The 56,804-nt window shown below is 68.4% G+C and carries 49 protein-coding genes and 4 pseudogenes (2 of these 53 cut by a window edge); 27 read left to right on the top strand and 26 right to left on the bottom strand.

Going from position 1 to position 56,804, the window contains the following annotated elements; all coding sequences use genetic code 11:
• From QE438_RS17050 to QE438_RS17025, 6 genes are all read right to left on the bottom strand, one after another.
• Positions 1-434, bottom strand: the 5' end (the start) of a protein-coding gene (locus QE438_RS17050; protein WP_306993917.1) for an MFS transporter. It extends 685 nt beyond the left edge of the window; 434 of the gene's 1,119 nt are visible here — the first part of the coding sequence; it begins with the start codon at positions 432-434; its stop codon lies beyond the left edge, outside the window.
• A gap of 100 nt (positions 435-534) precedes the next feature.
• Complete coding sequence (locus QE438_RS17045; RefSeq protein ID WP_306993919.1) at positions 535-1,671, bottom strand: FAD-dependent oxidoreductase; 1,137 nt, start codon at positions 1,669-1,671, stop codon at positions 535-537.
• Positions 1,668-2,027 carry a Rieske 2Fe-2S domain-containing protein gene (locus QE438_RS17040; protein WP_306993921.1) on the bottom strand — a complete coding sequence of 120 codons (360 nt, stop codon included), beginning with the start codon at positions 2,025-2,027 and terminating at the stop codon, positions 1,668-1,670. The genes QE438_RS17045 and QE438_RS17040 overlap by 4 nt, the downstream gene beginning before the upstream one ends.
• Positions 2,028-2,045: 18 nt before the next feature.
• A complete protein-coding gene (locus QE438_RS17035) occupies positions 2,046-2,990 on the bottom strand; it encodes a VOC family protein (protein ID WP_306993923.1) in 945 nt (314 codons plus the stop codon).
• The gene (locus QE438_RS17030) at positions 2,971-3,219 is read right to left on the bottom strand and encodes a hypothetical protein (RefSeq protein WP_306993925.1); all 249 of its coding nucleotides are present in this window, start codon (positions 3,217-3,219) and stop codon (positions 2,971-2,973) included. The genes QE438_RS17035 and QE438_RS17030 overlap by 20 nt, the downstream gene beginning before the upstream one ends.
• Positions 3,216-4,388: a prolyl oligopeptidase family serine peptidase gene (locus QE438_RS17025; protein ID WP_306993928.1), complete on the bottom strand. Its 1,173-nt coding sequence runs from the start codon at positions 4,386-4,388 to the stop codon at positions 3,216-3,218. The genes QE438_RS17030 and QE438_RS17025 overlap by 4 nt, the downstream gene beginning before the upstream one ends.
• Positions 4,389-4,936: 548 nt before the next feature.
• Between QE438_RS17025 and QE438_RS17020 the strand changes: the two genes are divergently transcribed.
• Together QE438_RS17020 and QE438_RS17015 are read left to right on the top strand one after the other, a co-directional pair.
• Complete coding sequence (locus QE438_RS17020; protein ID WP_306993930.1) at positions 4,937-5,839, top strand: LysR family transcriptional regulator; 903 nt, start codon at positions 4,937-4,939, stop codon at positions 5,837-5,839.
• Positions 5,840-6,068: 229 nt separating this feature from the next.
• Positions 6,069-6,965 carry a transporter gene (locus tag QE438_RS17015; RefSeq protein WP_306993932.1) on the top strand — a complete coding sequence of 299 codons (897 nt, stop codon included), beginning with the start codon at positions 6,069-6,071 and terminating at the stop codon, positions 6,963-6,965.
• A 105-nt stretch (positions 6,966-7,070) separates the two neighbouring features.
• Here QE438_RS17015 and QE438_RS17010 read toward each other — a convergent pair whose 3' ends face one another.
• On the bottom strand, positions 7,071-7,433 hold the full coding sequence (locus tag QE438_RS17010) for a response regulator (RefSeq protein ID WP_306996229.1): 363 nt from the start codon (positions 7,431-7,433) through the stop codon (positions 7,071-7,073).
• Between the two features lie 125 nt (positions 7,434-7,558).
• Positions 7,559-9,230: pseudogene (gene treA, locus QE438_RS17005) on the bottom strand (alpha,alpha-trehalase TreA).
• Between the two features lie 40 nt (positions 9,231-9,270).
• On the opposite strand from treA, the gene QE438_RS17000 reads away from it, so the two are divergent.
• Positions 9,271-9,801 (top strand): M48 family metallopeptidase, encoded by a 531-nt coding sequence (locus tag QE438_RS17000; protein ID WP_306993934.1) that lies wholly within the window; start codon positions 9,271-9,273, stop codon positions 9,799-9,801.
• A gap of 39 nt (positions 9,802-9,840) precedes the next feature.
• A complete protein-coding gene (locus QE438_RS16995; protein ID WP_130514981.1) occupies positions 9,841-10,008 on the top strand; it encodes an oxidoreductase-like domain-containing protein in 168 nt (55 codons plus the stop codon).
• A gap of 84 nt (positions 10,009-10,092) precedes the next feature.
• On the opposite strand, the gene QE438_RS16990 is transcribed toward QE438_RS16995, so the two are convergent.
• From QE438_RS16990 to QE438_RS16980, 3 genes are all read right to left on the bottom strand, one after another.
• On the bottom strand, positions 10,093-11,007 hold the full coding sequence (locus QE438_RS16990; protein ID WP_306993937.1) for a hypothetical protein: 915 nt from the start codon (positions 11,005-11,007) through the stop codon (positions 10,093-10,095).
• A gap of 8 nt (positions 11,008-11,015) precedes the next feature.
• The gene (locus QE438_RS16985) at positions 11,016-13,229 is read right to left on the bottom strand and encodes a M1 family metallopeptidase (RefSeq protein ID WP_306993939.1); all 2,214 of its coding nucleotides are present in this window, start codon (positions 13,227-13,229) and stop codon (positions 11,016-11,018) included.
• A gap of 484 nt (positions 13,230-13,713) precedes the next feature.
• Positions 13,714-14,616: a LysR family transcriptional regulator gene (locus tag QE438_RS16980; RefSeq protein ID WP_306993941.1), complete on the bottom strand. Its 903-nt coding sequence runs from the start codon at positions 14,614-14,616 to the stop codon at positions 13,714-13,716.
• A 55-nt stretch (positions 14,617-14,671) separates the two neighbouring features.
• On the opposite strand from QE438_RS16980, the gene QE438_RS16975 reads away from it, so the two are divergent.
• From QE438_RS16975 to QE438_RS16955, 5 genes are all read left to right on the top strand, one after another.
• Entirely contained in the window at positions 14,672-15,478 is an 807-nt protein-coding gene (locus tag QE438_RS16975; RefSeq protein ID WP_309735638.1) for an NAD(P)H-dependent oxidoreductase, read from the top strand.
• 55 nt (positions 15,479-15,533) lie between these two features.
• On the top strand, positions 15,534-16,376 hold the full coding sequence (locus QE438_RS16970) for an SAM-dependent methyltransferase (RefSeq protein ID WP_306993945.1): 843 nt from the start codon (positions 15,534-15,536) through the stop codon (positions 16,374-16,376).
• A 414-nt stretch (positions 16,377-16,790) separates the two neighbouring features.
• Positions 16,791-17,702, top strand: a complete 912-nt coding sequence (locus tag QE438_RS16965; RefSeq protein ID WP_306993947.1) for an outer membrane beta-barrel protein — start codon at positions 16,791-16,793, stop codon at positions 17,700-17,702.
• A 157-nt stretch (positions 17,703-17,859) separates the two neighbouring features.
• Positions 17,860-18,516, top strand: coding sequence for a hypothetical protein (locus QE438_RS16960; RefSeq protein ID WP_306993949.1), 657 nt, complete (start codon positions 17,860-17,862; stop codon positions 18,514-18,516).
• Between the two features lie 374 nt (positions 18,517-18,890).
• Positions 18,891-19,949, top strand: coding sequence for a GGDEF domain-containing protein (locus QE438_RS16955; protein ID WP_306993951.1), 1,059 nt, complete (start codon positions 18,891-18,893; stop codon positions 19,947-19,949).
• Positions 19,950-20,069: 120 nt separating this feature from the next.
• Here QE438_RS16955 and QE438_RS16950 read toward each other — a convergent pair whose 3' ends face one another.
• Complete coding sequence (locus tag QE438_RS16950) at positions 20,070-20,525, bottom strand: PA2169 family four-helix-bundle protein (RefSeq protein WP_306993953.1); 456 nt, start codon at positions 20,523-20,525, stop codon at positions 20,070-20,072.
• A gap of 178 nt (positions 20,526-20,703) precedes the next feature.
• Between QE438_RS16950 and QE438_RS16945 the strand changes: the two genes are divergently transcribed.
• A complete protein-coding gene (locus tag QE438_RS16945) occupies positions 20,704-21,330 on the top strand; it encodes a YiiX/YebB-like N1pC/P60 family cysteine hydrolase (protein ID WP_286576359.1) in 627 nt (208 codons plus the stop codon).
• Between the two features lie 90 nt (positions 21,331-21,420).
• Positions 21,421-21,642: a hypothetical protein gene (locus QE438_RS16940; RefSeq protein ID WP_306993955.1), complete on the top strand. Its 222-nt coding sequence runs from the start codon at positions 21,421-21,423 to the stop codon at positions 21,640-21,642.
• Between the two features lie 108 nt (positions 21,643-21,750).
• On the opposite strand, the gene QE438_RS16935 is transcribed toward QE438_RS16940, so the two are convergent.
• Positions 21,751-22,572 carry a GAF domain-containing protein gene (locus QE438_RS16935; RefSeq protein ID WP_306993957.1) on the bottom strand — a complete coding sequence of 274 codons (822 nt, stop codon included), beginning with the start codon at positions 22,570-22,572 and terminating at the stop codon, positions 21,751-21,753.
• A 320-nt stretch (positions 22,573-22,892) separates the two neighbouring features.
• Between QE438_RS16935 and QE438_RS16930 the strand changes: the two genes are divergently transcribed.
• Positions 22,893-24,647, top strand: a complete 1,755-nt coding sequence (locus QE438_RS16930) for a sensor domain-containing phosphodiesterase (RefSeq protein ID WP_306993959.1) — start codon at positions 22,893-22,895, stop codon at positions 24,645-24,647.
• A 654-nt stretch (positions 24,648-25,301) separates the two neighbouring features.
• Here the strand turns inward: QE438_RS16930 and QE438_RS16925 are convergent.
• Positions 25,302-26,048: a glucose 1-dehydrogenase gene (locus QE438_RS16925; protein ID WP_130561392.1), complete on the bottom strand. Its 747-nt coding sequence runs from the start codon at positions 26,046-26,048 to the stop codon at positions 25,302-25,304.
• Positions 26,049-26,458: 410 nt separating this feature from the next.
• On the opposite strand from QE438_RS16925, the gene QE438_RS16920 reads away from it, so the two are divergent.
• Positions 26,459-27,163 carry an EAL domain-containing protein gene (locus QE438_RS16920; RefSeq protein WP_306993962.1) on the top strand — a complete coding sequence of 235 codons (705 nt, stop codon included), beginning with the start codon at positions 26,459-26,461 and terminating at the stop codon, positions 27,161-27,163.
• Between the two features lie 294 nt (positions 27,164-27,457).
• Here QE438_RS16920 and QE438_RS16915 read toward each other — a convergent pair whose 3' ends face one another.
• Positions 27,458-28,177 (bottom strand): hypothetical protein, encoded by a 720-nt coding sequence (locus tag QE438_RS16915; RefSeq protein ID WP_306993964.1) that lies wholly within the window; start codon positions 28,175-28,177, stop codon positions 27,458-27,460.
• Positions 28,178-28,534: 357 nt separating this feature from the next.
• Between QE438_RS16915 and QE438_RS16910 the strand changes: the two genes are divergently transcribed.
• Complete coding sequence (locus QE438_RS16910; RefSeq protein ID WP_306993965.1) at positions 28,535-29,266, top strand: hypothetical protein; 732 nt, start codon at positions 28,535-28,537, stop codon at positions 29,264-29,266.
• 1,288 nt (positions 29,267-30,554) lie between these two features.
• Positions 30,555-31,481 carry a hypothetical protein gene (locus QE438_RS16905; protein ID WP_306993967.1) on the top strand — a complete coding sequence of 309 codons (927 nt, stop codon included), beginning with the start codon at positions 30,555-30,557 and terminating at the stop codon, positions 31,479-31,481.
• Here QE438_RS16905 and QE438_RS16900 read toward each other — a convergent pair.
• Positions 31,462-32,535: an ImmA/IrrE family metallo-endopeptidase gene (locus tag QE438_RS16900; protein ID WP_306993969.1), complete on the bottom strand. Its 1,074-nt coding sequence runs from the start codon at positions 32,533-32,535 to the stop codon at positions 31,462-31,464. The genes QE438_RS16905 and QE438_RS16900 overlap by 20 nt on opposite strands.
• Positions 32,528-32,815 carry a hypothetical protein gene (locus tag QE438_RS16895; protein ID WP_306993971.1) on the bottom strand — a complete coding sequence of 96 codons (288 nt, stop codon included), beginning with the start codon at positions 32,813-32,815 and terminating at the stop codon, positions 32,528-32,530. The genes QE438_RS16900 and QE438_RS16895 overlap by 8 nt, the downstream gene beginning before the upstream one ends.
• Positions 32,816-33,523: 708 nt before the next feature.
• Between QE438_RS16895 and QE438_RS16890 the strand changes: the two genes are divergently transcribed.
• Positions 33,524-33,871 (top strand): hypothetical protein, encoded by a 348-nt coding sequence (locus tag QE438_RS16890; protein WP_205956107.1) that lies wholly within the window; start codon positions 33,524-33,526, stop codon positions 33,869-33,871.
• A gap of 1 nt (position 33,872) precedes the next feature.
• Positions 33,873-34,043, top strand: a pseudogene (locus tag QE438_RS16885) (DNA-binding protein); the annotation flags it as partial.
• A gap of 205 nt (positions 34,044-34,248) precedes the next feature.
• Here the strand turns inward: QE438_RS16885 and aceE are convergent.
• A complete protein-coding gene (aceE, locus tag QE438_RS16880; protein WP_130514939.1) occupies positions 34,249-36,942 on the bottom strand; it encodes a pyruvate dehydrogenase (acetyl-transferring), homodimeric type in 2,694 nt (897 codons plus the stop codon).
• Between the two features lie 364 nt (positions 36,943-37,306).
• Between aceE and QE438_RS16875 the strand changes: the two genes are divergently transcribed.
• The 5 genes from QE438_RS16875 (at position 37,307) to QE438_RS16855 (ending at position 44,059) form a co-directional block, all read left to right on the top strand.
• Positions 37,307-37,999, top strand: a complete 693-nt coding sequence (locus tag QE438_RS16875; RefSeq protein ID WP_306993975.1) for a PadR family transcriptional regulator — start codon at positions 37,307-37,309, stop codon at positions 37,997-37,999.
• Entirely contained in the window at positions 37,989-38,339 is a 351-nt protein-coding gene (locus QE438_RS16870) for a transcriptional repressor (protein WP_306993977.1), read from the top strand. The genes QE438_RS16875 and QE438_RS16870 overlap by 11 nt, the downstream gene beginning before the upstream one ends.
• 36 nt (positions 38,340-38,375) lie before the next feature.
• The gene (locus QE438_RS16865; protein WP_306993979.1) at positions 38,376-39,170 is read left to right on the top strand and encodes a siderophore-interacting protein; all 795 of its coding nucleotides are present in this window, start codon (positions 38,376-38,378) and stop codon (positions 39,168-39,170) included.
• A gap of 1,030 nt (positions 39,171-40,200) precedes the next feature.
• Complete coding sequence (locus QE438_RS16860; protein ID WP_306993980.1) at positions 40,201-43,590, top strand: GH92 family glycosyl hydrolase; 3,390 nt, start codon at positions 40,201-40,203, stop codon at positions 43,588-43,590.
• A gap of 103 nt (positions 43,591-43,693) precedes the next feature.
• Positions 43,694-44,059, top strand: coding sequence for a hypothetical protein (locus QE438_RS16855; RefSeq protein WP_306993982.1), 366 nt, complete (start codon positions 43,694-43,696; stop codon positions 44,057-44,059).
• 63 nt (positions 44,060-44,122) lie between these two features.
• Here QE438_RS16855 and QE438_RS16850 read toward each other — a convergent pair whose 3' ends face one another.
• Together QE438_RS16850 and QE438_RS16845 are read right to left on the bottom strand one after the other, a co-directional pair.
• Entirely contained in the window at positions 44,123-44,965 is an 843-nt protein-coding gene (locus QE438_RS16850; protein WP_307184067.1) for an alpha/beta fold hydrolase, read from the bottom strand.
• Complete coding sequence (locus QE438_RS16845) at positions 44,949-46,091, bottom strand: DUF3182 family protein (protein WP_306993984.1); 1,143 nt, start codon at positions 46,089-46,091, stop codon at positions 44,949-44,951. Before QE438_RS16845 ends, QE438_RS16850 begins: the two co-directional genes overlap by 17 nt.
• Before the next feature lie 457 nt (positions 46,092-46,548).
• Between QE438_RS16845 and QE438_RS16840 the strand changes: the two genes are divergently transcribed.
• A complete protein-coding gene (locus QE438_RS16840) occupies positions 46,549-46,812 on the top strand; it encodes a hypothetical protein (protein WP_130514921.1) in 264 nt (87 codons plus the stop codon).
• Between the two features lie 9 nt (positions 46,813-46,821).
• On the opposite strand, the gene QE438_RS16835 is transcribed toward QE438_RS16840, so the two are convergent.
• Positions 46,822-47,571 (bottom strand): GntR family transcriptional regulator, encoded by a 750-nt coding sequence (locus QE438_RS16835; RefSeq protein ID WP_130514919.1) that lies wholly within the window; start codon positions 47,569-47,571, stop codon positions 46,822-46,824.
• Positions 47,572-47,710: 139 nt separating this feature from the next.
• On the opposite strand from QE438_RS16835, the pseudogene zwf reads away from it, so the two are divergent.
• The 4 genes and pseudogenes from zwf (at position 47,711) to QE438_RS16815 (ending at position 52,456) form a co-directional block, all read left to right on the top strand.
• Positions 47,711-49,196 (top strand): annotated as a pseudogene (gene zwf, locus QE438_RS16830) (glucose-6-phosphate dehydrogenase).
• A complete protein-coding gene (gene pgl, locus QE438_RS16825) occupies positions 49,193-49,906 on the top strand; it encodes a 6-phosphogluconolactonase (protein ID WP_131658693.1) in 714 nt (237 codons plus the stop codon). Before zwf ends, pgl begins: the two are co-directional and overlap by 4 nt.
• Positions 49,907-50,134: 228 nt before the next feature.
• Positions 50,135-50,653: a c-type cytochrome gene (locus QE438_RS16820; protein ID WP_130514913.1), complete on the top strand. Its 519-nt coding sequence runs from the start codon at positions 50,135-50,137 to the stop codon at positions 50,651-50,653.
• Between the two features lie 93 nt (positions 50,654-50,746).
• Positions 50,747-52,456, top strand: a complete 1,710-nt coding sequence (locus QE438_RS16815; RefSeq protein ID WP_306993989.1) for an ExeM/NucH family extracellular endonuclease — start codon at positions 50,747-50,749, stop codon at positions 52,454-52,456.
• Positions 52,457-52,496: 40 nt separating this feature from the next.
• Here the strand turns inward: QE438_RS16815 and QE438_RS16810 are convergent, their stop codons facing one another.
• The 5 genes and pseudogenes from QE438_RS16810 to QE438_RS16790 form a co-directional block, all read right to left on the bottom strand.
• Complete coding sequence (locus QE438_RS16810) at positions 52,497-52,886, bottom strand: MerC domain-containing protein (RefSeq protein WP_306993991.1); 390 nt, start codon at positions 52,884-52,886, stop codon at positions 52,497-52,499.
• Between the two features lie 180 nt (positions 52,887-53,066).
• Complete coding sequence (locus QE438_RS16805; RefSeq protein ID WP_306993994.1) at positions 53,067-53,975, bottom strand: glyoxalase; 909 nt, start codon at positions 53,973-53,975, stop codon at positions 53,067-53,069.
• Positions 53,976-54,203: 228 nt separating this feature from the next.
• Positions 54,204-55,062, bottom strand: a pseudogene (locus QE438_RS16800) (EamA family transporter).
• 176 nt (positions 55,063-55,238) lie between these two features.
• Complete coding sequence (locus QE438_RS16795) at positions 55,239-55,577, bottom strand: hypothetical protein (RefSeq protein WP_306996231.1); 339 nt, start codon at positions 55,575-55,577, stop codon at positions 55,239-55,241.
• 161 nt (positions 55,578-55,738) lie between these two features.
• On the bottom strand, positions 55,739-56,804 hold the 3' portion of the coding sequence (locus tag QE438_RS16790) for a fatty acid desaturase (RefSeq protein ID WP_306993999.1). The gene runs 137 nt beyond the window's last position; only the last 1,066 of its 1,203 coding nucleotides appear in the window; its start codon lies beyond the right edge, outside the window — the gene reads right to left on this strand; its stop codon occupies positions 55,739-55,741.

The following is a 56,804-nucleotide window of genomic DNA, read 5'->3' as shown; positions in this document are numbered from 1 at the left end:
AGGATGCCGAAGAGCCCGATGGCCACGCCGGCCGTTGCGAACAACCGATGCGGATTGTCGGCATGCCCCATGGTGCCGTGCACCATGGACAGCGCGGCGCCGGCGGCGAGGCCGGCCAGCAGGTGCAGGACGGCCAGCGGCGCGAAATCGGTCTGCGTGGACGCGACGAGGAAGGCCAGCGCCGCAACGGCGAAGCCGCTGGCCGCGATGACGCGCGGGTTGACCCGGTTGAAGCGATGGGCGGCGACGGCACTGGCCGCCACCGCGCCGAGCAGGAACAGCGTGGCAAGACCGCCCGCCTGCTGCGGGCTGAAGCCGAAGCGCTCGACCAGCGCGCCCACCCAGACCGGCAGGGCGACGAGATCCAGCATCCCCGCGCAATGCGCAATGACCAGTGCGGCGACCGCCCCCTTCCCGAATTTCTGTGCTGGCATGGTGTCCTCCCGTTTTTCGGCGCGCCCGGATGCGCGCGCGCCGCTCGTCCGCGGCGCGGGCGATTGTTTTTGGTGACGCGACGTTCCGAATGGCGCTGTCCTAGACTTCCCCCGCCAGCGTCTGCATCGAGACCCGCATGATCGAGGCATGCTCTTCCCGACTGCCTTCATGGATCTCGATGTCGGCCAGGCGGCCGGAGTTCTCCACCACCATCCGGCAACGCTCATAGCGACGCGCCTCGAAGGCCGCCAGCGAGCCCGCGAGCTCGGCGCCGGCCGCCAGCTCCTCGGCGAGCACCATCGCGTCCTCGATCCCGATGCAGGCCCCGGCGGCCAGATGCGGTGTCGTGGCATGAACCGCGTCGCCGATCAGCACGACACGACCGGCGGACCAGGGGCGCGGCAGGAGCATCTGTTCCAGCGGCCGGTAGACGATCCGGTGCTCGGCGGAGAGTTCGGACGCGATCTTGCGGATGATCGGCGAGGGGAAGCGCTCCAGCAGGCCGCGCAGCGTCGCCACGAACGTCTCGGGCGCCACGTGATCGTTGGTGTCCCGGTTCTCCGTCAGGAACAGATAGACCATGTCCCGGGTCACGCGATTCATGCCGACCTTGAGCTTGGGCCCCATCCACATGGCGACCGTCTCGAGGCCCTCGGGCCTGGGCAACACGGCACGCCAGACCGACTGGCCGATGAAACGCGGCTTGGGCGCATGCGGAAAGACCTTCGCGCGGACCGCCGAATACAGGCCGTCCGCGCCGACGACCAGATCGTAGCGCCCCTGGGAGCCATCGGAGAACGTCACGCTGACACCGTCGGCGTCCTGCTCGAGGTCGGTGAAGGTCAGGCCCAGGCGGACATGCGTGGTCGAGGCGCGCACGGCTTCGGAGAGGATCTTCGCCAGGGCCGGGCGCATGATCGCGCCGCCGCCCGGCAGGTCCGGCGCCGCCACGCGCGGCGTGGGCAGCGTCACGAGCACGCAGTCGTCCGGCCCGCGCATCTCGACGCCGTCGGTCGCATAGCCCTCCTCCATGAAGCGCTCAATCAGGCCGAGCTGCTTGAGGACCCGGAGCGTCGAACCATGCAGGCTGATCCCCGCGCCGTAGGAGCGCCATTGCGGATCGATCTCCACCAGGTCGACGGAAAAGCCGTTGCGGGAGAGCTGCAGTGCCGCGGTCGAGCCGGCGAAACCGCCGCCGACGATCAGGATCTTCTGGATAGCCGAATTCATGCTCATGTTTCCTCCTGCGCCGCGCGGACGAAGACGTCGCCTTCGTCGTTGATCGTCAGCGCGATGCGCGTCAGTTGTTGTCCCAGGCAGGGGCCAAGGACGCATTCGCCCGTCTCCATATCGAACAGCGCCCCGTGCGAGTGGCAGGCGATGTGCGTCCTCTCCCCGTTGAGGTAGGCGTCGGTCTTCCAGGCCATCGGCGTGCCGGCGGGATAGTGCGGGCAGGCGTCCAGCCAGGCATGGAGCGTGCCGTTGCGCCGCAGGACGATGATCCTGCGCCGGTATCCCTCCAGCGGGCCGAAACCCCGCGCCTGGCCTTCACGGATATCCTCGACACGGCACAGCCGCTGTGCGAACGGCACGACCCCACCTCCGCGACGTCAAGGCTCGGCGCCGGGCGGCGGACCGCCTGGCGCCCACTTCTCGCGCATCTCGAAGAGCACGATCTGGGACGATTCGGCGTTCATGGGAGTCTCGCGCGCCAGCCATTCGCCGTCGTGCTTGTCCATGTCGGCGTCGTACTCGAAATGGCAGCCGAACGGGCTGTTGAAGTACCAGAACCAGTTGGACCCGAACTTGTGGCGGCCGGGGCCCCAGAAGCTCTGATAGCCCTTCTTCACGAAACGCGTTCCGGCCACCATCAGCTCGGTCGGGCCGCCCATGTGGAAGGCCAGGTGCTCGCAGCCTTTCATGTATTCCGGCGTGCGGATGAAGAACAGCGTGTGGTGGTCGTCGTTGCCCCTGGGCTGCAGGAAGGGGCCGGCGCCGCTCAGGACATCGGTGACGACGAAGCCGAGGCGGCTGCAGTAGAAGTTCGCCGCCACTTCGATGTCGGGCACGAAGAGCACGACATGGCTGAGCGTGCGCGGCGCGGCGGGCATCTGCTCCCACACGCCGAGCTCGTTCGGCCCGCGCTGCACCGGCGCGCCCGGCGCGTTGATCCGCTCGGCGGGCATGACCAGCGCACGACGCCGGGTGACCTGGAACTTCAGCTCGAATCCCTGATCGTCCTTGGCCTCGATGGCGCCATCGGCCAGGCGCGTGACCCGGCGATCCTTCGACAGCTCGGCCTCGATGGCGTCGAGGACTTCGCCGTCGCGCACGCCGTAGACCTGCTGGCGCAGCATGCTGGAGGACGGCAGCGGCGGCGGCAGGCTCGGATCGGCGTGGTGCCGGATGATGACGCCGGTGCCGTCCAGTGCCTCGAACAGGCCGCCCTTGTCCGTCACATCGACCGGGTTGAGGCCGAAGGCGAGGAGATACTCGCTGCAGGCGGCGAGGTCATCGACCCCGAAGATCAGATAGTCAGGACCAATGATGTGCATGATCGAAGTCTCGAGTCATCGTGGTATCGGCCGGTGTTGGGCACGCGTCCGTGCGCGGTGGCGAAGGCGGCGTTGCCGCATTGCGCGGACGGGCCTCGCGCACGACCTGGGCGAAGCCCGGCCCGTCGGCCTCGTCGCGGGGCGTGAGGCGGATGCCGTCGAAGAAGGGGCGCTCGGCCAGCGTCCGGCCGCGCCTGCGACGGCCGGCCATGCACACCTTGCGGCTCATGGCGCACCCGCCCGCGCGGTGCGGCCGCCCAGGGTCTCGGCCACCCAGTCCGCGATGTAGGCGCCGGCATTGGCGGAATTGTCGAAGCTGGAGTGCTGGACGCCGCCGGTCCTGGCATCGAAGATCTTGAGCTCGCGCTTCGGGCTGTTCACCAGCTGCGCGTAGGTGACATGGGCCCAGTGCAGCGGGATCTGGCTGTCCTTCTCGCCGTGGGTGACCAGGAAGGGCACGCGGATACGGTCGAGCACGCCGTCGAGATGGACCTGCTCGGCGATCTCCATGAAGTGATCCATATCGCGTGCCCCCCACACCCACATGACGTGGCTCCAGTAATGCGGCACGGGGAACTGACCTTCCTTGGCCAGGCGCCTCTTCTGCACGTCGCGCCAATCGTGGTTCGCGCCCCACACGACGCCGCAGGCGAAGCGCGGCTCGAAGGCGACGGCGCGCGGGCAGTAGTAGCCGCCCAGCGAGACGCCTTCCAGGCCGATGCGCCGGCTGTCGATGGCCTCCTGCGTCTCCAGCCAGTCGACGACGCGGCTTGCCCAGTGCTCGCTGTCGAAGCGCGCCTTCAGGTCGTGGAGGCGCAGCGCCTCGCCCGTTCCGGGCTGGTCCACGATGAGGGAAGCGACGCCGCGCTTGGCCAGCCAGCCAGGCAGACCGACGAGGAATTTCATTTCCTTCGTACTGTCCAGTCCGTTCACCTGCACCAGGACGGGTTGAGGGCCGACGACGCCTTCGGCGGGCACGTAGAGCGCGGAGAGATGCGTGCCCTCGTAGGGGATCTCGACACGGCGGCAGCTCGAGCCGGACAGCCTCAGGCCTTCGGCGAAGCTGGCGAGGAAGCGCTGATAGAGTTCGACACGCCCCTCGGAGCCGTGGGCCAACATCCGTTCGGCGGTCAGCATGTAGTTGGAGGCGCGGATCAGCTTGTCGCCGGCCGAGAGCAGACGCCCGCGCGCCTCGTCCTCGCCGGCAAGGCCCAACAGCGTGTCGGCCATGTCGATCCAGGTCTGACGGAAGGCCTCGGTGCCGGCGGCATCCGGCGCCTGCGCTGCCTGCTGAAGCGGCGCGCACATCGCCTCGATCTCCCCCATCCGCGCGCCCATCTCGATCGACAGATCGACCGACAGGTTCCAGACGTAGTTGGTGGGGAAATACTTGAACACCGATGACTCCCTATGGATCCCGGCCTTGGCCGTGGTCGTCGGGAGATCACCATGCGGCCCGTCCCCCATACTGGCGGCGCGCCTCAAACCTCCCGCACACAGACTCAACGATGACCCAGGCATTTAAAAAATGGCTTCGATGAATGCTCCGTATTCACTCGATCAATGCTGCAGTGCACGATGCGGACGCGGGTTGGCCGCGCCGCACCCGGCAGGCGTGCCACGCGCGTTGCGCGGCAAGGACGTGCCATTGCGGCCGATCCCCGAACGGCGGTGCGCGGGCACGAAGCGCAGGTCCTGGAAGGCTGTCCTTTACCTGAAAGCCCGCATCGAGCGGCCTGTGACGCCTTCGAACATGGCGCGCCCTCCCCTCCCCGGGCGCCGCGCAGGCGAAGCGCACACGGGCGGTTGACCCGAGATCGTCACTGCCAAAGCAAGAGCGACGCCACGCGGCGCTGCCCTCGCGCGCCAGCCGCACCAGGCCTCCCGCCTAAAAGTGCGCCGCACGCTCTAATCTAGGACGTTCACCCGAAAAGATCGAAAGCAGCATGCGCTTCAAGAAGCTCGACTTGAACCTACTGGCAGCGCTGGACACTCTGCTTCGCACGCGCAGCGTCAGCCAGGCTGCATCGGAGATGTTCCTGACCCAGTCGGCGATGAGCAACGCACTGGCGCGACTGCGCAGCCACTTCGACGATCCGCTGCTGGTGCAGGTCGGTCGCAAGATGGAACTTTCGCCATTGGCCGAAACCCTGCAAGAACCCTTGCGCGACATCATGGTCCGGATCGAGATGGCGATGGAGATCACGCCCAATTTCTCCTCCGCCTCCTCCAACCGCCACATCAGCATCATCCTGTCGGACTACACGCTGTATACGGTCGCCCCACCCTTCCTGCGCGAAGTGGCGCGGCAGGCACCGGGCATGACCATCGAGTTGAAGCCTCAGACGGCCCTGCCCTATCTGATGCTCGAACGCGGCGAAGCCGACCTGGTCATCGCGCCCGACCGATTCCGCTCCGCCATCCACCCCGCCGAGGCGCTGCTGACCGACCCGCTGTGCTGCCTCGTCGCCGCCGAGAGCAAGCACCCGTTGAAGCGGTTCGACGCGGCGCGTTTCGAATCGGCCGGGCATGTGGTCATGCAGCCGCCCAGCGGCAGCGAGAGCTATGCGGTGCAGGCGTGTCGCGAGGCGGGTCTGCAGATCCGGGAAGAAGTCTCCACCTACTCCTTCGCCTCGATCGGCGATCTGGTGAAAGGCACCGATCGCATCGCGGTGACGCAGCAACGCCTGGCGCAGAAACTGATCTCGGAGAAGGGCGGCCTGCGCATGGTCGCGCCGCCGCTGCCCCTGCGACCGATGCAGCAGGACATGCTGTGGCACATCGCCCGCACCCACGATCCGGCGCTGGCCTGGCTGAGGAAATTGTTTCGGGCCGTCGCCGACGCGTAGCCGCATATTCAGCGGATCAATGCCCCCTATTCAACGAACCAACTTCTGCCGCTGCCCGCGCTGTGACTAACTCGCCGCCGGGAGGGGCCGTGGCAACCGCAAGCGGGTTGGCGGCCTAAAAAGATGCCGCTTTGCAGCAATCCGCTCGCGCGGAACCTGCAACCTGTCCATCGGGCGCCTGACGCACCGGTCGGCGTTCCTCCCTGCGTTTCCACCTGGGAGAACACCGATGGCGATACGATTCACCGCTCCGGCGGCAGTGGCCTTCATCAGCTGCGCCAGTCTTGCATCCACCTCCGCCGTCGCGGCGGAAAACGGCAACACCCAGTATTCGCCGGGCGCGTCCCAGTTCTTTTCGGGAAACGTTCCGCCGTATCCCGGCTTCTATCTTCTCTCGCAGACCAGCTACACCTCGGCCGACCGGTTGAACGACGGCAAGGGCGACCGCCTTCCGATCGACTTCGATGTCCGCGCCAAGGTCGAAACCCTGCGCCTCATCGGTGTGTCGCCCAACCATCTGCTGGGTGGACAGATCTGGGGACAATTGATCTTGCCCATCGTGGATCTGGACACGCGCGTGGGCCCGGTGTCCGACAGCAGAACCGGACTGGCCGACAGCACCTTGACCGGTGGCCTGGCCTGGCACGACGGCAAGAACAACTACGTCTTCGGCCTGGACATCGGCATGAACACCGGCAGCTATCAGCACGGACGGCTGGCCAACCCGGGCCAGAACCACTGGTCCTTCCAGCCCACCATCGGCTACCAGTACCTGGATCCCCAGGCCTGGGTGGCGGCCGCCTCGCTGCGCTACATCGTCAACACCAAGAACCACGACACCGACTACACCTCGGGCGATGAAGTCGTCCTGGACTACGCGATCGGCTACAACATCGGCAGCTCGCGCCTGAGCGTGGTGGGCTATCTGCTGGACCAGGTCAGCGACGACGAAGGCCCGGGCGTAGGTTCGGATGGCAACCGCGGCCGTGGGTTCGCCATCGGCCCGTCCTATACCTATCGGTTCGCGTCCGGACCGGAGCTCTCCACTTCATGGCAGCACGAGACCCATACCGAGCACCGCAGCCAGGGCAATATCTTCTGGCTGAACCTCGCCCTCAAGCTCTGAGCGAGCGCGGTGCGGGCCGCGCCTGACGTGCGCCGGTCCGCAAGGCCCGACCGCGTCGCGACCGAGCTCGGCGACGCGGTCGCCCGCGCGCGGGCCTGACACGTCCTAGGGCGAGTCGGCCTGCGGCAGGCTGCCGCGCACCATCGCCAGCAGGTCGACCAGCGAGAACGGCTTGCGCAGCAGCTGCATGCAGGGCCCCAGGAAATCCGGGCGCTCCAGCGCTTCCTCGGCGTAGCCGGTCATGAAGATCACCGGCAGCGCCGGCGCCAGCGCGCGCGCCGCGTCGGCCAGTTCGCGCCCGCTCATGCCCGGCAGGCGCACATCGGTCAGCAGCAGGTCGAAGGCCGGCTGCGTGCGCAGCTGGTCCAGCGCCTGCTCGGCATCGCCGGCCTGCACAATCAGCAGGCCTTCGTCGGCCAGCACGTCGGCGGCCATCTCGCGGATGAGTTCGTTGTCGTCGACGAGCAGCACCCGTCGTTCCTGCAGCTGGGTCATGGGTCCGATGCACATGTGGCGTCGCAGGACCGGCTCCGCTCCCGCGCCGGCCCCGCATGAAGGGGCCCGATCATAAGCGCAGACGCGTGGCGGGGCTGTCAGCGCGCCGACGGGGGGTACAGGTCCAGCAGGCGCAGGGTCACCCCGTTGGTCCAACCGAAGCCGTCCTGGTTGGGATACTCGCCGCCGCCGGCGCGCTGGCCGGTGACCAGCACGTCGTACTTCTCGGTGAGCTTGTGCTCGGCGTCGAACACGCCGGACACCCGCGCCAGGAACGCGCGCCCGATGCGCTCGGCCAGCGCGTCCTGGCCGTAGCGGCGCAGGCCATCGACCGCCACCCACTGCAGCGGCGCCCAGCCGTTGGGCGCGTCCCACTGCTGGCCGCTGCGCACCGGCGTGGTCACCAGCCCGCCCGGGCCGACCAGCTGCGCCTGCACGGTGGCCGCGGTGCGCTGGGCGTGCTCGGGCGAGGCCAGCCCGGCGAACAGCGGGAACAGCATCGCCGCGGTCACCCGGTCGCGCGGGGCGCGCGTGCGCAGGTCGTAATCGGCGTAGTAGCCGGCCGGATTCCACAGATGCCGCTCGATGGCGGCCTGGCGCTGCGCGGCGCGCGTGGCGTAGTCGATGCGGCAGGCGCCGGGCTGCTGGGCACAGGCCGCGGCCAGCGTGGCCTCCAGGTGGTACATCAGGCTGTTGAGATCCACCGGCACGATCTGCGTGGTGTGGATGCTGCCCAGCTGCTGCGGATCGTCGAACCAGCGGCTGGAGAAGTCCCAGCCCGATTCGGCCGCCGCGCGCAGGTCGCGATAGACCTCGCCGGCCGGCCGCGCGTCGCGCACCTGCGCGGCGGTGGCCACATCGTGCGCCCAGGCCTCCTGGCGCGGGATGTCGCGGTCGTCCCAGTAGCGGTTGAGCAGGCTGCCGTCGGCCAGGCGCACCACGCGCGCCGAGGCCTGGCCGGGCTTGAGCGCCTCGCTGCCGCGCATCCAGTAGGCGTATTCGGCCTGCAGCTGCGGCAGGTAGCGGCGCCGGACCTCATCGCCCTGCTGCGCGGCTGCCTCGCTGACCATGAAGGCGAAGAACGGCGGCTGCGAGCGACTGAGGTAGTAGCTGCGCGTGCCGTTGGGAATATGCCCGTAGGTGTCGACCTGGTAGGCGAAGTTGTCCAGCATCTGCCGCGCCAGCGCGCCGCGGCCGCTCTCGAACAGCCCCAGCATGGTGAAGTACGAATCCCAGTAGTACACCTCGCGGAAGCGCCCGCCCGGCACCACCGTCGGCTCCGGCAGCGCCAGCGCGCTGCTGTACGGCGGCACCTGGCGGAAGCTGCGCGTGAGCACCGGCCACAGCGCGTCGATATGGCCGCGCAGATCGGTGTCCTGGGCCAGCTTCGGCACCTGCAGCGGCGGATCCTCGTCGAAGTGCGCGGCGACGAAGGCCTTCAGATCGAAGCCCGGCTGACCGCGCGCGGCCAGGTACTCGGCCTCGACCCGCGCCGGCGCCCCGCGCACGGTCATGTCCACGAAGTGCTTCTGGTCCTCGAACACCCGGCCCATCTGCACCGCCTCGAACAGCTGCGGATACAGCTGGTCCGGCGTGGCCGGCGCGGCCGTCCTGGCCGCGGCGGGGGCCTGCGCCACCTGAGACGATGGCGTGGCACAGGCGGCGAGCCCCAAGGAGATGGCGGCGGTCAGCAGGCAGGCGGTGACACGGTGGCGCGGCGCCATGCGCGGCTCCTGGGGTTCGAGGAAGAAGACGACGAAGATAGCCAATCGGACCGCAGCCCCGCGTGGCGGTCACGCCGCGCTGCCGCATGGCCGCGCGCCGCGGCGGTATCGTGTGCGCCATGACGCCGCTCAAGTACCTCGCCGGCTATCCCGAGCCCCTGCAGCGACAGGTCCGTGCCCTGATCGACGCCGGCAAGCTGGGCGAGGTGCTGGCCCGCCGCTACGACACCGCCCACGCCGTGCGCACCGACCGCCAGCTCTACGACTACACCCAGGCGATGAAGGAGCGCTACCTGCGCCAGAGCACGCCGCTGCACAAGGTCGTCTACGACCCCAAGCTGCAGGTGGTCAAGCACGCACTGGGCACGCACACCCAGGTCTCGCGCGTGCAGGGCGGCCGGCTCAAGGCCAGCCGCGAGATCCGCATCGCCACCGTGTTCCGCGACGCGCCGGCGCCGTTCCTGGAGATGATCGTCGCCCACGAACTGGCGCATCTGAAGGAAGCCGACCACAACAAGGCCTTCTACCAGCTGTGCGCCCACATGAGCGCCGACTACCACCAGCTGGAATTCGACCTGCGCCTGTACCTGACGCAGCTGGAGCTGGGCCAGGCCTGAGGCGCCGCCCGCGCACAGCGGGTGCGGGATAATCGGCGCATGCCTGAAGACGATCCCCGCCCCGTTCCGCCCGAACCGCCGCTGCCCAGCGACTGCTGCGACAGCGGCTGCGACCCCTGCGTGTACGACCTGCATGCCGAGGAGATGACGCGCTACCGCGAACTGCTCGCCGCCTGGCGCGCGCGCCATCCCGAAGCCGACAGCTGATTGGGACCAGGCGCCTCGCTGGCTTTACCGACGCGCGATCAGCTGCGCGACGACCGCAGCGTCGCCGCGCGCGCGGCATGCCGATCAGGCCGCCTCGTCGTAACGCCAGGCCTCGGCCTCGATCGCCCGCCGCGTCGCGTCGTCGTCGACCAGTTGCGCCAGCACCTGCAGGCGCGCCAGGCGCAGCCAGCCGCCCGCCAGGGTGATGAGCTGGGTCACGCCCAGCGCCAGCCACCAGGCGCCCCAACCGGCACCGGAGGCGGCGATGCGCAGCCAGCCCAGCGCGGCGATCAGCAGCGCGCCCAGCACCAGGATCGCCAGGCTCAAGGCCCAGGTCGCCAGCGGCCGGCGCAGATACAGCTTCAGCGCGCGCCACCAGTGCACCACCACCGAGCGGCTGTCGTCGCGCGCGGCGATGCGCGCGCGGGTCAGCTCGGTCAGCAGATACGGCACCAGGCACAGCAGCACCGCGGCCAGCAGCGCGCCGCGCTCGGTCCAGTGGACGGTGGACTCGAGCACGGCGTCGAACCGGCGCTCGCGCGCCACGTGCACCAGCCACACGCCGGCGGCCACGAACGGCGCCAGCGGCAGCAGCGACCACAGCATCAGGCGCAGCTGGCGGCCGTACTCGCGCATACCCTCGGCGGCCAGCGCGAACAGCCGCACGCCGCGGCCCAGCCGTACCGCCGCCACCATCACCCCGGTCAGCCACGGCCACAGCAGCGCCGTGCCCCACAGCGCGGCCAGCACGCCCCAGACGGTCCCGCGGTCCTTGGCCGCGCCGCCGACCACCTCGCCCAGCGCCAGCAGGCTCAGCGCGTGGGCGTAGCGCGGCGCGTCGATGGCGTGGCTGAGCTGCGCATCCAGCAGCGCGTACAGCGGCAGCGCCGCGACCAGGGCGACCAGCGACAGGCTGGCCCACCACAGCAGCAGCGCGCGCCAGTGCAGCGCGCGGACCGCGCCGCGCGCCAGGACCGAGAGGCCATGGAAATCGGTCATCGCGCGCCTCACAGGTTCACCAGCGCGGCCTGCAGCGCCTGCAGCAAGGCCAGGACATCGGCGCTCCAGCGGCGCGCCGCGGCGTGGTCGCCCTCGATGCGCCGGCCGTCGTCGAGCTTGCCCGCGTCCAGGAAGTGGCGCCGCTGCGGATCCAGCTGCGCCGAGACCGCGCGCCGCGGGTCGACGAAGCTCCAGCGCTTCCAAGGCAGCGCATCGTCCCAGTCGAAGCGGCGCGTGCTGCCATCGGCGAAGGTCACCACCAGCGTCTGCGGTACCGCCGCCCCGCGCCGGCGCACGGTCACCGTGGTGCGCCAGGCGAACGGGCCGGCCTCGGACGCCGCATCCGGATGCGCCTTGTGCCACGCGGCAGTGCGCGCATCGGCCAGCGCGTCGGTCTCCTCTTCGCCACGCGTGAGCGCCTTGCCGCCCTCGATCACGCGCCCGGCCAGCGGCGCGACCGGCTCGCTGGTCAAGTCGGCCAGGCTGTCGTCGAGCTTGTTCACCGCGTAGACCTGCTGGGCGAACGCACGCTCGATCAGGGTGCGCCTGCCGGTGGAGACGGCCAGCGACTCGCGCAGGTCGGCGATGGAGGGATGGCGGAACTTCCAGGTGGCGTAGTAGTCCTTGAATGCCCGCTCCAGCGCCGGCCGCCCCAGTTCCGCCTCCAGGTCGCGCATCAGCGTGGCGGTGCGCGAGTACACCGAGACATAGCCGCTGGTGTCCAGCCGGTTCCAGGAACTGGCGCCTGTGGGATCGCTCGGGTCGTCCACCTGCGCGCCCAGGCGCTCGAACTCGAACGGATCTGTCGCCGGCAGATGCACACCCAGCCGGTTCAACCACGGCGGCAGCAGGTCGTAGCGGCGGTGGCCGTCGCGCAGCATGCGCTGGTCCCAGAACTCGTTGAGGCCCTCGTCCAGCATGGGCTCCTCGAACTCGTTGGAGGCCAGGATCCCGTAGAAATACCCGTGGCCGAACTCATGGATGCTGACGAAGTCCAGCGAGGCGGCGGTGGACGAGCCGGGCGGCACCTTGGCATAGCCCTCGGCGGTGAAGAAGGTCGGGTACTCCATGCCCCCGGCCTCGTCGGCGTTGTACGGCGGGATCACCACCGTCACCGAGCGATACGGATACGGCCCCAGCGTGCGCGAGAAATACGTCAGCGCGTCCTGCGTGGCCTTGAGCGCCGGCCCGGCGCTGGCCACGTATTCGGGCGCATACAGCACCTGCACCGCGACCTTCGGGCTGCCCGGCCCGGTCCAGGTGCCGCGCAGCGGCGTGGCGAAACGCTTGTCGGCGGTCCAGGCGAAGTCGTGCACATCGTCCTGCACGTAGCGGTAGCGCGTGCGCTGGTGGAAGGTCTCCGGCGCGCCCTGCAGCACGCCGGTGGCGCCGACGCGATAGTCCGAGGGCACGTCCAGGGTGACGTCGTAGCTGCCGAAATCGGCGTAGAACTCGCTGTCCAGATGGAACTCGTGCGCGTTCCAGCGCGGCGCGGTGGCGCCCCGTTCGCCGGGCAGTTCCAGCACCGCGATCTTGGGGAACCACTGCCCCACCAGATGGAAGCTGCCGAACCAGCCGGTGCGTGCGATCACCCGCGGCAGCTGCGCGGCGAAGTCGATGTCCAGCGTCGTGCTCTGCCCCGGCGCCACCGCCTGGGGCAGGTCCAGGCGCACCACGGTCATGTCGGTAGCCGGACCGCCATCGGGCTGGACGAAGGTCTGCCGCACGGCCGCCCCGCCCTGGCGCACGCTGGTCATGTCGATCCAGCCCCAGCCGTCCTTGCGCACCGGCACATCGCTGCGAAAGCTCAGGCCCAGGTCGTTCTTCTCGTGGAAGAAGGTGCTGCCGGTGTTGCGGAAGGCGTTGAGATACAGATGCAGATAGACCGCGCGGACCGGCACCGCGCTGCGGTTGCGCCAGGTCAGCCGCTCCTGGCCGTCGAGGGTGTGGGTGATCGCGTCCAGCCGCACCTTGATGCGGTAGTCGACCACGCGGTCGGACAGGGTCGGTTCGCGGCCGGTGCGCGGCCCGCCCCAGGCGTCGGGCGCACTGGGGGTGCTGACCGCGCCGGCGTCGGCCCCGGCCAGGGCGATGCCATCGGCGGCGACCGCGACCGGCTGCGGCGCGACGGCCGTGGGCGTCGGCATGGCCTGGGCCAGCGCCCAGGCCGCACATCCTGCCAGCGCCAGTCCGACCCCGCTGGCCCATCCGCGCTTGTGCATCCCATGTCCCCAGCCGGCCTCGAGACGGGCCGGTTTAATGACACGATGGTAAGGCTTGGCCCGATCCTGGCAACCCGGCGGGGGCGCGCGAGCGCTCACGGGCCGGCCACGGGGGCGCCCGGGGACTGTCATCAGTCCCTGGGTAGGCCGCGCCTGCAGTTCCTCGACGCGGACGGCAAGGTCACCGACGAGTGGACGCAGACCAAGGCGCGGTGAAGGGCTAGGGGAGTGCGACTGGCAGCTCTTCGCCCCCTCCCTTTGGCCGAAGGCCAAGGGGAGGGCTGGGGAGGGGTGCTCTTCGCGGGGGAGCAAGAGCGCAAGCAAAGCCAAAGCCAAAGGCAAAACCAAAGGCAAAGCAAAGGCAAAAGCACCCCCTCCCGGCCTCCCCCTTCGCTTCGCGAAAGGGGAGGGGCGGTGTCTGCCGACGACTGGGAGAAGTGCGAGGCTTCGCTGGGCGTCTTCGCTCAACGGCACACGACACGCGCTAGGGCTTTACGACCGCCGCCACGACCTGCGCGCGCAGCCACTGGTGGGCCGGGTCGCGGTGCACGCGTTCGTGCCACAGCATCGCCATCCGGTAGCCGGGCACGGCCAGCGGCGCGGGCACCACGCGCAGGGCCGGATGTCCGCGCACCAGCCGCTCGGGCAGCATCGCCACCAGGTCGGTGCGCACCAGCGCGGACAGCACGAACAGGAAATGCGGCACCGACAAGGCCACGTGGCGCTTCAGGCCCAGCGCCGCCAGCGCCGCGTCGGTCGGCCCGTGGAAGCCGCCGCCATCGGGCGAGACGATCACCTGATCCAGCCTGCAGAACTGCGCCAGCGTCGGCCGCCGCCTCAGCCCCGGATGGCCGGCGCGGCCGACCAGCACATAGCGCTCGTCGAACAGGATGCGCTGACGCAACCCCTCCGGCGCGCCTTCGACGGTGTGGAACGCCAGATCGATCTGCCCCGCCTCCGCCTGCTGCACGATCTGCTGCGGCACCAGCCCACGCACCGCCAGTCGCGTGCCGGGCGCGGCGGTGCGCAGGCCGGCCAGCGTCGGCAGCACGATGGTCGAAGCGGCATAGTCGCTCGCGGCCAGCTGCCAGGTGCGCGTCGCGGTGGCCGGGTCGAACGGCGCCGGCGGCGCCACCGCCTGGCCCAACGCCTCCAGCGCGGCCCGCAGCGGCTCGCGCAGGGCGTCGGCGCGCGCGGTCGGGCGCATGCCGCGCGGACCGGGCAGCAGCAGCGGATCGCCAAGCAGTTCGCGCAGCCGCGCCAGCTGCACGCTAACCGAAGGCTGCGACAGGTGCAGGCGTTGCGCGGCGCGGGTGACGTTGTGCTCGGCCAGCAGCGCATCGAGCGTGACCAGCAGGTTGAGGTCCAGGCGCCGCAGATCGTGCATGACTATAGCTGGCATTGGCAGGATTCATTTCCACTATAGCGGGGCCAGGCCTACGGTGAGCTTCTCGCTTGCCGTACCCACCGCCATGAACGTGCTGATCGCCCACGCCCATCCCGAACCGACCTCGCTGACCCGGCACCTGGCCGACACCGCAGCGGCCACGCTCCTGGCCCAGGGCCACACCGTGCAGCATTCGGATCTGTACGGCATGGGCTGGAAGGCGGTGTTCGACGCGGACGACTTTCCGGATCGCCTGGACGCGGCGCGCCTGTCCTTCGTCCAGGAATCGGGCCACGCCTTCGCCAACGGACGCCAGTCGCCGGATGTCGAGGCCGAGCAGCGCAAGCTGATGGCGGCCGATGCGCTGATCCTCGTCTTCCCGCTGTGGTGGTTCGGCATGCCGGCCATCATGAAAGGCTGGATCGAACGGGTCTGGGCCTTCGGCCTCGCCTACGGCTATCGCGGCGCCGGCAACGCGTATCGCTATGGCGAAGGGGGACTGGCGGGCAAGCGCGCGCTGCTGGGCGTCTGCGCCGGCGGGCCGGAAGCGGACTACGGGCCGCGCGGCATCAACGGGCCGCTCGAGGAACTGCTGTTCCCGATCACGCACGGGACCCTGTTCTTCCCGGGCATGCAGGTGCTTCCCAGCTTCGCGGTCTACGACACCGGCCGGCTCGATGCGATACGCGTGGCCGAAGCGACGGCGGCCTGGCAGACCAGAGTCGAGCGCCTGTTCGACGACGCCCCGCTCCCCTTTCGCCCGCAGAACGGCGGCGACTACCCGGACCGCCACGTGCTGGCCGATCACCTCGCGCCCGGACGCAGCGGATTGACCGTGCACCTGGACGCCGACCCGGCCTGAGCCCTCGCCGCCTGTCGGGTACGATGCCGGCCCGCTCCCGCTGTCGCGCCATGACGTGCCCCACTCCACCGCACCGCTGCTCACCCAGACCACCGCCACGGCCTTGATCGCCGCGCGCGATGCCGGCCTGTCCGAATGGCAGGGCTCGCTCGACCTGGGCCGCTCCACCGGCACCGCGCGCCTCGGCGCGTCCGACTGGGAATGGCGCGGCGTGCGCTATCCGTATCCGGGCAAGACGCGCGATCGCACGCTGTATTACTTCGACGGCGAGGACTTCGTGCCGGTGTCGCGCTTCGCCGGCGCGCTGATCAAGCTGGTGCCCACGCCGTGGGACGTGCCGACCTTCGAGATCGATGGCATCAAGATGCTGCCGACGTCCAAGGCCTCGCCGCTGGACGATGCGCGCCGCAAGGTGGCCCTGGTCGCCCCACGCGGCAAGACGGTGCTGGATACCTGTGGCGGGCTGGGCTACTTCGCCGCGTGCTGCCTGGCCGACGGCGTGGCGCGCATCGTCTCGTTCGAGAAGAACGACAGCGTGCTGTGGCTGCGCACGCTCAACCCGTGGTCGCCCGACCCGGACTCGGCCGAGTCCGGCGGCCGCCTGCAATTGCAGCAGGGCGATGTCTCGCGCGAGATCGCCGCGCTGCCCGATGCGGCCTTCGACGCGGCGCTGCACGACCCGCCCCGCTTCGGCATCGCCGGCGAGCTGTACGCGCAGACCTTCTACGACCAACTGGCGCGCGTGCTCAAGCGCGGCGGCCGGCTGTTCCACTACACCGGCAGCCCCAACAAGCTGACCAGCGGCCGCGACGTGCCGCGGGAAGTGGCCCGGCGCCTGGAGAAGGCCGGCTTCCAGGCGCAGCTGGCGCTGGACGGTGTGTTGGCGGTGCGGCGCTAGGCCGCACCCCTGCGGTCGCGCCGGCCGTGTGGCAGGGCTGGCCTGGATCCAGCGCGCCTTCGGTTTGCCGTCTCGCTGCACAAGTGCCCTTGCCGGCAAAGGCGCCCGCAGGTGGCTGACCGCGCCGCAGTGCCTGGCGGCAGGACCGCCGAGGCACCCGCCTGTTCATGCTCGTCTTGACAGCCTCCGGGTGTGACGCCACTGTGCGAAGCTGCAGCCAGGGGAACTGCAAGAGCCGCGCGGCGCAAGCCGATGCGGCGGGGCTACGGTGTCGCGCGGGCGCCGGGGCTGGCAAGGGGAACCGCGTGCCTCCTGGCCTGCAGGGCGCGTCTGTCGAAGACGTGCCGGCAAGTCGTTCGTGGCACGCCGCCGCGGGGACGCACATCCAGGACGAGACCAAAGAGAAGGAATGCCATGAACAAGTCTCCCGCGCTATTGCTGGCGTGCCTGCTGGCCGGCTTGGCCTCTCAGGCGCAGGCCCAGACCGTGTCGCCGGCCTTCGACGCCTGGCTCAAGTCGCGTCGCGCGCCGGCCCAGCCGGGCGCGGCCACGCCGCCTGCCTCGCCCGAGCAGCGTCCGCTGACCGAAAACCTGGCGAGCCAGGCCCCGGCCTATGCCAGTGCGCGCCCGGCGCCGGCGACTCCCGCGCCGCCGGTGCCGCCGACCGCACCGGTCCCGCCGCCGGCCCCGCGCGCCGATGCGCCCGTGGCCGGCGCCTCCGCGCCTGCGACCTACGCGGCGGTGCCTGCGCCGGCCCCGCCGCCGCCGGTGCAGCGCAAGCCGCGCGAGCAGCCCCGCAATGCCAGCGGCGCCTTCGTCGGCGTGCAGGCGGGCAAGGGCTGGGTGTATGAGGACGTGGACCAGACCATGTACGGCCTCACCGCCGGCTATCGCTGGCGTGCCGGTTCGGTGTCCCTGATCGGCATCGAGGCCGCGGCGGGCAAATTGCAGGAAACGAAGCGGCAGGACGATAAATACGGCGCTTCCGATTTCTACAGCCTGGGCGCCATCGCACGCTTCAACTTCGGGCGTCGGAGCCCCTGGTTCGCGCTTGCACGCCTTGGTTACTGGTACGGCAACACGACGCAGTACGACACGCGCGGCCGCTACTATCGCCCAGACGGTAGCTCGTACATCAAATACGACAGCTCGCACGAACACGTTTATGGTGCCTACGCCGGTTTCGGCATCGGCGTGGATCTCAACCGCCACACGAGCCTGAGCCTGAACTACACCGGTTACGTCTACTCCAACAGCTATAACTACGACGAGTACGACCCCAACTACGCTGACGCGCTCAATCTCGGGCTCGAGGTGCGTTTCTAAACCTCCTTACCCACCTGGCGGCAAGGACACCTCCCCGGCCGCGCGCATTGCGATCCAGCGCCGCACGTGCAGACCGCACGCGCGGCGGGCGCGCTTGCCTTGACAGCCTTCCGGCGCACGGCCACTGTGCGAGCCTGCAGTCCGGGGGGAGCCCGCCATGAAGACATCCACAGCAGCGCTGCTGGCCTGCCTGCTCGTCAGCCTTGCCGCGCCGGCCGGTGCCCAGACCGTTTCGCCCGCCTTCGACGCCTGGCTGAAGGCCCGCCGCGACGCGCACGCGCGCCTGCTGCCGACCGCGCCGGTGGCGGCGACGGCGACGGCCGGGCTCGGCGTGCCGCACGCCCTGGCCGTGGCGACGGCCCCCGCCGAGCCGACCGCCGCGACCACGCTCGAGACCGCGCCGACCGTGGCCCAACCCGCGCCCCCGGTGTCCACCTGCACGGTGCTCGCGGAAGACGCGTCGCCCGTTCAGCCCACGCCGGCACCGCCGCCGCGCGTGGTCCACGCCGGCCGCAGCGCCGCCGCGTCAGTGCCGTCCTACGATCAGGCGCCGCTCGTCCCAGCCGCGCCGAACGTCGCGCCGGCGCCCCCGGTCGTCATCGCGGCCGCCGCGCCCAAGATCGTCGCCCCGCCGCCGGCGCCGCCGGTCCGGCACACACGGCTCGACACCGCGCCCCGCACCGCGAGCGCGGCGCGCCTGCCGACGCGCGACTACGACATGGCGGTCGCCGGACCGCGCGTCACCATCGCCACCGGCGGCGTGGACATGGGCCAGTACCTGGCGCTGAGCGGCCACTACCTCCGCTACCAGTGACCGGCCGCTCCGCGATGCCCGGCATCGCAGGGCAGGCGGCCAGCGCCCTCCTTCAAACGCTGCGGCGAAAGCGTCCGGCGACTGCCGCAGCCGCTCGCTCCGCCTTACCGGGCGCCTGACGGCGCCACGAAGCTGGCGGCCTCTCGCGACCATCTCTTGCACGGCTGAGCGCGTACCAGCCCACTTACGCGCACGCCGAACTCCCTGCGCCACACCCCGCCGATTCAGGCCCACCCACGCGGCCGATCGCGGCGACGGCACGCTTGCGAACCTCGGGACCCAATACCCGGCGGTCCGCCCGCTCGCCCCGCACCCGCCCCGCCGGCCCCGGGCTAACATTTCGCCACTGCAGACATGGCTGCCGCACGATGCCCTTGACGCTGTCCCGTGAACATTTCATCCGGCGCGCGGGCCTCGTCACGCTGGCCCTGACCTCGTTCACCGCCGGCGCCACCACGCTGGTGAACTGGCTGCGGCCGATCAAGGCGCCCATGGACGTCGTCGTGCCGCCGCTGGTCTCCCTGGCCTTCGCCGGCCTGTTCGTCGCGCTCAAGCGCAGGCCGCAGCACCTGGCCACGACCATGCGCCTGGCCGTGCTGGTCTCGCTGCTGGCGCTGGCCGCGCCGGCGTGGTTCTACACCTGGCAGGCCGCCACGCACCCGGACCTGCGGCTGATCGAGACCTATCCGCCGATCAGTGCGCTGCTGCTGGCACTGCTGGCGACGACGGTGATCTTCCTGCCGCCGCGCCAGGCGATTCCCACGCTGGTGCTGTGCTGGCTGCTGGTGGCCGGGCCCGTGCTCGGCTACCTGTTCACCCATCCGCAGGAACTGCACAGCGCACGCGGCGCCGACCTGGTCATGACCTACGGGCCGTGCTTCGTGATGATCATGGTGCTGCTGCCGGTGCACCGAGGGCTGGCCGGCAGGATCCGCCGCCTGGTGGACGAACGCACGCGCATGGAGGCGATGGTCAATCGCGATGCGCTGACCCAGCTCTACAACCGGCGCTTCTGCGAGCTCGTGCTGCAGGACCTGCTGGCGCGGCGTGCGCCGGTGGCGCTGCTGATGTTCGACCTGGACAACTTCAAGACCATCAACGACAGCCTGGGCCACGCGGCCGGCGACGCGGTGCTGCAGGCGGTGGCGGACTGCTGCCAGGCGCGCGCCCCGCGCGATGCCTGCGCTGCACGCTGGGGCGGCGATGAGTTCGTGATCGTGCTGCCGTCGCTGGACTCCGCGGCGCTGCAGGACTTCGCCGATCAACTGTGCGCGGCGCTTGCCGCACTAACGCTGGAGACGACGCCGCGCGTCACCGCTTCGCTGGGCATGGCGCTGGCCGCCGAGCACGACACGCCCGCGACGCTGATGCAGCGCGTGGACCAGGCGCAGTACCGCGCCAAGCATCAGGGCGGCAACCGCGCCGCCTGGTAGCGCGCCTTACGGGCGACAGGCAAAAAAAAGGCCGGGGTGAGAACCGGCCGAAGGAACATGGAACGCGTGCAGCCTGCCGCGCGCCGGTCTCATGAAGCGAGACCGGCACGCGGCGCTGGATCAGCTGGCCTGCTTCATCGCGTGCTTGCGATCGCGCATGACCGCGTGGGTCTCCTGCACCTTGGGCAGCAGCTGGACGATTTCCTGCTTGGCGGCGACCGACAGGTCGGCGTCGTTGGCGGCGTCCTTGAACGCCTTCAGCAGGCGGTCTTCGGACTCTTCCAGCTCGGCCACATAGCCGTACTGGGTGTCGCCGAAGGCGGCGCGGACCTTGCCGTACAGCTCCTGCATGCTGCCGACCAGGGTGCCGTGCTCGGCCGGCTTCTCGCCGGAGGCGGCCACCACGCTGGTCAGGCGGTTGACGATGTCGGCCTTGGTGCCGGCGATGCGGCTGAACAGGCCCGCCAGCTCGGCGTCCTTCACCTTCTCGGCGGCATCGCGGTAGAAGCTCTCGCCGTCACGGGCGATTTCGATCAGGTCGTTGACGGCGTGGGCGGTGTGCTTCTCGACGGACATGGGTGTCTCCTGACATTCAAAGGGAGGGCCAGTCTGCCGACGCGCCCGAAGCGGGCCGTGAGCGCTTGTCGCGCGCGTCGTGACGCGGCGCAAACGACTGCCCCGCGCGATGAACGCCACGCAACCGCGCAGGCGCGGGCAGCGATAATGGGCGCCCCTTCCTCAGCGGTTCGCCCAGATGCGTGTCTTCCTGTTGCTGTTGGCACTGACCCTGACCTTCGCGCTACCGGCGCAGGCCGGTGTGCGGGTCAAGGACGGCGACCTGCTGTTCGTGACCGCCGCCAGGACCGGGCTGAGCGGCGCCATCGACGACGCCACCGCCAAGCAGGGCCAGCCGAGCTACGACCACGTGGGCCTGGTCGCACACGACGGCCGCACCCAGGTGGTGCTGCATGCCGACGAGGAAGGCTCGCGCGCGCAGCCGCTGAAGGAATTCCTCGACCAGGCGCGGGCCAAGCAGCGGCAGGTCGTCGTCTACCGACTCAAGCGCGAGCAGCGCGCCGCGATTCCCGACGCCATCGCCAAGGCGCGCACGCTGCTGGGCAAGCCCTACAACTTCACCTATGTGCAGAACGAGGACAGCTACTACTGCTCGGACTTCATCGAACGCGCCTTCCGCGCGCACCATGTCTTCGCGCTGCAGCCGATGAACTTCAAGAACCCGCAGACCGGGCAGATTTCGCCGTACTGGGTCGACTTCTATCGCGGCAAGGGCATGGCCGTGCCGCAGGACGCGCCGGGGACCAATCCCAACGACATGTCCGCCTCGCCGGCGCTGGAGCGCATCGGCGTGCTGCTGCCCTGAACAGCTTTCGGCGGTGACAGCGCACCGTCACCTGTCGATGACCCGGCCGGTGCCAAGGTCGGCGCATCCATCCATCCTCGGGAGAAGCACATGGGACTGTTCCGCCTCGTCGCCCTCGGCACCGCCGGCGCCATCGCCTACAAGCTGTGGAAGGACCGCCAGGCGCGCGATGCCTCAGCCGCCCCCGCCTACGATCGTGGCGATGTCACCCCGCCGCACGGCGATCCGCTGATCGGCGCGGCCACCGCCAGCTGGGAACCCGAACCGGCCACGCCGGCCGCACAATCCAGCCGCGGCTTCGGCGAAAGCTGAACACCTCAAGGCCGGGGCTCGAACGGCCCCGGCATCGCGACACACCAGCGCCGAAGCGTCAGGCCCTGCTACAACGGGCCGGCGCCTCGGCGTTTTGTTGCGCCGCCTTCAACCCGCCTGAACCGGCCTGTCCGCCGCAGGCTCCACCTGACTGGCGATCCTGCGCGCGTAGGCGCGGATCAGCTGGATCATGTCCGGGGTGACGGTGCGCGCCTCGGCGTCCAGCGCGCACACGGTGCCGAAGACGGTGTCGTCCTCCAGCAGGATCGGCACCGAGATATAGCTCTTGAAGCCATACAGCGCCGGCAGCGGGCTGCAGGCATACACCGGATGATCGGCCGCCGCGCCGAAGACGATGACCTCGCGCGACTTGAGCGCGTCGCCGCAGATGGTGACTTCCAGCTCCAGCTTCTGCCCTGGCGCCATGCCGAAATCCAGCTGGTCGTAGAAGGCCAGCGCGTTCCAGTGGGTCTGATCGACCTGGGACAGCGCGGTGAAGCGCATGCCGGTGAGGTCGTGGATGGCGCGCAGCATCTGCGGCACCCCCTCGACCTGCTCGGCCACCTGCGCGTCGATCCATTCCCGCGCCGGGCCCGCCTGGGCCGGCGTGTCCCGCTCACGCCGGATCCGCGCGGCCAGCACCTGGATGGTCAGATGATCGACGAAGCCACGCACGGCCGAGACCACGCTGCGCACGATCTGGTTGGGCCCGACCAGGCACAGATGCCGGCCCACGCAACGCACGTCCTTGAGCCCGTGCCGAAGCTTGAAATCGGCCGCGTGCTTGGACAGCTGGGTCAGCCAGTCGGCGCCAGGCGCCGCGTCGAGCAGCGCCACCAGCACGTCATCGTGCGCCGCCGCCCCGGCGGGGCCAGGCACCTCGAAGCCTACGATCAGCGGCAGATGCGGCAACGGCGGGGTATGCGGCATCGGCGGCTTCTGCGGTTGGACAGGCACTAGCTTAACGGGGCGGCACGCCAATTGCGCCAGGTTTTCGGACCGCTGATGCCCTCGGCTGGACCCCGTCCTGCGCCTGTGGACACAGCGCAGGACGCCAGCGTCGCCCGCGATCCCGGCTCCGGGGCCTTACGTTGCGGTCAGGAGGGCTGCACGAGCCGCCGAACGGTTGCATCTAGGCCGTACCCAGGCGCGTAGTTTGGGAAGTGAAGGCCTGCGTCCGTACCGATCGCCGCCTTCGCGTATGGCATGTTTCTTGCTCACTCCTCGTGGTCCCGCACGGTAAAAATTCCATGGTTCAGTCGCTGAAGACCGAAGAAGAACGCCTGGCGCTGATCCGCAGCCTGGATCTGCTCAAGATCGTCGATCTGCCCGAGCTCAAGCGGCTGACCCACCTGGTCTGCGAGATCTTCGACATGCCGATGGCGATGATTTCCATCGTCGGCGAGGAGCGCCAGTACTTCATTTCGCGCGAAGGCTTCTCTGAGAGCGACGCCGACCGCACATCCTCGGTCTGCGACTTCACCATTCGCAGCCGGGACGTGCTGGAGGTCGAGGACCTGACCCAGGATCCGCGCTTTGCCGACAACTGCCTGGTGGTGGACGCGCCGCACCTGCGCTTCTACGCCGGCGCCCCGCTCATCACCTCCTCCGGCTACGCCATCGGCGCGCTGTGCGTGCTCGATCGCAAGCCGCGCAAGCTGACCGAACAGCAGTGCCACCAGCTGGAGACGCTGGCGGCGCTGACCATCGACCAGATCAGCCTGCTGTGCTCGGTGGGCCGGCGCGAGCCGGTCACCGGGCTGCCCAACCGTCAGCAGTTCGCCCTGGACCTGGCGGCGCTGTCCGATATCAGGCCGCACGACCGCCACACGATGATGATCCTGGACGTGTTCGACGTGCATGCCGCGCATCTGCTGGGCCAAGCGCGCGGCATGGCGCCGGTGGAGTCGCTGATCCGCCAGATCGGCGAGCGCCTGTCCAAGCTGCTGTCCGACATCGCCCCGCTCTACCACGTGGGCGTGTCGCGCTTCGCCTTCGTGCTCAGCGAGCTGTCCAGCGACGAGCGCGAGGCGATCCTGGAGCGCATCCGTCTGGTGGCCACGCGCTCGGTGCTGGTCGACGGCCTGGAGATCCTGCCCATGTGCCACGGCGGCATCACCGCCTTCGACGCCTCCAACGCCCAGGACGCGCTGCGCCGGGCGATCGTGGCCATGCACCAGGCCCTGGACCAGCGCCAGCCCTGGGTGCGCTACGAACCCACGCGCGACCTCCAGCTGCGCCGCGACTACCGCCTGGCCGCCGACCTGCCGGCGGCGATCGCCAACGACCAGCTGTATCTGGTGTTCCAGCCGCGCGTGGAACTGGCCACCCGCAGGATGGTCGGCGTCGAGGCCCTGCTGCGCTGGAAGCACGACGAACTGGGCGAAGTCTCGCCCGGTGAGTTCGTCCCGGTGATCGAACGTACCGCGCTGATGCCGCAAGTGACCGACTGGGTCATAAGACAATCCCTGTCACAGATGCGGACCTGGATCGCCCGCGGCATGGACCTGACGCTGTCGCTGAACGTCTCGCCGGCCGACTTCCGCCGCGGCGACCTGCCCGACCGCCTGCTGACCCAGCTCAAGCGCACCGGGCTGGACCCGAGCCATCTGGAAATCGAGATCACCGAAGGCGAATGGCTCGAACGCACGCCCGAAGTCTCGCGCCAGCTCAGCGAGATCAGCCAGATGGGCGTGCGCATTGCGGTGGACGATTTCGGCGCCGGCTACAGCAACTTCGCCTACCTCACCACCCTGCCGATCAATACCATCAAGATCGACCGCAGCCTGGTGCAGGGCTTCCCCGGCGCCATCCAGAAGGGCGCGATGGTGCGCTCGATCATCGGCCTGGCCCACGACCTGGGCTTCCACACCGTGGCCGAAGGCGTGGAGACCGAGGAAGAAGCCGTGGCCCTCAAGACCCTACGCTGCCGCGAGGCGCAGGGCTTCATCTTCTCCCGCCCCCTGCTCCCCCGCGACATCGACCGCCTGCGCCAGGTCGCCTGACCGGCCAGCTCGCCTGATCGGCACGACCGAAAGTCCAGCGCCACGCCGCGGCCAGCTCGGCCGTTGAAGTGAGTGCCGGCGCTGCGCTCTGCCCCCTCCCTTTCGCCGAAGGCGAAGGGGAGCCCGAAGTCGCGCACTAGCGACTGAAAGGGAGGGGCTAGCCGTTGCCGCTGCCCTCGCTGCTGCTGTTGCTGTTGCTCCGCGCCAAAAGCGAACAAGCAACAACAAGAGCAACCCCCTCCCAGCCTCCCCCTTGCGCTACGCGCAAAGGGGAGGGGCGCTCCGCAAATCAAGCGCAGGCCGGTTCGCTGGAGGACCTGACGGAGCAGCATTCCGCCCCCTCCCTTTCGCCGAAGGCGAAGGGGAGGGCTGGGGAGGGGTTGGCTGTTGCTGTTGCTGTTGCCTTTGCTTTGCGCCGACATCGAGCAACACCAAAGCAGCAAGCCGCTAAAGCCCGTGAGAGCCGCCACGGCGGCGATGAGGCTTTACCGGTAAAGCCCCTCGCCGCCGTGGCGGCTCCCACCTGTAGAGCGGAGCTTGCTCCGCTGGGGCCTTCCCCCACGAACCGAACGAAGAGCAGCGGAGCAAGCTCCGCTCTACAAAAAGGCCGCGGCTTGAACTGAGAGACAGTTGCTCCCACCAAGCTAGACAGCCTCAGCGCAGCCCGCCGCCCGCCTTGATCCGCTCGCCGGTCAGCCAGCGCGCCGCGTCCGAGGCCAGGAACACCGCAACATCGGCGATGTCATCAGGCGCGCCAACACGGCCCAGCGGCGTCTGCGCCACGATCTGCGTCTGCATCGGCGAGCCGATGAAGCCTGCGGTCTGCGCGCCCTCGGTATCGACCATGCCCGGGTTGATGCTGTTGACGCGGATCCCGCGCGGCCCCAGCTCACGCGAGAGCACGCCGGTGATCGCATCCACCGCGCCCTTGGTCGCGGTATAGACCACCAGACCCGGCGGCTCCATCGCACTGACCGTCGAACCGATGTTGATGACGCTGGCGCCCTGCCCCAGATGCGGCAGCGCCGCCTGGGTCACCTGCAGCAGACCCAGCACGTTGATGTCGAAATGGCGATGGAAGTGCGCCGGCGTGACGTCCTCCAGCGGCGCCGCCTCATACACGCCCGAATTGTTGACCACGACATCGAGCCGGCCGAAGCGCTCGACGGCCGCGGCCACCAGCGCCTTGGCCTGCTGCGCATCGGCCACATCGCCCTGCACCGCCACCGCCTGGCCGCCGGCCTGCGTGATGCGCGCCACCACCGCATCGGCGCCACTGCGGCTGGACGCGTAATTGACCACCACCGACGCGCCGGCGGCGCCCAGCGCCGAGGCGATCGCCGCGCCGATGCCCTTGGAGGCCCCGGTGACCAGGGCGACTTTTCCTGCGAGCTTGCTCATCTTGATGCTTCCTGAAGAAGGGGGAAAACGCGCGCCCTGCCAAACGCAGACGGCGTGCGGCCAAAAGAATGGGGCGCGGGGACGGGCCGGATAAGCCGGCAATCCGGGGAAAAAGCATCCCGTCTGCGGGATAAGCGCGGCGCGTTTGCAGGATGCGATGCGCGCCACCGCGCTGGCGCGGCGCCGCATCGCGCGCCCTCCCCAGAACGGGCACTAGGCCCTTGCGCAACGGCGGCGCAACGAAAGTCGCAACGCAGCGTTTTCCGCACGCGGCCAGCGTATCCTGCTCGTCACTTGTCGCTGCCGAAGGCACACATCGCATGGAACCGGCGCGCCCCTCCAACCCGAAAGGCAGCTCAGCGCCGTGCGCCAATTGCGGCACCGGCCAGCCACTGGATTTTCAGATCCGGATGGCCTTCCAGCCCATCGTCGATGCGCGCACGCGTTCCATCTACGGCTACGAGGCGCTGGTGCGCACCGCCGAAGGCGGCGGCGCCCTCGAGGTGCTGGCCCGCGTCACGCCCGAGCAGCTGTATCGCTTCGACCAGGCCTGCCGGGTCAAGGCCATCGAGACCGCCGCGCGCCTGGGCCTGCAGGGCTATCTGTCGATCAACTTCCTGCCCAACGCCGTGTACGAGCCGGCCACCTGCATCCAGCTGACGCTGCAGGCCGCGCGGCGCCACGGCTTCCCGACCGAGCGGCTGATCTTCGAGACCGCCGAGTCCGAACAGGTGCGCGACGAGGCGCACCTGACTCGCATCTTCCGCGACTATCGCGAGCGCGGCTTCCTCACCGCGATGGACGACTTCGGCGCCGGCTACGCCGGCCTGAAGCTGCTGGCCAACTTCCAGCCCGACCTGATCAAGCTGGACATGGCCCTGATCCGCGACATCGACCGCGACCCCGCGCGCCAGGCCATCGCGCGCGGCGTCGTGAGCATCGCCCGCGAGCTAGGCTGCCAGCCGCTGGCCGAAGGCGTGGAGACCGTGGAGGAATTCCGCTACCTGCACGGCCTGGGCATCGCCCTGTTCCAGGGCTACCTGTTCGGCCGCCCCCTGCTCGAACAGCTGGGCGAGGTGGACCCGGCGCTATGGGCCAAGTGCCTGGACGGCTGAAGCCGTCGGTTTGAATAGATATTTGAATAGATAATCGACCGCCAAGGCCGCCGAAAAGCCTTGCGCCTCAAACCGTTACGCCCGATTCGCCTGGCCGCCAAGCGACCGTCGTGAATAGATTCGCGCACGCCCGTCAGAGAGACGCCAGCGTGGACACGTAGGCCTGGCGCCTTTCCCGAGCACCCAGTCGCCGAGCGCGGGCGCTGAAACGCCCGAGGGCGTCCGTCAGGCCAAGCGCCGCAGGACCGCTGCGGCGCGGCGCCCCGGCGCGCCCACCCTGGCCAGCCGCCGCATTCAGTGCAGCAAGACGCCTGTGAACCAGGGGTCAGCGGCCGACGCAGGGCTTGGCGGCTCCGGCAAAGGCCGCACGGCGTCAGCACCGCAAGCGACACCCGACACGCGGTACATGGCCCGGGGCTCGCCGACGGAGGACGGCGGCACATGCGGCGCGTCGGGCAGCGGCTGGTCCTGGATCTCGCCCAGCAGCGCCAGCGCCTCGCCGGCCCGGTCGAAGATCGAATGCCCCAGCCGGGACAGCGTGCCCTCGACGAAGTCGGCCATGTCCTCGGCGGAGACCGCATCGGCGTAGGCCCGGATGGTGTCGAGCAGCAGGTTGAGCGCATCGACCTGATCGAGCGTGACGCCGAACAGCATGCGCGGCGAGGCGTTGAAGTCGTAAGGCTTGGCTTGGGGCGTGCCGGCGCTTGCAGGCGGCGAGGCCTGCACAGCCTCATGTGCTACTTCAACCGGGGACGCGTGTGCCGGCGCGTACCGTGCAGGCCCCTTCGCCGCATCGAGCACTTGGGCGAGTTGCTCGATGACCAAACCCAAGGAGTATCTCCATTCGCTCAGGAGCACCTCAGGCGGGCATGCAGCGGACGCGTCCGCAGTCCGCTGCTGCACCAGCCGCGCCAGGAACTCCAAGTGCTCCCTCAGCTGCCGCAGCCGCTGCTGGCTCCCCTCGGGCAGCAGATAACCCATCTCACCATGCTCGCCGAACACGCGCTCGTTCATCGTCGCCTCCTTGTCACCATGAAGTGCCCGCCCGCGGGTAGCGGACGGGAAGTCGGGAGGTTCGAAACCGCTAACAGACGGCGGGCGTATTCCCCTTGCGGGTGTTGTATTAGCCGCCCTCCCGACGCAGGCATCGCGTCGGCTGCACCTGCAAAGGGTGCAGGCACAAAAAACCCACCGGTTTGACGGAGGTGGGTACCGCTGTTAGAGGAGTTTCGACGCTCCTTAATCGCGAGATTGCTCCTGCGCGATTTACCTGTCAACAGGTGTTGCTTGTACGAATGCAGTTGTGTCGTCGCGGCACCTTCGACAGAGTAGACGGTGCGCGCATCTCACCCAGGAAGAGGCACACGACGCATGGAAGGCTCACCGGACCTCACGCAACAAGCGCCAGTCAGCGCGAAGCAGAATGAGCCCGCCCTGGTAAAGGACTTGAGCTTCCCATCGCTCGCCGAAGCGATGGCGCGCTACACACAGGGCACCGATCCGAATCGCGCAGGCCGGCTTGAACGCTGGAGCTTCGCCATCGGCCTCTTCGGCGCCGGCATCGGCATGCTGCTCGGTTCGCTCCTGGAAGGACGGATCGGCTTGGCCTTCGCCGCGACCGGCCTCGCCCTGGAGATCGGCGGAATTCTTGTGGCGGTTGTGCTGCAGATCAAACGCGAATGGCCGAACTTCCGCCATCCCTACGCCCAGCACGCGGCCGAGATGGAACACGAGTTCCACTACTACCAAGACATCGTCCAGGCGCTGCGCGCCTTCCCCCGCGAACAGCGCCTGCAGCGCGAAGCCTTCATCCGCAACCGCAGGTCGAACATGCACGAACGCCTGGGCCTGTTCACCGGCGGGATGGAGCGGCTGGGCGTCCTACCACTGCTCCTCGCCCTCTACCTGCAACTCAAAGGCTGGCACTGGGGCGATTGGACCGTCCTGGCCGACATCACCCTGATCCAGGGCTGCCTCGCCTTCCTCCTGCTGCTCGCCTACGTGATGTCCTGGGACCTCATCAGGCTGCGCGCCCGCGTGCAGAGCTATGAGCAGCTATTTGCAGAGGCGAATCGGCAAGATGCCGTTGCCCAATTACCCTAGCCCTGCGTCCTCCTGTCATCGGCGCCACGAGTATACATTTAACGACGACGCCTCACGTTGGCCCGAGTCAGCGCGTGGCAACGTTGCAATGACAGGCACCTCTGACGGCACGCATTACGGTCGGTAAGCGCAAAACTCTTGAAGACTAGGTCGACAGCGGTCCAAACCGCAAAACTGCACTCTGACCCCCCGTTTCTTTCATTAGCTCACCACGTATCTTTACTGCCGAAAAATGATGTAGTAATTTCCAATTTGCGTGTTGAGCTTAAGGGATGGAGTTCGTGCGTACTCGTTTTGATACTCTAGATGACCTCCAGCACCATGTGCTTGCAGCGCTTCTAAAAAAGAAAGCGACAGCCCTTACTGCATCACGCGGCGCGACCAGAGAGCTACAAGGCGCTCTTCTAGAGCTTACGAACCCAAGAGCGAGGCTGAGTAGAAGCAGGACGCGGGGAACAATATTTAGCTGCCTAGGTGAAGCGCTCTGGTACTTCGCAGCGTCAGACAAACTTGATTTCATCTCCTATTACATAGCAGATTACAGAGAAGAGTCGTCGGATGGAGTAGTTATAAAAGGAGCGTATGGGCCAAGGATTTTCGGTGGCGAACCAAGTCAGTTTGCAACAATCTTAAGCTTGCTCGCCACTCGCGACAGCTCACGCCGCGCAGTAATACAGATATTCGAGCACAAAGATCTAGAGAATCAAAAAGAGGTGCCTTGCACAACAAGCCTTCAATTTTTTGTTAGGGCCTCTAAAGTTGACCTTATCGCCGTCATGAGATCAAATGACGCCTATAAAGGGCTTCCACACGACATTTTTTCTTTCACAATGATTCAAGAGGTCTTAGCTCGCTCTTTAGGCCTCGAAATCGGAACCTATCGTCACTTCGTCGGGAGTCTTCATCTGTACGAGAATGACGTTACGGAAGCGCAAGCTTATATCTCGGAAGGCTTGCAGCAGCGCATCTCCATGCCGCCCATGCCTAGTGGAGACCCGATGCCGGCTATTCGCTCCGTCCTAGACGCTGAGCGAATGATTAGATCTGGCATTAAATTTAAGACTCCGCTAGCCAAAACTCCTTACTGGCGAGACATCATCACGCTACTGCAAGCGTATAAGTACTCGCGAACAAAAAATCACAGCGGCCTCGCAAGAATGCGGCTAGCTTTAAAGAACAGTGCCTATAACCATTACATCGACACTAGGATTCGCAAGCTGGCTAAGGCACCTCCACTCCCGACACAGTCGACTCTCCCATTTGCAAGCTCAAATACGGACTAGACGAAATGCGAAAAAAGGACATACTCGAGTTTCAACGCATCTGTAACACCCTTGAGAGCTTTTCTAAGAATAACAACGTGCCGGGTCTTGAAGATCCCGCCGCGATCGAGTCGCTCGCGATGCAGATGATCGAAAGCCAGCGACGTATCGGTTTTGTTGAAGCAGTTGGAAGCCGCCCCATTTCACCGCTTCGCGCAGATCCCAATTCAGACCTATTTGATCCGGTCCGAGCCGCCGTATTGTTGAGACAAGGTGGCCAGGTGGACGAAGCTTCCTGGCTGGTTTTTCTCTCTGTGCATTTTGGTCACCACCTCAAGGATCACTGGCGCCTAGTTAAAGATGTCTATGGGGGGCTCGGCAGCGCGCTATGGACTTGGCAACGTATAGAAAGCGGAGTCCCTCTATTCAGAAGCTGGTTAGAGCAACACGAAGCAATACTGCGTGGCGAAGATGGCAAGAAGCGCCGGTTTGGGAATCATAGAAAATACACATCGCTAGACGCCTGGAAGCCTAACGCCACAGGAGATGCCATCGCGACATATGTAACGTGGGTAAATAGCGCCGGGGGCCACAAAAGCCTTTTTAATTCGGCCTTAGTTTCAGCAGAATGGGATGGAAAATTGGCATTTGCCAAGCTCTACGAAGCCATGAAAGTCGTAGCGTCGTTTGGCCGAATTGGTCGTTTCGACTATTTAACCATGATAGGAAAGACCGGCATCGCCTCGATTACACCGGACTCGCCTTATTTGATTGGCGCGACAGGCCCACTATCCGGAGCAAAGCTTTTGTTTGGCGGCGGAAAATCTACCAAGGCTTATGAGAATTTAACCATCGCTCTTGGAAGCCAACTCAACTTAAATATGCAAGTTATGGAGGACTCCATATGTAACTGGCAGAAGAGCCCTTTATCATTCAAGCCCTTTCGAGGTTAGTCCCGTGCCATTGGAAACGATTCTTGAGGTAGTTAAATTGATTATATCTGATGCGCTTTGCCTTCTGCAGCTGGCCCACTACAAGGCCAGGTGACACGCCGATATCACGGGCAAATCTGACGATACTAAATTTTGAGACATCAAGGTTCATTAGTTTTGACCAACTTGACTTAGGCACGATTAGATCTCGAGCAAACTCATTAGCTTCGTCTTCACCATCTGCTTTCGCGTCGACGTCAATGCCGATTTGGTCACTGTGAAGCAAAAGATGACCAGCCTCATGAAAAAATGAGAACCAGAAATGGTCGTCCGTCAGATGACGTGAAGTCAGTGCGATAACTGCACGACCGTTGACCATCTGTGCAATTCCGCTAACAGGGCATCCGGCAGGGGCACGGACCAAGCAAAAAGCCACCCCAGACTCGGCGCACAAAAGCGTAAGAGGATTGAGAAACTCCGACGGCTGGCGCAGTCTGGTCAGGCTTCGAATTTCTCTAAGATTCTCTGTGAAGAGCGTCGGGGACCAATTAGAAACCTTTAGGCGGGCACACTCAAGTTCGACCGCTCGATACCAAGCAGAGACTGCCCCGATTTCCAAATCGAACGTTGCGGAACGGCGAAAAGCCAACGCCTCCTCCAACTCCCCGTACCTTTCATCGAAATCTGCCGGAGTCTTGACTCCGAGAAAGCGAGCGACTGCGAGAGCATCGCTCGCGTCGTGCCGACGAGGATTGATCCAACCAAATCTCTCAAGATCTGATATCGGAAACTTCATGGAAGACGTCAGCTTATTAGCAGCCTTTTCGAGCTGAGCTTGATAATCCCGGTCTCTATTTATCCAAAATCTGGCAGTCGCACCTACCGATGCCGCTAGGCGCTCAGCTAAGCACTGATCAATCCTAAGATCTCCATCGAAGAACGCCTGCAGCTCTTGAGTTCCGAGTCCTAGCACCTCGGACATGGCATTGGGCTCATAGGATTTTTCGATCGTCAGAGCAACTACGGTAGCTCCAGGCGCCGATACCCAATCAGGTTCGAAGGACAACTCATTCATGAAGACGGATCCTGTCAATTTTCACTCCTTTGACCGGCTTTCCAGGCTCTCCCGAGCTGAACGTGCACTCGATCAGCCAGCCATCCTGCAATGCAATAGTACCTTTCTCCGGTCCGCTCATACTAATCACGAACGGAAGCTCCTCGATGCCTTCGGCGACTGAGAGATCACTCAGTCTAGAGTGCAAAATTGCAGCAGCATCGTCGCCCAGATGGCGCTTGGCAGCCCGACTCTTCTCACAAAGATCCCTGACCTGGGCATTGGCAAAGGTGATATGCACTCAGCCTTCCCTGAGCAATAGGCTGTGCACGAGGAGATTGCTACCTCGATGCCCCGAGAGCAGATTACATAGAAGCGACAATGCATGATACCCCTCTATATCGCAAGGGGCGATAGCTAGACGCGGACAGCCCAGTAGCTTCTTCGCGATATCAGTCACAGCTGTCAACGGCCATGCCCAAGAGTTCTTGCGATATTTACCCCAGATTTCGCTACAGTAAAAGTGGGGGAGCTGACTGCGTTCTTGCGACGACCCGACATTGCCAACACTTAGATGGCCGTGTTTAGGAGGCCGGCGGCAACTTGCTACAAAAAATCGGCTTTCACTCAACAACCTGCTTAGACTTCCCCGGCGCCTCCTATCCCACTTGCGACGTGGAGAGAACGGTAAATATTAGCCCGCCGATGTCGTGTGCTGTTTGCCTAGCCTCGCGGAGGCTTGAAGGATGCCGAGAATCCGGGTCAGAGTGATTTTTCCTACGCTGCGCCCTGCGACCGCGTGAAGCGACGAGCAAGCCGCGTAGCGGCGCACCACAGCCCGGCCTCTCCGGCTCTTGTGAAGAGTGTTGGCGACTGAGGGCGCTGCTTCTTTGCCCACTTCGTGCGCATGTGCTGCTCGCACTTGGAGCCGCACATGGGTCCACTGCTTTCACACCTCCTCATTTCCCGCCTACGCACACTCGAATCCTCGCAAGCAGGAGGCTCCGCAGTGGCCCGATCAACCCGATACGACGCGATTGACTTCACCCCGCCCAAGGGCGCCGCGCAGGCGGCTAGCCGGGGGCTCAAGCTGCGGGAGGCGCATGGCCGGGGTGGGACGGCGGTGGGGGTCGCGCGGGCGCGCGACCTGGCGGCGCAGACCACGCTGTCCCCGGCGACGGTGCGCCGCATGACCTCCTACTTCGCGCGTCACGGCGTGGACAAGCAGGGCCAGGGCTGGGCCGATCGCACGCACCCGTCCGCCGGCTATATCGCCTGGCTGCTGTGGGGCGGTGATGCGGGCAAGCGCTGGGCCGAGCGGATCGAGCAGCGCATGCGCAAGGCGGAGGCGACCTGACATGGCGACGACCAAGCAAGCGAAGAAAGCGCCCTGGAAGAAGGCCAACCCGGCCAAGAAGTCGGCCAGCAAGACGCTCTCCAGCGGCCAGAAAGCCGAGGCCAGGTCCCGGGCGAAGAAGGCCGGGCGGCCCTACCCCAACCTGGTCGACAACATGGCGGTCGCGAAGAAAACCACCAAGAAGGCGGCGAAGAAGGCGACCAAGAAGACCGCCAAGAAGGCAGTGAGAAAGACGACTAAGAAGGCAGCCAAGAAAACGACCAAAAGAGCCGTCAAACGCGCAGGCGGGCGCGCGAAGAAGACGACATCCAAGTAGGACGCCCACGAAAAGAAAGCGGCCCGAAGGCCGCTTCCTTTTGCTTCACCTCAACGCGGCATCACGCCCCGTCCGGATTCACCTTGTCCACATCGATCTTGTATTGCTTGATCGCGCGGGCCACGTCCTTCCCGGTCATCTTGCCGTCCTTGGCCAGTGCGGCGATGGCGGCGTGGGCGATGTAATAGCGGTCCACCTCGAAGAAGCGGCGCAGGTTGGCGCGGGTGTCGCTGCGGCCGAAGCCGTCGGTGCCCAGCACGGTGTAGTTGGTGGTGGGCAGGAAGGCGCGGATCTGGTCGCTGTAGGCGCGCACGTAGTCGGTGGCGGCGATGACCGGGCCCTGACGGCCTTCCAGGCACTGGGTGACGTAGGGCTTGCGCTGTTCGCCTTCCGGATGCAGGCGGTTCCAGCGCTCGGCGGCGAAGCCGTCGCGGCGCAGCTCGTTGAAGCTGGGGCAGGACCAGATGTCGGCGGTCACGCCGAAATCCTTGTCCAGCAGCTCGGCCGCGGCGATGGCCTCGCGCAGGATGGTGCCGCTGCCCAGCAGCTGCACGCGCAGCTCGCCCTTCTTGGGCTTGCCGGCGTCGGTGAGCAGGTACATACCCTTGATGATGCCTTCCTCCGCACCCGCCGGCATTTCCGGATGGGTGTAGTTCTCGTTCATCAGGGTCAGGTAGTAGTACTCGTCCTTCTGCTCTTCCATCATCGACTTCATGCCGTGCTGGAGGATGACGGTGACTTCGTAGCCGAAGGTCGCGTCATAGCTGCGCACGTTGGGGATGGAGCCGGCGATGACCAGGCTGAAGCCGTCCTCGTGCTGCAGGCCTTCGCCGTTGAGCGTGGTGCGCCCGGCGGTGCCGCCCAGCAGGAAGCCGCGGGTGCGCATGTCGGCGGCCTGCCAGGCGATGTCGCCCACGCGCTGGAAGCCGAACATCGAGTAGTAGATGTAGAACGGCAGCATCGGCACGTTGGACACCGAGTAGCTGGTGCCGGCGGCCAGCCAGGACGAGATGGCGCCCGGCTCGCTGATGCCCTGCTGCAGCACCTGGCCGGACTGGTCCTCGCGGTAGTACATCAGCTGGTCGGCGTCGACCGGCTTGTACTTCTGGCCGAACGGGGCATAGATGCCGATCTGGCGGAACATGCCCTCCATGCCGAAGGTGCGCGCCTCGTCGGCCACGATCGGCACGATGCGCGGGCCCAGCTCCTTGTCGCGCAGGGCGATGTTGAGCGTCTGCACGAAGGCCATGGTGGTGGAGTACTTGCGCTCGCCGCTGTCCTTGAGCAGGCGCTCGTAGGTCGAAAGCGGCGGCACGGTGAAGGACTTGTCGGCCTTGCGGCGGCGTGCGGGCAGGTAGCCGCCCAGCGCGGCGCGGCGCTCCTTCATGTAGCGCACTTCCGGCGAGTCCGGGCCCGGGTTGTAGAAGGGCACCTGCTCGGCTTCGGCCAGCTGCTTGTCGCTTAAGGGGATGTTGAAGCGGTCGCGGAAGGTGCGCACCGCGTCGTCGTCGAGCTTCTTGGTCTGGTGGGTCGGGTTGAGCGATTCGCCCGCGCTGCCCATGCCATAGCCCTTGACCGTCTTGGCCAGGATCACGGTGGGCATGCCCTTGGTGTTCACGGCCGCGTGGTAGGCCGCGTAGACCTTGTGCGGGTCGTGGCCGCCGCGGTTGAGGCGCCAGATGTCGTCATCGGACAGGTTGGCGACCATGGCGGCGGTCTCCGGATACTTGCCGAAGAAGTTGGCGCGCGTGTAGGCGCCACCGAAGGCCTTGCAGTTCTGGTACTCGCCGTCGACGGTTTCCATCATCAGCTTGCGCAGCACGCCGTCGGTGTCGCGGGCCAGGAGCGGATCCCAGTACGAGCCCCACAGCAGCTTGATCACGTTCCAGCCGCCGCCGCGGAACACGCCTTCCAGCTCCTGGATGATCTTGCCGTTGCCGCGCACCGGGCCGTCCAGGCGCTGCAGGTTGCAGTTGACCACGAAGATCAGGTTGTCCAGGCCCTCGCGGCCGGCCAGGGCGATGGCGCCCAGGGTCTCCGGCTCGTCGCTCTCACCGTCGCCGATGAAGCACCACACCTTGCGGTCGGACTTCTCGATCAGGCCGCGGTGCTCGAGGTACTTCATGAACTGCGCCTGGTAGATGGCGCTCAGCGGGCCCAGACCCATCGACACGGTCGGGGTCTGCCAGAAGTCGGGCATCAGCCAGGGGTGCGGATAGGACGAGATGCCCTTGCCTTCGCACTCCATGCGGAAGTTGTCCAGCTGGGTCTCGGTGATGCGGCCTTCCAGGAAGGCGCGGGCGTAGATGCCCGGGGCGCTGTGGCCCTGGATGTAGAGCAGGTCGCCGGGATGGTTCTCCGACGGGGCGCGCCAGAAGTGGTTGAAGCCCACGTCATAGAGCGTGGCAGCCGAGGCGAAGGAGGCGATGTGCCCGCCCAGGTCGCCCGGCTTGCGGTTGGCGCGCACGACCATGGCCATGGCGTTCCAGCGGATGATCGAGCGGATCTTCCACTCCAGCGCGCTGTCGCCGGGGCTCTTGGCCTCCAGGTTGGGGGCGATGGTGTTGACGTACTCGGTGGTGGGCGAGAACGGCAGGTAGGCGCCGGAGCGGCGGGTCAGTTCGACCAGGTCCTCCAGCAGCTGGTGGGCGCGCAGCGGGCCTTCGGCGTCGATGACCGCCTTGAGCGACTGGATCCACTCCTGGGTCTCGGCCGGATCCGGATCGCTCTGCAGCATCTCGTTCAACCAATTCATTGCCATCTCCTCGCCTGTGCGCCGCGACGTGTTTGCGGCATCGGTGTCTGTCTGAGCCGGCGATTGTAAGCCAGGGCGCAAGGGCGCGTCGGTTCGACCTTGGAGGTAGACGCTTGGGGATGGCGTTTCTGACGAGATTTCGTCCTGACGGCGTCGGGAAGCTTGCAGTTGTGAGGATTTCGTATGACGAGGAAGTGTCAGATGTGGCGAGGGCGCCGCAATTAGATATATCTTTTTCCGAAACTTAGATATATCTTTTATTCGCCGCCGGAGCGGCGTGGCCTGTGGCCTCGCCCATGCCGGTGTCCAAACACCCGCGCCGTGCCCAGACCTTCGGTGCCGCGCTCGACCAGGAGGGATTGCCATGCATCCACGTTCACGCCATCGCGGCCGCATCCCCGACGAGGACGGCCTGGACCGCCACGCGCCGCGCGAGGGTCGCGGGCGGCGCGGTCGCGACGCCGCCGCCGACCTGTCCGATGCGGGCGCCCCTGCCTCAGGAGCCGACGAGGCACGCCGCGAGCGCCATGAGCGCGGCGAGCGCCACGAGCGTCACGGCCGCCGTGGCGAGCGCGGCGACGGGCCGCGCAGCCCGCGCCGGCTGGCCCACGGCGACCTGCGCCTGCTGTTGCTCGGGCTGCTGGAGACCCAGCCGCGCCACGGCTACGAGCTGATCCAGCTGATCGGCGAGATGTTCCTGGGGCAGTACGCGCCATCGGCCGGCGCGGTCTACCCGGCGCTGGCCCAGCTGCAGGACGACGGGCTGGTGGTGAGCAGCGAGGACGGGGCGCGCCGCCTGCACGCGCTGACCGATGCCGGCCGCGCCTTCGCCCAGACCCATGCCGAGGCGCTGGACCACGCCCGCCTGCGCACCGAGCGCAGCGCGCGCTCGCTGGTGAAGGCCGGCCTGCCCGCGCCCGTGCGCGGCGGCATGAGCGGGATCAAGCGCGCCCTGCTGGCCCACCACGGTCACTGGACGCCGGAATCGGGCGAGGCGATCGCGCGGATCCTGCAGCAGGCCGCCGCGCAGATCGCGCAGGTGCCGCGTGGCGACTGACGCCTACCACGCGGCGCTGCAGTCCGCGGGCCTGCGCCTGACTGCGCCGCGCCGGGCGCTGCTGGCGCTGCTCGCCCAACAGCCGGTGGCCTGCGACGCCATGTCCCTGCACCAGCAGCTGCGCGGCCAGGGCCGCCGCGTGAGCCTGGGCACCGTGTATCGCCTGCTGCGGGTCCTGGAGGACCGGCAGCTGGCGATTGCCATCGCCAGCCCGCACGGCCGCACCTTGTGGCGCCTGTGCCAGCCCGCGCCGTCCGCGCCCCTCGATGCGGCGGCCACGAGCGTCTGGTTGCGCTCGCTCGCCGCCGAGCTGGGCTATCGCCTGGTGCCGTTGCACTGACCGCGCCGGGCTTACCTCTCTCTGGAGTGATTCACCATGTCCTTGCATGAAAGCCGCAGGATTCAACACCCGGTCGTGTTCCGCCGCCTCGAAGTGACGGAGGCGATCGACCTCACCCCGCACATGCGCCGCATCGTGGTCGGCGGGCGTGAGCTCGAAGGCTTCGTCAGCGCCTCGCCGGAGGACCACGTCAAGCTGTTCTTCCCCAACGCGGACGGCGAGTTCGTCACGCCCACGCCCGGCCCCAACGGCCCGGAGTTCCCGCCCGGCAAGACGCCCTCGCCGATGCGCGACTACACCCCGCGCCTGTACGACGCGCAGGCCGGCACGCTGGCGATCGACTTCGTGCTGCACGGCGACGGCCCGGCCAGCACCTGGGCCGCGCAGGCCAAGGTGGGCGATGCGCTGGCCATGGGCGGGCCGCGTGGCTCGTTCCTGGTGGCCGATGACTTCGATCACTACGTGCTGGTGGGCGATGAGACGGCGCTGCCGGCCATCGGCCGCTGGCTGAGCGAGATGCCGGCCGGCCGCAAGGCCACGGCGCTGATCGAGATCCCCGAAGACGCCGACCGCCAGGATCTGCCCACCCAGGCCGAGGCCACCGTGCACTGGCTGCCACGCAACGGCGTACCCGCCCAGCGCAGCGAACGGCTGGAGCAGGCGCTGGACAATGTGTCGCCCGCCGGCGATACGTTCTGGTGGATCGCCTGCGAGTCGCGCCGCGCGCGGGTAATGCGCAAGTTCCTCGAAGGCCACCGCAGCGTGCCCAAGACGTGGATCAAGTCCACCGGGTACTGGAAGCATGCGGATAGTGAGGATGATGAGGAGTGAGTGGGTGGGAGTGCGTGGAGTGAGTGGGTGAGGTAAGGGGGCAGGAGTAAGCGTGAGCCCGGTGCGTAGCCAGGTGAATGGAGAGGAGAAGCCCGGAAGCTCGTCCTGATGCATCCGAAGTCACGCCCCTCCCCTTTGCGCGCAGCGCAAGGGGGAGGCTGGGAGGGGGTGCTGTTGCTGTTGCTGCTGTTGTTGCGCTCGGGCGCTGTCGACGCAAAGCAGGAGCAACAGCAACAGCGACCCCTCCCCAACCCTCCCCTTCGCCTGCGGCGAAAGGGAGGGGGCGGAAGCCGGCGCTGATCCAACTCGCGTTGATGCCACCGAAGGGCCCCTCCCCTTTGCGCGTAGCGCAAGGGGGAGGTTGGGAGGGGGTCGCTCTTGCTGTTGTTTTTGCGCTCGGGCCTTGTCGACGCAAAGCCGGAGCAACGTCAACAGCAAAAGCGCCCCCTCCCCTTCAATCGCTAGCCGCGATTTCGAGCTCCCCTTCGCCTGCGGCGAAAGGGAGGGGGCGGAAGCCGGGGTTGGTCCAGTTCGCTCTGATGCCACCGAAGGGCCCCTCCCCTTTGCGCGTAGCGCAAGGGGGAGGTTGGGAGGGGGTCGCTGTTGCTGTTGCTGTTGTTGCGCTCGGCCGCTATCGACGAAGAGCAGGAGCAACAGCAACAGCAAAAGCAACCCCTCCCCAGCCCTCCCCTTCGCCTGCGGCGAAAGGGAGGGGGCGGAAGCCGGCGCTGATCCAGTTCGCTCTGATGCCGCCGAAGTGCCCCTCCCCTTTGCGCGTAGCGCAAGGGGGAGGTTGGGAGGGGGTGCTCTTGCTGTTGCTGTTGTTGATGCGCTCGGGCGCTGTCCACGCAAAGCAGGAGCAACGGCAACGGCAAGAGCCCCCCTCCCCCTCAATCGCTAGCCGCGATTTCGAGCTCCCCCTTCGCCTGCGGCGCAAGGGAGGGGCAAGGCGGGGTTTCGCTGCAGTGCGGATTGCAGGTGGGCCGCGTTTGACGCAGGATCGGGTCGATTTCAATCGATCTAAATTGACATGCACCCATCTGCCTCGCCTTCCTCGTCCGCGCTTCGTCGTGCGCCTGCTTACGCCAGATGCCAGGGTCTGCTGACGCTGGCCGTCGCGGCGGCGCTGTGGCTTCCGGTCGGCGCGTCGGCGCAGGCGGGGTTCTCCACGTCGTTCGAGGAGGGCCAGCCGGCTCCGGTCGCGACGGCGGGCGGCGGCACGCAGCTGCGGATCGGCAGCGGGCCGCAGGCGCCGTACACGGCCAAGGCCAATGCGGGTTACAGCGGTGTCAGGGCGCTGGGCTATAGCGGCAGCGGCGGGCGCACGGCCCTGTTCAAGGTCGATACGGTCATCGGGGCGGACACCACGCTGTCGTGGCTGGTGCTGCCGGAAATCGTCGACGGCGACACGGTGGCCTCCACCTATGTCTCGCTGGATGCGGTGCTGGACGATGGCACGCGCGTGTCCGCCACGCCGGCGCGCGATCAGCATGGCTTCGCGCTGGGGGCCAAGGCGCAGGGCGAGTCGAAGTCGCTGTATCCGCAGCAGTGGGCGCGCAAGGCGGTGCGGCTGGGCGATGTGCCGGCGCTGCGCGGCAAGCGCGTGGTGGCGATCGAGCTGGAGCTGCAGCCCGGCGCCGGCAAGACCGCGCGCGGCTGGATCGACGATGTCGCGCTGGGCGAGGTGGCGCAACCCAAGCGCAGCGCGCCCACCGACTGGGTGCTGACCACACGCGGCACGCAGGCCAACAGCACCTTCTCGCGCGGCAACAACTTCCCCGCCACCGCGGTGCCGCATGGCTTCAATTTCTGGACGCCGGTGACCGATGCCGGCTCGCTGTCCTGGCTCTACCACTGGAACGAGAAGAACGACGCCGCCAACCGGCCGCGCCTGCAGGCGCTGGCGCTGAGCCACGAACCCAGCCCGTGGATGGGCGATCGCCAGACCTTCCAGGTCATGCCGTCGCTGGAGCGCGGCGTGCCGGAGGCCGACCGCGCCAAGCGGGCGCTGGCCTTCTCGCACGACAATGAGCTGGCGCGCCCGCAGCAGTATCAGGTGCGCTTCGACAACGGCATCGTCGCCGCGCTGGCGCCGACCGATCATGCGGCGGTGTTCGAGTTCGACTTTCCCGAAGGCAGCGATGCCAACCTGCTGTTCGACAACGTCGATGCGCGCGCCGGGCTGACGCTGGACGCCAAGACGCAGACCCTGTCGGGCTATACCGATGTGCGCAGCGGCCTGTCCACCGGCGCCACGCGCATGTTCGTGTATGCGAGTTTCGATGCGCCTTGGCAGCGCAGTGGCCGCATCGAGACCGGCCGGCCCACCGGCTACATCAAGTTCGCCAAGGGCACGCGCAAGGTGAGCATGCGCATCGCCACCTCGCTGATCTCGCTCGACCAGGCCCGGCACAACCTGGCGCTGGAAGTGCGCGAGGACGACACCGTGGCCAGCGTGGCCGCGCGCGCGCAGCAGCAGTGGGACGCGCTGCTGGGCAAGCTGCAGGTGGACGGAGCCAGCGAGGATCAGCGCACCACGCTGTATTCCAACCTGTATCGCCTGCACCTGTATCCCAACTCCGCCTTCGAGAACGTCGGCAGCCAGGCGCAGCCGCAGTGGCGCTACGCCAGCCAGAACAGCTGGTCGGACAAGGCCACCGAGGGCAGCGCGGTGCGTAGCTTCGCGCCGATCCGCGACGGCAAGGTCTACGTCAACAACGGGCTGTGGGACACCTTCCGCACGGCCTGGCCGGCCTATGGCCTGCTGGATGCGCCGCATGCCGGCGCGCTGATCGACGGCTTCCTGGAGCAGTACCGCGCCGGCGGCTGGGTGGCGCGCTGGTCCTCGCCGGGCTATGCCGACCTGATGGTGGGCACCAGCTCGGACGTGGCCTTCGCCGATGCGTACGCCAAGGGCATCGCGGGCTTCGACGCCAGGCTGGCCTACGAGGCGGCGCTGAAGAACGCCACGGTGGTCTCGCCGGACCGGCATGTCGGCCGCAAGGGCATGGCGCACTCGCTGTTCCGCGGCTACGCCGACACCGAGACGCACGAGGGCATGTCCTGGACGCTGGAAGGCACGCTCAACGACTTCGGCATCGCCACCATGGCCCAGGGCCTGTCCAGGACCGCGGCTTCGGCCAAGGACAAGCAGCGCTACGACGAGGAGGCCGAGTACTTCCGCTATCGCGCGGCCGAGTACGCCAACCTGTTCGATCGCGGCGTGGGCTTCTTCCAGGGCCGCAAGCCCGACGGCAGCTGGCGCGTGGACGCGAAGGACTACGATCCGCGCGTGTGGGGCAACGACTACACCGAGTCCTCCGGCTGGACCTTCGCCTTCACCGCCGCGCACGACGGCAACGGCCTGGCCGCGCTGTACGGCGGAAGAGACGCGCTGGCGCGCAAGCTCGATCAGTATTTCGCCACGCCGGAAACGGCCGACCCGAAGTTCAGCGGCTCCTACCGCGGCGTGATCCACGAGATGACCGAAGCGCGCGATGTGCGCATGGGCATGTATGCGCACAGCAACCAGACCGCGCACCACATCGCCTGGATGTACCTCTACGCCGGCCAGCCGTGGAAGACGCAGGCGCTCACCCGCGAGGTGCTGTCGCGGCTGTACCTGGGCAGCGAGATCGGCCAGGGCTATCCGGGCGATGAGGACAACGGCGAGATGTCGGCGTGGTACGTGCTGGCCTCGATGGGTCTGTATCCGCTGCGCATGGGCTCGCCGGACTATGTGATCGGCTCGCCGCTGTTCAAGCAGTCCACGCTGGCGCTGCCGGGCGGGCGGGAGCTGATCGTGCGCGCGGCGAACAACTCACCCGAGAACGTCTACGTGCAGTCGCTCAAGGTCAACGGCAAGCCGTGGACCCGGACCTGGATCCCGCACGCGCTGCTGGCGCAGGGCGCGACGCTGGACTTCGTGATGGGGCCGACGCCGTCCAAGTGGGGCAGCGCGCCGCAGGATGCACCGCCCTCGCTGACACCGGCTGGCCAGGCGCCGACCACGCTGGCCGACGTGATCGGCCGCGACGCGCACGTGACCGTGGCGGGCAAGGACGCACCGGCCCTGGTCGACGACGATGGCAGCACGGTGATGGCGCTGCCCGGCGCGCAGGCGCAGATCGACATCGCGTTGACCCAGCCCGCGCAGCCGAGCTTCTACACGCTCACCAGCGGCGGTCGCGCCATCGAGCACGCCAAGTGGACGCTGGAAGCGCGGCGCGGCAACGGCAACTGGCAGGCGATCGACACGCGCAGCGACGAGGCCTTCCCGTGGACGCTGCAGACCCGGCCCTTCCGCATCGCCAAGCCGGGCAATTTCGACGCGTACCGTCTGCGTCTGGAGGCGCCGGGGCGCACCGAGCTGGCCGAGATCCAGCTGCTGGCCCCGCATGTGCCGGTGTCGTTGAAGTAGCGCGAGTCAGGCGCACGCAACGGGACACCGAGGCGCGGGAGTTCTGCATCGAGCGCGCGCGCCACGGTTGCGTGCGCTTCCGCCGGGCGGCCATCATGCGGCGATGACCGCCGATGCTGCCCAGCGCTTCGTGGCGCGCCTCAAGGCCGACCTGACCGTGGCGATGCGGAGCCGCAAGGCCGCCGAGGTCGCGGTCCTGCGTCAGCTGATCGCCGCGATCGATAATGCCCAGGCGGTGGCGGTGGGCGATCGCCACGCGACCTACGTGGTCCATGCCTTCGGCGACCCGTCGGTGGAAGTTCCACGCCGGTCGCTGGACGACGCTGCGCTGCGCCGTCTGATCGAAGATGAGATCCACGTCCGGCGCGACGCCGCGGCCACCTATCGGCAGCTGGGCCAGGATGCGCAGGCGCAGGCGTTGGAGGAGGCGATGACGCTGCTGCGTCGCTACCTGGTGCCTGCATGCTGATCCAGGCGCCGCGCGCGTCTAACAATCCGCACCGCAAGCCCCGGCGCGTAGAGCATCCGCGCCCTACTTAGTCGAAGCGTTGGCCTTGGCCACCGCGTGCGTCGAGGAGGACGGGGCCTTCCCATCCCGCACCCGCTTGCGCTCGTCGATCTTCTCGCGGGCGGCCTGTTCGCGGGCGCCGACCACCATCTCGGTCAGCCACTTCACCAGCACCGTGGTGTAGGTGCGCTGGGCCGGCTTTTCGGAGAAGGCATGGTCGGCGCCGGCGATCACCCGCGAGGTGCGCGAGCGGGCGCGGGTGAAGGCGGCCATGTAGTTCTCGATCACCTGGTGCGGGATGATCTGGTCCAGCTCGGCCTCCACGATCAGCGCATCGCCGCGGAACTCGGCGCAGGCGCGCAGCGCGCGGTTGTCCTTCCAGGCCACCTGGCGATGACGGAACGGGATCAGGTCCGGATCCTGGTGCAGCTGGCGCTTGGGCAGTTCCCAGCCCTCGTCCTTGTACAGCGCCGGGGTGCGCAGGGCGAGCCAGCGCACCGGCCGCAGCGAGGACAGGATCGCGGCCAGGTAGGCGCCATAGCTGATGCCCACCACGGTGATCGCGTTGCCATCGACATTGGGCTGCTGCACAAACCAGTCGTAGGCGGCCAGCAGGTCGTCCAGGTTCTGCTGGCGCGTGACCCGCTCCAGCATCTGCGCATCGCCTTCGTGGCCGCGCAGGTCGAAGGTCAGGCAGACCACGCCCAGGCCGGCGGCCTCGCGCGCGCGGGCCAGATCGTGGTCCTGGCTGCCGCCCCAGCCGTGGACGAACAGCACACCGGGCAACGCGCGCGCCGGCGCCAGCAGCGTGCCGGACAGCGCGGCGTCTTCTACTTCGAACGCGATGTGTTCAAGGGTGACATCCATCGACTGCGACCCTAGCGTATTTCAGCAGTCTCCCGAGTGAACCCACCTGCCCGTCGAAGTACACCACCGCATCGTCGGGCACCGGCTCATCGCTCCAGCTCTCGTGGGTGAGCGCATCGAGCCAGGCGACCTGCGGCTGCGCGGCCAGCGCTTCCAGGGCGAGGATCTCGGCCGGGCTGGCCCCGCCGAAGCGCCAGGACTGCTCGAGCACGCCGCAGCGCGCGTGGCCCTGCGCATCGCACCCATGCACCAGGTCGTAGTTGCGACGCGAGGCGTAGAAGCCCGGATAGGCCGCGCTGATCTGCGCCTCGTAGTGCTGCACCTTGGCGATCGCCTCGTGCGCCTGCGCCGGCAGCGGCACGTGCTGCAGCTGGTCCAGGCCGCCGCGGGCCACGCGCAGCCGCGAGCCGCCGTAGACCTCATCGCCGCGCGGCGTGCGCACCGTGTGCTGGGTGCCGAAGTAGGCGATGGACTGGCCGCCCACCTCCACGCAGCCGACACTGAAGGTGACGGCCTCTTCGAGATTCAGCTCGACCACCACGCCGGCTTCGATCTCATCGGCGTCCAGCGTGGCGCGCCAGGCCTCCAGCGCGCCCAGCGAATCGACCACGCGCTGGCCGTTGCCGCCACGCGCGTAGGCGAGCTTGCAGCGCACGCGGCCCTGTTCCAGCAGGCGGGCGACGGCGCTGCGCAGGTCGGCGTCGGTGAACACCGAGTAGCCCGGCAGCACGGCCTCGCCCAGCGCCTGGCCGAGCGCATGCGCCCAGCCCTCCGGCGCGCGCGTGCCGCCTTCGATCAGGCCATGGGTGATCAGCTTGCTGGCCACGAAGGCCTGCGGCACCACGCCGCCGAACAGATGCGCGGCGCAGCCGATGCCGCGCATCGCCGCTTCCTCGCGGGTCAGCGTTTCCATCGGGATGAAGTAGCCGGGCAGGCCGGGCAGCGCCTGGGCGCGGAACTCGCGCCCGAGCAGCCGCGCCAGGCGGCGGCCCATGCAGTCCACGCTGGCGCGTTCATGCGCGGCGCGGCGCGGATCGGTGAACAGCGGCGTGACCGCCGGCGCGTACGGACGCGGCAGCGTGATCGCGTTGGCCTGCGGGGGACGGGATTCGATGATGGCGACCATGGTCTTCCCTCGGGGGTGGGAGAAACGAAGGCACCAGGCCACACGAAGCGGCCCGGTGCGAAGGCGCCTGCGGCGCAGGCGGTGAAGCGCGGGACTGCGTGTTGCAGGTGGTGGCCGCCAAGGGCCCGATGGGATGCTGCGTGTAGCCGTGGGTGGTGCGCGAACTGGACGACGAACCCGTGCGGTAACGCGAGGACGATCTGCCTGGTCTGCCGTTGCCTGCGCGGATGCGCGATCCCCTGGCGCCGAGTATTACCGCGGCACGTAAATCCTGTGCGAAGCCGCGTGGGCGCCGATATGACAATCGCGACGGGGCTGATGACCATCGCGACCTGGACGTGGCGGCAAACGGCGACGCGACGTGAGACGGGTTCCAGAAACGCCTCGCCGGGTGCGCACGACCGCGCGAAAGGCGGCACTGTGTCCGCTCAAGCCGCACCCGCACCGGAGGCCCCAGATGCGCCAGGACCAACTCGACCAGCAACTGCATGCCCTGCACGACAAGGTGGCCGACGGCGCGCCGCCCCTGGACCAGGCCTTCTTCGACGCCTGCGCGGCCGAGGCCTCGGCGATCCTTGCGCACGTGGACGATGCAGCCCAGGCGCGCTATGCGATCGAGCGGATCGATGCGATCTTCGATGCGGTCGGCGTGGACGCGCAGCGGCTGCTGTCCACCGGCCAGCGCAGCCCGCTGCCGGTCGGTGCGGGCACGCAGGGCTGAACGCGCCGCTCAGTCGCTCTGCAGTTCGGCCACGAAGTCGTAGGCGTCGCCGCGATAGAACGAGCGGGTGAACTCGACCACGCGCCCGTCGGCGAGGAAGGCGCGGCGCTCGACCAGCAGGCCGGGTGCGCCGGGCTCCAGCTGCAGCAGGGTGGCGGCCTCGCGCTCCAGCGCCACCGCGCGCAGGCGCTGCAGCGCGCGCCGCGGGCGATGGCCGTAGGCGTCCAGCGCCTCGTAGAGCGAGGCACCGATGCGCTCGGGGTCGGGCAGCAGGCTGTGCGGCACCAGGGTGCGTTCGGCCGCGATCGGCGCGCCATCGACGTGGCGCAGGCGGTACAGGCGCACCACGCCGCTGCCGGGCGAGAGGTTCAGCGCCATCGCTTCCTCCGGGGTGACCCCGCCGATGCCGCGCTCGAGGAAGGTCACCTGCGGGTCCAGCCCGCGCTCGCGCAGGTCGTCGGTGAAGCTGGTCAGGCGCGAGAAGCTGCGCACGATCCGCTCGGACACGAAGGTGCCCGCGCCCTGGCGCTGGCTCAGCAGGCCCTGGTCGATCAGCCCGGACAGCGCCTTGCGCACCGTCACGCGCGAGAGCTGCAGACCAGTGGCCAGGTCGCGCTCGCTGGGCAGGCCGTGGCCCGGGCCGAGCACGCCGGTGTCGATCAGGTGCTGCAGGGCGCGGCGCAGGCGCAGATAGGCCAGGGTGCGGCTGGTCTCGGCCTGCTGCAGGCGGGCGTATTCGGTGGCGATGGCGGACAGCATGCCGCGAAAATACCAATGGGATACCAAGAGTGCAATCACGCGGCCCTCACGGGCCCGTTCATATGCAGGGCTGGGCCGCGCGTGGTAGGGCGGTGGTATCGTCTGTGCCGATCTCCCCGCATCCTGACAAGGCTTCACCGTGAGCGCCAAGACCGTACCCGTGGACAGCTTCGACCTGGTGATCTTCGGCGGCACCGGTGACCTGGCCCTGCGCAAGCTGCTGCCCGGCCTGCTGCGCCGCTATGCCGACGGCCAGATCCCGCAGGACAGCCGCATCATCGGCGTGGCGCGCGATCCGCAGACCGGCGCCGACTACCGCACCCGCGTGGGCGAGGCGCTGGAGAAGGTCGCCAGCGACGACCCGCTGCTGCGCGCGCGCATCCCGGCCTTCCTGCAGCTGCTGGACTACCGCCCGCTGGATGCGACCAAGGACGAGGGCTGGGACGAGTTCGCCGAGCTGCTCAAGCAGACCGGGGCCGAGCGCATCCGCGTGTTCTACCTGTCCACCAGCCCGAGCCTGTTCGTGGACCTGTGCACGCGCCTGCGCGATGCCGGCCTCAACGACGGCAATGCGCGCGTGGGTGCTGGAGAAGCCGATCGGCAAGGATTCGGCCAGCGCCGCGGCGATCAACGACGCGGTCGGCGCGGTGTTCTCCGAGCACCAGATCTTCCGCATCGACCATTACCTGGGCAAGGAGACGGTGCAGAACCTGCTGGCGCTGCGCTTCGCCAATATCCTGTTCGAGCCGCTGTGGAACGCCAACCGCATCGACCACGTGCAGATCACCGTGGCCGAGACCGTCGGCCTTGAGAAGCGCGCCGGCTACTACGACACCTCCGGCGCGCTGCGCGACATGGTCCAGAACCATCTGCTGCAGCTGCTGTGCATGGTGGCCATGGAGCCGCCGGCCACGCTGCAGGCCAATGCGCTGCGCGATGAGAAGCTCAAGGTGCTGCGCTCGCTCAAGCCGATCACCGCCGCCGAGGTCAGCCACGTCACCGTGCGCGGCCAGTACCGCGCCGGCGCCTCGGGCGGTGCGGCCGTGCCGGGCTACCTGGACGAGCTGGGCCGCAACGACTCGCGCACCGAGACCTTCGTGGCGATCAAGGCCGAGGTGTCCAACTGGCGCTGGGCCGGGGTGCCGTTCTACCTGCGCACCGGCAAGCGCCTGCCCGAGCGCGTGTCGGAGATCGTGGTGGCCTTCCGCCCGGTGCCGCACTCGATCTTCGACGCCAGCGTCGGCCCGGCCCAGCCCAACCGGCTGGTGCTGCGCCTGCAGCCGGACGAGGGCGTCAAGCTGTGGCTGATGATCAAGGACCCGGGCCCGGGCGGGCTGCGCATGAAGTACGTGCCGCTGGACATGAGCTTTGCCGAGGCCTTCGGCGTGCATCAGCCGGAGGCCTACGAGCGCCTGCTGATGGACGTGGTGCGCGGCAACCAGTCACTGTTCATGCGTCGCGACGAGGTCGAGGCGGCCTGGGCCTGGATCGACCCGATCCTGGACGCCTGGGAACAGCTGCCCGAGGCGCCGAAGTCCTACACCGCCGGCTCGTGGGGCCCCAACGCCGCCGTGGCGCTGATCGAGCGCGACGGCCGCACCTGGCATGAGGACGCCGGCACGTGAGCCTGCAGATCGATGAGACCCTGACCCAGGTCCACGCCTGGCCCGACCACGATGCGCTGGCGCAGGCGTTGGCCGCACAGGTGGCCGACGACCTGCGCGCGGCCCTGGCCGAGCGCGGCCGGGCCACCGTGGCCCTGTCCGGCGGCACCACGCCGGTGCGCTTCTTCCAGGCGCTGGCCGAGCAGCCGCTGCCGTGGAAGCAGGTCACCATCACCCTGGTCGACGAGCGCTGGGTGGACGAGTCCAACGCCCGTTCCAACGCCGCGCTGGTGCGCCAGCACCTGATGTACGGCGCGGCGGCGGTGGCGCGCTTCGTGCCGCTGTACCGCAGCTACGACGACGGCCCCGAGGCCGCCCTGCCCGAGCTGGAGGCCGAACTGGCCCAGACCCTGCCGCTGGACGTGGCTGTACTGGGCATGGGCACCGATGGACATACCGCCTCGTTCTTCCCCGGCGGCGACTACCTGGCCCAGGCGCTGGACCCGGCCGGCACCGCGCGCGTGCTGCCCATGCACGCCACCGCCGCCGGCGAGGCGCGCATCACCCTGACCCTGCCGGTCCTGGCCGCCGCCCGGCACCTGTACCTGCACATCGAGGGCGAGCAGAAGGCGCGCACGCTGCAGGAGGCCCTGGCCGCGCAGAACCCGCCGCCGATCGCGGTGATGCTGCGTGCCGCCAGCACGCCGGTACAGACCTACTGGTGCCCGTGAAGCCAGGAGTGAGTGGAGAGGAGTGAGGCGCGAGCGAAAGCGGGATCGGACTTTGCTCGATCCTCGCCTTGCAACGCACTCCTCGCTCCCACCCGACGGGCCTGCTTATAATCCCCCCGCCGCCCGGCTCGCCGGTGCGGCATCCCGGTCACCCCCACGTCCGGAACATTCGCAACAACCGACGAGTGTTTTCAGCCACGCCGGCAACGGCGCTGCCAAAGGTGGACTGTGCGCAATCACGACCTGGAGTTCCTCAAGCGCTTTTCGATGGTGATCGGCATCCTGGCGGTGGTCACCGTCGGCCTGATCGTCGGCGCGTTCTTCCTGTCCAAGGTCATTCCGGCCGAAGTCTCGCCGGTGGCGGCCAAGCAGACCCAGGCGCGCATCGCGCCGGTCGGCGCGGTCTATGCCGGCGCCACCGGTGCGGCGGCCCAGGCCGCGGCCAAGGCGGCCGCCGAAGCCGCCGCCGCCGCGCAGGGCGCCTACGGCGGCACGCTGGACGGCAAGACCATCTTCGACCAGCTGTGCACCGCCTGCCATACCGCCGGCATCGGCAATGCGCCGATGCTCAACGCCGCCGGCTTCGGCGCGCGCCTGGCCAAGGGCAAGGAGACGCTCTACAAGCACGCCATCGAGGGCTTCACCGGCCCGGACGGCGGGGTGATGCCGCCCAAGGGCGGCAACCCGGGCCTGAGCGAGGCCCAGATCCACGCCACCGTGGACTGGATGCTCGAACAATCGAAGTAAGCGCGCAGGCACAATGCCTGGCCGAGAACGCCGCCTTCGGGCGGCGTTTTTGCGTTTACCACCGTCCTCGCTCGCGTCTTACGGAAATCCCGCATGCCTTCGATCCGTCCGCTGCTGCTGTCTTCCGCCTTGGCGCTGTGCTGCACCTTGCCGGCCTACGCGAAAGACACGCCGCTGCCGATCGGTCAGGTCCAGGGCAGCCAGGCGCGCAGTGCGCTGGTGGGCCAGACCGTGACGGTCACCGGCACGGTGACCGCGGACCTGCGTGCAGGGCTGCAGGGCTTCTTCGTGCAGGACGCCGGCGACGGCGATGCGTCGACCTCCGATGCGCTGTGGGTCGTGGCTGGCACGGGCGCGACGCTGCCGGACATCCACACCGGTCAGCGCTGGCAGCTCACCGGCACCGTGGCCGAGACCGGCGATGGCCCGCACACCCTGACCACGCTGCAGCTCGCCGACGCCAAGGCCCTCGGCGCGGCGATCGCCACGCCCGCGCCCGTTGTGCTGACCGCCCCGCCCGCCGACTGGGCCGCGCTGGAAGGCATGCGGGTGCGCATCGACGCGCCGCTGACCTTGAACGGCACCGACACCCGCTTCGGCCAGACCATCGCCAGCTTCGGCGGGCCGCTGTGGACGCCGTCCGAACGTGAGGTGCCGGGCACGCCCGGCTATGCCGCGCTCGCGGCGGACAACGCGCATCGCCGGCTGCTGCTGGACGATGGCAGCGATGCCCGCGATCCGGCGGCCCTGCCCTACCTGCCCGGTGGCGCGGTGCGCAGCGGCTCGACCGCGACCGGCGCAAGCGGGGTGGTCGACTTCCGCCACGGCGCCTGGCGCCTGCAGGCGCTGACGCCGCTGCAGGTGCAGGCGGCCGCGCGCCCGGCGGCGCCGGACGTGCCGGGCAGTGTGAGGATCGCGGTGTTCAACCTGGAGAACCTGTTCAACGGCGACGGCGCGGGCGGCGGCTTCCCGACCAAGCGCGGCGCCAAGACCGAGGCCGAGTACCGCGCCCAGGTCGCCAGGCTGGTGGCGACGCTGACGCCGCTGCGCGCCGACATCGCCGCGCTGATGGAACTGGAGAACGACGGCTACGGGCCGCAGTCCTCGCTGGCGCAGTTCGTCGAGGCGCTCAACGCCGGCGGCGGCGACTGGCGCTACATCGATGCCGGCAGCGGCCCGGGCGACAACCCGATCCGGGTCGGGCTGATCTATCGCGCCTCGCGGGTCACGCCGGTGGGCAAGCCGGTCACCCTGGAAGGCGGCCCGTTCGTCGAGCACAGCCGCGTGCCGCTGGCGCAGGCCTTCCGCCGCGGCGACGGCGCGCTGTTCGTGGTCGCGGCCAACCACTTCAAGTCCAAGGGCTGCAATGAGGCCAGCGGCGCCGACGCCGATGCGCACGACGGCGCCGGCTGCTGGAATGCGACGCGCACCGAGTCGGCCAGGCGCGTGGACGCCTGGCTCAAGTCGGACCCCACCGGCACGGGCGCGACCCGCGCGTTGATCGTGGGCGATCTCAACGCCTATGCGCAGGAACAGCCGCTGCGCACGCTGCGCCAGGCCGGCTGGGCCGACGCCTTCGCCGCGGCCCACGTGACGTCGCCTTACAGCTATGTCTACGACGGCCAGCGCGGGCGGCTGGACCACGCCCTGCTCTCGCCGGCGCTGGCGCCGCTGCTGCGCGGCGCGGCCGAATGGCACGTCAACGCCGACGAGCCCGAGCCGCGCGGCGACGCGCGCGACGCCACGCCGGGCCCGTGGCGCAGCTCGGACCATGACCCGATGCTGCTGGGGTTCGATCTCTAGCGGAGGAGCGCGCGGCCGACGGGGCCGCGCAGGCTCAGTGTCAGGCCTCGCACGGCGGCGCGTGCGGGCGGCGGCGCCAGTTCCAGACATGGGCGCTGGCCAGCAGCAGGCTGCCGGCCACGGTCACGGGCGTCTCGACCTCGTGCGAGGGCCAGCCGACCGCGCCGGCGAGCAGCCCGATCAGGCCCAGCGCGGCCAGCGTGACCAGTGGCCAGGGCAGCGGCCGGGCCCGGTGCGCGCGCCACAGCGCGAAACCGGCCAGCGGCGCAGCGATGGCGACGAACACGATGTGGACCCATTCGGCGTGCGCCCAGGCGCCGAACACCGGCAGCAGCGCCGCCAGCACGGGCAGCAGCAGGCAGTGGGCCAGGCACAGCATCGACAGGCCGATGGCCGAGGCATCGGCCGCCTGGGTTGAGGACAGTTTCATGGCGACTTCTCCATTTGTTACTTAGTAACAATACAGGAGGTGTCAAGCCCCGATGTCAACACGGGCGGCGGGCGACCGGGACCAAGGCCGGCGATGTCATAGGCCAGTCCCCGGACTCGGCCGTCCCCGAGCGGTCGCCAACTGCCTTAGCCGATCCACCCCGCCGCGACGCGCTGGTCGTCAGGGCGTGGCGCCGGGCTGGTGGACTTCCGCGATATAGCCTCCGGGGAAACGCAGCATCGCCGCGCGCCGGCCGCCAACCGCGTATGGGCCCACCAGCAACTCGGCGCCGGCATCGCGGGCACGGCCCAGGGTGGCGGCCAGATCCTGCACCTCGTAGCCGGTCAGCTCCCGGCCATAGGGCCACGGCAGATGGCCATCGGAGACCAGCAGCAGCACCTTGCCGTAGCCGGACTGCAGCAGCACGCGGCGCACGGTGGCGTCGGGACGGCCGATCTCCGTCCCGCTGGCCGCGGCCTCATCCGACACGACCCGCCCGTGCGAGAACGCAAGCCATTGCCTGATGAACGCATCGGCCGCATCGGCGGTGAGGTAGATGCGGTTCTCCGGCACGCTGGTCAGCGCGGCATACGACGGCGGCGCGGTGTGCCAGTAGAACTGCATGTTGACCCCACCGGCCCATTGCAGCACCACGTCGCGCCCGATCGGATCGGGGAAGGTCTCCACCAGGCGCGTTGCGCCCAGCGAGACGGCGGCGGCGGTGGCCGCGTCGATGTCGGTGACCAGGTAGCCGGTGCGTTCGACGCCGAAGGGATAAGGGATCGGCGTCTTGAAGCCGAACACCGAGAGCGTGCCGACGGGCGAGCGCACCAGCTGCGAGAGCGTCTGGCTCGGCGTCGGCGTGACCTGGACGACGGCCTGCTTGCCGACCGTCCCGCTGAAGGTCGCCACGAAGCTGCGCACGAAGCGATCGAAGTCCTCCGCCTGCACATAGACGTGGGTGGAGTCGTACTGCGGGCCAACGGCATAGGAGGCGTCGGCCGCAGGCTTGCCGGCCCGCGCTGGCAGCGCCCACGACGTGGCCAGGGCGATTAGAGCGATGGCCAGCAACGGTAGGCGAGGCTTCATGGGCGTGCTCCAGCGAGAGAAACATCGGCGCACCAGTCGCGACGCGAAGTGGACTCAACGCCGTGCGGAACGGACGCAATCGTCAACCGATGCCAAAGCTGGACGGTGACGCTGCGTCACGCATCCTCGAACGTTGCCGCGGGGGCGTCTACCCACGATCGGTGTGGTGGCTCTTCCCTCTTTCGGGGGAGGGCGATCGTCGAAGAGGCGCCGCCAGCGCCGCGACGATCAACCCATGCCGCGACTGATCAGCACGATGGAGGCCAGCGCCAGCGGGATGGCGAGCAGGTTCCGCCGGCCCAGGCGTTCACCGAACACGCCCACGCCCACCGCCGTGCCGAGCAGCACCACGCCGATGTTCATCGCCGCGAACACCGTGGCCGGCGCCTGCGGCAGCGCGCGGTGCGCGGCCAGGTAGAAGCCGATATTGGCGAAGTTGAGCGCGCCCAGCGCCAGCCCGCCGACGAAGCTGCGCCACTGCAGCCGCACGCCACGCGCATGCCGCCACAGCTGCCAGCCCAGCATCGGCACGAAGGCCACGGCGAAGGTCGCCAGCAGCGAGACCGACAGCGGCGCGCCATCGGCGGCGATGCGCTTGAACAGCACATCGGTGGTCGCCCAGCCCACCAGCACCACCAGCGGCAGGCGCCACTCGGTGGACTGCGGCGTCGGCCCGCCCGCGCGGGCGCGCCAGCAGGCAGGGAATGGCCACCAGCCCCAGCGCCAGGCCGAGCAGCTGCGCCGTGCCCGCACGCTGGCCGAACAGGGTGAAGGCGGCGATCAGCGACAGCAGCAGCGACAGGCGCTGGGCGATGTCGGTGCGCACCACGCCGGCCCGGCGCACCGAGGCGGCCAGCACCAGGAACAGCCCGGGCAGCAGCAGGCCCAGCGGCAGCCACCAGCGCCATGGCGCGTGTTCGCCGGCCAGCGCCTGCAGCGGCGGGTGCAGCAGGCCCAGCGCCAGCAGCACGCCGGCCAGGTAGTTCCAGGTCACCGCCTGCGGCACATCCAGCCGCCAGCGCGGCGCCAGGCGGAACAGGACCGACACCGCCACGCTGCACAGCACCGCCAGGGCAAGCCACCACATCGATCACCGCCGTGCGCGCGTTTCAGGGCCGCGCATTATCGCAGCGCGCGCTGGCTCGGGCGGCGGGATTGTGTGCGACGAAAAGAAAGCGGTCGGAAGCCCGCGCAAGGCGCAGCGCCTCACCTCCACGCGCCCCGCGCTTCGTCATGCGCTGCGCGTTGCGCGCTTCCAGGTTTCTACTGCGGCGGCGCAGCCAGCTCCCGCGCGTCGAGAAAACCATCGTGATTGCGGTCCTGCCGGGCGAAGCGCGCGCGCAGCTGCTGCACCAGCGCCGCGCGCGTGACCGGCTTGCCGCGGCTGCCGGGCAGCTCGGCGCCTTCGAGCACGCCGTCGTGGTTGGCGTCGCGTTCGTCGAAGGCGTAGGTCATCCAGGACACGTACTCCTCGACGCTGACCCGGCCGTCGTGGTCGCTGTCCATGCGCGCCAGGTAGTCGGACGTGCCGGCGGGCTGCTGCGCGGACGCGCCGGGGACGAAGGCCAGCGCCAGCGCGGCGGCCAGGGATGCGGGCGGCATGCGGCGTCGGGTCATGGCGGCAGTGTCGCAGCTATGGCGCAATTCGGACGCCGTGCGTGTGGCGAGGTAGCAGGGCCGGGGAAGCCGCTGGATCCCCGCCTTCGCGGGGATGACGAGCAGAAGCGGCGCCCTGCCCCCTGACCTCCAGTCCCTGCTCCCGATCAGTGATGCGCCAGCGCGTAACCCTTCAGCCGCTGCGAATAGGCCTGCAGCGAGGCGATGCCGCTTTCCTCGGCCTCCTTGCACCAGGCCTGCAGCTGGCGCAGGCGTTCGGCCGCGTCGTGCGAGCGGGCCTCCAGCAGGGTGGCCAGGCGCTTGCGGTGCTCGACCAAGGCGGCCATGCGCGGACGCTGGGCGATCCAGTGCTGCAGCGCGTCGCGCGCCTCGGGCTTGAGCCAGCGCCCGTCGTCGACCAGGCCGCGGCGCAGGCGGCGCGGCAACAGCTGGCGCAGCTTCTGTCCGGCGATGGAGGCCTCCTCGGCCAGCACCGGGCGGAACACGTTGCGCTGATAGTCGGTCATGGCCTGGAAGCGGTGCGAGAGCAGCGCCTTGAGCGTGTCGGCGTCGGGCACGGCGATGTTGGGGCGGATGTCCAGGCGCGGCGCCACGCGCAGCACCTTGGCCAGGCGCAGCGCCTCCAGACCCTTGATCGCGGCCCAGCCGATGTCGAACTCGAAGCGGCGCATGGCGAAGCGCGCCGAGCTGGGGAAGGCGTGATGGTTGTTGTGCAGCTCCTCACCGCCGATCCAGAACGCCCACGGCGTCAGGTTGGTCGAGGTGTCGGCCGATTCGAAATTGCGATAGCCCCACCAGTGGCCCAGGCCGTTGACCACGCCGGCGGCCCAGAACGGGATCCACGCCATCTGGATCGCCCACATCGCCACGCCCGGCAGGCCGAACAGCACCACGTTGGCCACGCCCAGCACGATCGGGCCCCAGTTGGCGCGCGGGGTGTAGAGGTGGCGCTCGAGCCAGTCCTCCGGCGCGCCGCGGCCGTACTGCTCGATATCGCCGCGGTTCCAGCGCGCCTCGCGGTACAGCTCCACGCCTTCCCAGAACACCTTGCCGATGCCGCGCGTCTGCGGGCTGTGCGGGTCTTCCTCGGTCTCGACCTTGGCGTGGTGCTTGCGATGGATCGCCACCCACTCCTTGGTGATCATCGAGGTGGTGAGCCAGGTCCAGAACCGGAAGAAATGGTTCAGCACGGGGTGGAAATCCACGCCGCGG

It is taken from the genome of Pseudoxanthomonas sp. SORGH_AS_0997, from assembly GCF_031453535.1.
Lineage (GTDB): Bacteria > Pseudomonadota > Gammaproteobacteria > Xanthomonadales > Xanthomonadaceae > Pseudoxanthomonas_A > Pseudoxanthomonas_A winnipegensis.
This window is presented reverse-complemented; position numbering and strand designations above follow the sequence as displayed.

Bases quoted from the DNA above. Each gene is read 5' to 3' on its own strand.
- QE438_RS17045 (WP_306993919.1), bottom strand. From the start codon at position 1,671: ATGAGCATGAATTCGGCTATCCAGAAGATCCTGATCGTCGGCGGCGGT.
- QE438_RS17035 (WP_306993923.1), bottom strand. From the start codon at position 2,990: ATGCACATCATTGGTCCTGACTATCTGATCTTCGGGGTCGATGACCTC.
- QE438_RS17030 (WP_306993925.1), bottom strand. From the start codon at position 3,219: ATGAGCCGCAAGGTGTGCATGGCCGGCCGTCGCAGGCGCGGCCGGACG.
- QE438_RS17020 (WP_306993930.1), top strand. From the start codon at position 4,937: ATGCGCTTCAAGAAGCTCGACTTGAACCTACTGGCAGCGCTGGACACT.
- QE438_RS17015 (WP_306993932.1), top strand. From the start codon at position 6,069: ATGGCGATACGATTCACCGCTCCGGCGGCAGTGGCCTTCATCAGCTGC.
- QE438_RS17000 (WP_306993934.1), top strand. From the start codon at position 9,271: ATGGCCGCGCGCCGCGGCGGTATCGTGTGCGCCATGACGCCGCTCAAG.
- QE438_RS16995 (WP_130514981.1), top strand. From the start codon at position 9,841: ATGCCTGAAGACGATCCCCGCCCCGTTCCGCCCGAACCGCCGCTGCCC.
- QE438_RS16990 (WP_306993937.1), bottom strand. From the start codon at position 11,007: ATGACCGATTTCCATGGCCTCTCGGTCCTGGCGCGCGGCGCGGTCCGC.
- QE438_RS16985 (WP_306993939.1), bottom strand. From the start codon at position 13,229: ATGCACAAGCGCGGATGGGCCAGCGGGGTCGGACTGGCGCTGGCAGGA.
- QE438_RS16980 (WP_306993941.1), bottom strand. From the start codon at position 14,616: ATGCACGATCTGCGGCGCCTGGACCTCAACCTGCTGGTCACGCTCGAT.
- QE438_RS16965 (WP_306993947.1), top strand. From the start codon at position 16,791: ATGAACAAGTCTCCCGCGCTATTGCTGGCGTGCCTGCTGGCCGGCTTG.
- QE438_RS16960 (WP_306993949.1), top strand. From the start codon at position 17,860: ATGAAGACATCCACAGCAGCGCTGCTGGCCTGCCTGCTCGTCAGCCTT.
- QE438_RS16950 (WP_306993953.1), bottom strand. From the start codon at position 20,525: ATGTCCGTCGAGAAGCACACCGCCCACGCCGTCAACGACCTGATCGAA.
- QE438_RS16945 (WP_286576359.1), top strand. From the start codon at position 20,704: ATGCGTGTCTTCCTGTTGCTGTTGGCACTGACCCTGACCTTCGCGCTA.
- QE438_RS16940 (WP_306993955.1), top strand. From the start codon at position 21,421: ATGGGACTGTTCCGCCTCGTCGCCCTCGGCACCGCCGGCGCCATCGCC.
- QE438_RS16935 (WP_306993957.1), bottom strand. From the start codon at position 22,572: ATGCCGCATACCCCGCCGTTGCCGCATCTGCCGCTGATCGTAGGCTTC.
- QE438_RS16930 (WP_306993959.1), top strand. From the start codon at position 22,893: ATGGTTCAGTCGCTGAAGACCGAAGAAGAACGCCTGGCGCTGATCCGC.
- QE438_RS16925 (WP_130561392.1), bottom strand. From the start codon at position 26,048: ATGAGCAAGCTCGCAGGAAAAGTCGCCCTGGTCACCGGGGCCTCCAAG.
- QE438_RS16920 (WP_306993962.1), top strand. From the start codon at position 26,459: ATGGCCTTCCAGCCCATCGTCGATGCGCGCACGCGTTCCATCTACGGC.
- QE438_RS16915 (WP_306993964.1), bottom strand. From the start codon at position 28,177: ATGAACGAGCGCGTGTTCGGCGAGCATGGTGAGATGGGTTATCTGCTG.
- QE438_RS16910 (WP_306993965.1), top strand. From the start codon at position 28,535: ATGGAAGGCTCACCGGACCTCACGCAACAAGCGCCAGTCAGCGCGAAG.
- QE438_RS16905 (WP_306993967.1), top strand. From the start codon at position 30,555: ATGCGAAAAAAGGACATACTCGAGTTTCAACGCATCTGTAACACCCTT.
- QE438_RS16900 (WP_306993969.1), bottom strand. From the start codon at position 32,535: ATGAATGAGTTGTCCTTCGAACCTGATTGGGTATCGGCGCCTGGAGCT.
- aceE (WP_130514939.1), bottom strand. From the start codon at position 36,942: ATGAATTGGTTGAACGAGATGCTGCAGAGCGATCCGGATCCGGCCGAG.
- QE438_RS16875 (WP_306993975.1), top strand. From the start codon at position 37,307: ATGCATCCACGTTCACGCCATCGCGGCCGCATCCCCGACGAGGACGGC.
- QE438_RS16865 (WP_306993979.1), top strand. From the start codon at position 38,376: ATGTCCTTGCATGAAAGCCGCAGGATTCAACACCCGGTCGTGTTCCGC.
- QE438_RS16860 (WP_306993980.1), top strand. From the start codon at position 40,201: ATGCACCCATCTGCCTCGCCTTCCTCGTCCGCGCTTCGTCGTGCGCCT.
- QE438_RS16855 (WP_306993982.1), top strand. From the start codon at position 43,694: ATGACCGCCGATGCTGCCCAGCGCTTCGTGGCGCGCCTCAAGGCCGAC.
- QE438_RS16850 (WP_307184067.1), bottom strand. From the start codon at position 44,965: ATGGATGTCACCCTTGAACACATCGCGTTCGAAGTAGAAGACGCCGCG.
- QE438_RS16845 (WP_306993984.1), bottom strand. From the start codon at position 46,091: ATGGTCGCCATCATCGAATCCCGTCCCCCGCAGGCCAACGCGATCACG.
- QE438_RS16840 (WP_130514921.1), top strand. From the start codon at position 46,549: ATGCGCCAGGACCAACTCGACCAGCAACTGCATGCCCTGCACGACAAG.
- QE438_RS16835 (WP_130514919.1), bottom strand. From the start codon at position 47,571: ATGCTGTCCGCCATCGCCACCGAATACGCCCGCCTGCAGCAGGCCGAG.
- QE438_RS16815 (WP_306993989.1), top strand. From the start codon at position 50,747: ATGCCTTCGATCCGTCCGCTGCTGCTGTCTTCCGCCTTGGCGCTGTGC.
- QE438_RS16810 (WP_306993991.1), bottom strand. From the start codon at position 52,886: ATGAAACTGTCCTCAACCCAGGCGGCCGATGCCTCGGCCATCGGCCTG.
- QE438_RS16805 (WP_306993994.1), bottom strand. From the start codon at position 53,975: ATGAAGCCTCGCCTACCGTTGCTGGCCATCGCTCTAATCGCCCTGGCC.
- QE438_RS16795 (WP_306996231.1), bottom strand. From the start codon at position 55,577: ATGCCGCCCGCATCCCTGGCCGCCGCGCTGGCGCTGGCCTTCGTCCCC.